The 57,671-nt window shown below is 41.6% G+C and carries 48 protein-coding genes and 4 pseudogenes (1 of these 52 running past the window's edge); 36 read left to right on the top strand and 16 right to left on the bottom strand.

The features are described 5' to 3' along the window. Window positions 1-903, bottom strand: partial view of an MFS transporter gene (locus tag L4C54_RS23440; RefSeq protein WP_428810011.1) — the 5' portion only. The gene continues 378 nt to the left of window position 1, outside the view; 903 of the gene's 1,281 nt are visible here — the first part of the coding sequence; the start codon lies at window positions 901-903; the stop codon falls past the left edge of the window. 131 nt (window positions 904-1,034) lie between these two features. On the opposite strand from L4C54_RS23440, the gene L4C54_RS23435 reads away from it, so the two are divergent. The 7 genes from L4C54_RS23435 (at window position 1,035) to L4C54_RS23405 (ending at window position 10,928) form a co-directional block, all read left to right on the top strand. After that, on the top strand, window positions 1,035-1,802 hold the full coding sequence (locus tag L4C54_RS23435) for an ABC transporter ATP-binding protein (RefSeq protein ID WP_428810018.1): 768 nt from the start codon (window positions 1,035-1,037) through the stop codon (window positions 1,800-1,802). An 82-nt stretch (window positions 1,803-1,884) separates the two neighbouring features. Continuing rightward, complete coding sequence (locus tag L4C54_RS23430; protein ID WP_428810010.1) at window positions 1,885-2,781, top strand: ABC transporter substrate-binding protein; 897 nt, start codon at window positions 1,885-1,887, stop codon at window positions 2,779-2,781. After that, the gene (gene fhuB / locus L4C54_RS23425; protein WP_428810009.1) at window positions 2,778-4,775 is read left to right on the top strand and encodes a Fe(3+)-hydroxamate ABC transporter permease FhuB; all 1,998 of its coding nucleotides are present in this window, start codon (window positions 2,778-2,780) and stop codon (window positions 4,773-4,775) included. The genes L4C54_RS23430 and fhuB overlap by 4 nt, the downstream gene beginning before the upstream one ends. A gap of 218 nt (window positions 4,776-4,993) precedes the next feature. After that, window positions 4,994-7,117 carry a TonB-dependent receptor gene (locus L4C54_RS23420; RefSeq protein ID WP_428810008.1) on the top strand — a complete coding sequence of 708 codons (2,124 nt, stop codon included), beginning with the start codon at window positions 4,994-4,996 and terminating at the stop codon, window positions 7,115-7,117. Between the two features lie 317 nt (window positions 7,118-7,434). Beyond that, on the top strand, window positions 7,435-8,550 hold the full coding sequence (locus tag L4C54_RS23415; RefSeq protein WP_428810007.1) for a phosphoserine transaminase: 1,116 nt from the start codon (window positions 7,435-7,437) through the stop codon (window positions 8,548-8,550). Between the two features lie 137 nt (window positions 8,551-8,687). After that, a complete protein-coding gene (locus tag L4C54_RS23410; RefSeq protein ID WP_428810006.1) occupies window positions 8,688-9,857 on the top strand; it encodes a phosphoglycerate dehydrogenase in 1,170 nt (389 codons plus the stop codon). 279 nt (window positions 9,858-10,136) lie between these two features. Then, complete coding sequence (locus tag L4C54_RS23405; protein ID WP_428810005.1) at window positions 10,137-10,928, top strand: phytanoyl-CoA dioxygenase family protein; 792 nt, start codon at window positions 10,137-10,139, stop codon at window positions 10,926-10,928. Between the two features lie 66 nt (window positions 10,929-10,994). Here L4C54_RS23405 and L4C54_RS23400 read toward each other — a convergent pair whose 3' ends face one another. Further along, window positions 10,995-11,432, bottom strand: a complete 438-nt coding sequence (locus tag L4C54_RS23400; RefSeq protein WP_428810004.1) for a PACE efflux transporter — start codon at window positions 11,430-11,432, stop codon at window positions 10,995-10,997. 136 nt (window positions 11,433-11,568) lie between these two features. Then, window positions 11,569-12,936, bottom strand: a complete 1,368-nt coding sequence (gene nagE, locus L4C54_RS23395; RefSeq protein ID WP_428810003.1) for an N-acetylglucosamine-specific PTS transporter subunit IIBC — start codon at window positions 12,934-12,936, stop codon at window positions 11,569-11,571. 99 nt (window positions 12,937-13,035) lie between these two features. Here nagE and L4C54_RS23390 point away from each other — a divergent pair, with 99 nt between their 5' ends. Together L4C54_RS23390 and L4C54_RS23385 are read left to right on the top strand one after the other, a co-directional pair. Further along, entirely contained in the window at window positions 13,036-13,923 is an 888-nt protein-coding gene (locus L4C54_RS23390; protein WP_428810002.1) for a LysR family transcriptional regulator, read from the top strand. A 275-nt stretch (window positions 13,924-14,198) separates the two neighbouring features. Then, window positions 14,199-14,649: pseudogene (locus tag L4C54_RS23385) on the top strand (phytanoyl-CoA dioxygenase family protein); the annotation flags it as partial. Window positions 14,650-14,966: 317 nt separating this feature from the next. Here the strand turns inward: L4C54_RS23385 and L4C54_RS23380 are convergent. Continuing rightward, window positions 14,967-15,218, bottom strand: coding sequence for a hypothetical protein (locus L4C54_RS23380; RefSeq protein ID WP_428810001.1), 252 nt, complete (start codon window positions 15,216-15,218; stop codon window positions 14,967-14,969). A gap of 247 nt (window positions 15,219-15,465) precedes the next feature. After that, on the bottom strand, window positions 15,466-16,038 hold the full coding sequence (locus L4C54_RS23375; RefSeq protein ID WP_428810000.1) for a flavodoxin family protein: 573 nt from the start codon (window positions 16,036-16,038) through the stop codon (window positions 15,466-15,468). 219 nt (window positions 16,039-16,257) lie between these two features. Here L4C54_RS23375 and L4C54_RS23370 point away from each other — a divergent pair, with 219 nt between their 5' ends. From L4C54_RS23370 to L4C54_RS23360, 3 genes are all read left to right on the top strand, one after another. Then, window positions 16,258-16,737 carry an aminoacyl-tRNA deacylase gene (locus L4C54_RS23370; protein WP_428809999.1) on the top strand — a complete coding sequence of 160 codons (480 nt, stop codon included), beginning with the start codon at window positions 16,258-16,260 and terminating at the stop codon, window positions 16,735-16,737. 201 nt (window positions 16,738-16,938) lie between these two features. Further along, complete coding sequence (locus L4C54_RS23365; RefSeq protein ID WP_428809998.1) at window positions 16,939-17,643, top strand: type 1 glutamine amidotransferase; 705 nt, start codon at window positions 16,939-16,941, stop codon at window positions 17,641-17,643. Window positions 17,644-17,802: 159 nt separating this feature from the next. Beyond that, window positions 17,803-18,417 (top strand): DUF6198 family protein, encoded by a 615-nt coding sequence (locus tag L4C54_RS23360; RefSeq protein ID WP_428809997.1) that lies wholly within the window; start codon window positions 17,803-17,805, stop codon window positions 18,415-18,417. 130 nt (window positions 18,418-18,547) lie between these two features. Here the strand turns inward: L4C54_RS23360 and pta are convergent, their stop codons facing one another. Continuing rightward, window positions 18,548-19,552: a phosphate acetyltransferase gene (pta, locus tag L4C54_RS23355; protein WP_428809996.1), complete on the bottom strand. Its 1,005-nt coding sequence runs from the start codon at window positions 19,550-19,552 to the stop codon at window positions 18,548-18,550. 193 nt (window positions 19,553-19,745) lie between these two features. Here pta and L4C54_RS23350 point away from each other — a divergent pair, with 193 nt between their 5' ends. Beyond that, window positions 19,746-20,552 carry an IclR family transcriptional regulator gene (locus tag L4C54_RS23350; protein WP_428810017.1) on the top strand — a complete coding sequence of 269 codons (807 nt, stop codon included), beginning with the start codon at window positions 19,746-19,748 and terminating at the stop codon, window positions 20,550-20,552. 72 nt (window positions 20,553-20,624) lie between these two features. On the opposite strand, the gene L4C54_RS23345 is transcribed toward L4C54_RS23350, so the two are convergent. After that, complete coding sequence (locus L4C54_RS23345) at window positions 20,625-22,406, bottom strand: cobaltochelatase CobT-related protein (RefSeq protein WP_428809995.1); 1,782 nt, start codon at window positions 22,404-22,406, stop codon at window positions 20,625-20,627. Then, on the bottom strand, window positions 22,403-23,398 hold the full coding sequence (locus tag L4C54_RS23340; protein WP_428809994.1) for an AAA family ATPase: 996 nt from the start codon (window positions 23,396-23,398) through the stop codon (window positions 22,403-22,405). Before L4C54_RS23340 ends, L4C54_RS23345 begins: the two co-directional genes overlap by 4 nt. A 347-nt stretch (window positions 23,399-23,745) precedes the next feature. On the opposite strand from L4C54_RS23340, the gene xsc reads away from it, so the two are divergent. The 10 genes from xsc (at window position 23,746) to L4C54_RS23290 (ending at window position 35,265) form a co-directional block, all read left to right on the top strand. Continuing rightward, window positions 23,746-25,557 carry a sulfoacetaldehyde acetyltransferase gene (gene xsc, locus L4C54_RS23335; protein WP_428809993.1) on the top strand — a complete coding sequence of 604 codons (1,812 nt, stop codon included), beginning with the start codon at window positions 23,746-23,748 and terminating at the stop codon, window positions 25,555-25,557. A gap of 78 nt (window positions 25,558-25,635) precedes the next feature. Beyond that, entirely contained in the window at window positions 25,636-26,670 is a 1,035-nt protein-coding gene (locus L4C54_RS23330; RefSeq protein ID WP_428809992.1) for a YeiH family protein, read from the top strand. Window positions 26,671-26,841: 171 nt separating this feature from the next. Next, window positions 26,842-27,261 carry a nuclear transport factor 2 family protein gene (locus L4C54_RS23325; RefSeq protein ID WP_428809991.1) on the top strand — a complete coding sequence of 140 codons (420 nt, stop codon included), beginning with the start codon at window positions 26,842-26,844 and terminating at the stop codon, window positions 27,259-27,261. Between the two features lie 39 nt (window positions 27,262-27,300). Continuing rightward, on the top strand, window positions 27,301-28,761 hold the full coding sequence (locus L4C54_RS23320; protein WP_428809990.1) for an NAD(P)/FAD-dependent oxidoreductase: 1,461 nt from the start codon (window positions 27,301-27,303) through the stop codon (window positions 28,759-28,761). 203 nt (window positions 28,762-28,964) lie between these two features. After that, window positions 28,965-29,927, top strand: coding sequence for a TRAP transporter substrate-binding protein (locus tag L4C54_RS23315; protein WP_428810016.1), 963 nt, complete (start codon window positions 28,965-28,967; stop codon window positions 29,925-29,927). Window positions 29,928-30,140: 213 nt separating this feature from the next. Continuing rightward, window positions 30,141-30,743 (top strand): TRAP transporter small permease, encoded by a 603-nt coding sequence (locus L4C54_RS23310; RefSeq protein ID WP_428809989.1) that lies wholly within the window; start codon window positions 30,141-30,143, stop codon window positions 30,741-30,743. 9 nt (window positions 30,744-30,752) lie between these two features. Continuing rightward, window positions 30,753-32,093 carry a TRAP transporter large permease gene (locus tag L4C54_RS23305; RefSeq protein ID WP_428809988.1) on the top strand — a complete coding sequence of 447 codons (1,341 nt, stop codon included), beginning with the start codon at window positions 30,753-30,755 and terminating at the stop codon, window positions 32,091-32,093. Window positions 32,094-32,190: 97 nt separating this feature from the next. Continuing rightward, entirely contained in the window at window positions 32,191-33,141 is a 951-nt protein-coding gene (locus tag L4C54_RS23300; protein ID WP_428809987.1) for a cache domain-containing protein, read from the top strand. Between the two features lie 44 nt (window positions 33,142-33,185). Further along, on the top strand, window positions 33,186-34,631 hold the full coding sequence (locus L4C54_RS23295; protein ID WP_428809986.1) for an NAD-dependent succinate-semialdehyde dehydrogenase: 1,446 nt from the start codon (window positions 33,186-33,188) through the stop codon (window positions 34,629-34,631). A gap of 85 nt (window positions 34,632-34,716) precedes the next feature. Continuing rightward, complete coding sequence (locus tag L4C54_RS23290) at window positions 34,717-35,265, top strand: hypothetical protein (protein WP_428809985.1); 549 nt, start codon at window positions 34,717-34,719, stop codon at window positions 35,263-35,265. A gap of 105 nt (window positions 35,266-35,370) precedes the next feature. Here the strand turns inward: L4C54_RS23290 and L4C54_RS23285 are convergent, their stop codons facing one another. Both L4C54_RS23285 and L4C54_RS23280 read right to left on the bottom strand, forming a co-directional pair. After that, window positions 35,371-35,535, bottom strand: coding sequence for a hypothetical protein (locus tag L4C54_RS23285; RefSeq protein ID WP_428809984.1), 165 nt, complete (start codon window positions 35,533-35,535; stop codon window positions 35,371-35,373). Between the two features lie 38 nt (window positions 35,536-35,573). Then, complete coding sequence (locus tag L4C54_RS23280; protein WP_428809983.1) at window positions 35,574-36,527, bottom strand: hypothetical protein; 954 nt, start codon at window positions 36,525-36,527, stop codon at window positions 35,574-35,576. 605 nt (window positions 36,528-37,132) lie between these two features. Here L4C54_RS23280 and L4C54_RS23275 point away from each other — a divergent pair. Together L4C54_RS23275 and L4C54_RS23270 are read left to right on the top strand one after the other, a co-directional pair. Next, window positions 37,133-37,522 (top strand): hypothetical protein, encoded by a 390-nt coding sequence (locus tag L4C54_RS23275; protein WP_428809982.1) that lies wholly within the window; start codon window positions 37,133-37,135, stop codon window positions 37,520-37,522. A gap of 22 nt (window positions 37,523-37,544) precedes the next feature. Continuing rightward, window positions 37,545-38,078: an RDD family protein gene (locus L4C54_RS23270; RefSeq protein ID WP_428809981.1), complete on the top strand. Its 534-nt coding sequence runs from the start codon at window positions 37,545-37,547 to the stop codon at window positions 38,076-38,078. Window positions 38,079-38,510: 432 nt separating this feature from the next. Here L4C54_RS23270 and L4C54_RS23265 read toward each other — a convergent pair. Both L4C54_RS23265 and L4C54_RS23260 read right to left on the bottom strand, forming a co-directional pair. Continuing rightward, window positions 38,511-38,717: pseudogene (locus L4C54_RS23265) on the bottom strand (integrase); the annotation flags it as partial. Window positions 38,718-38,781: 64 nt separating this feature from the next. Then, the gene (locus L4C54_RS23260) at window positions 38,782-39,438 is read right to left on the bottom strand and encodes a hypothetical protein (protein ID WP_428809980.1); all 657 of its coding nucleotides are present in this window, start codon (window positions 39,436-39,438) and stop codon (window positions 38,782-38,784) included. Window positions 39,439-39,699: 261 nt separating this feature from the next. Here L4C54_RS23260 and L4C54_RS23255 point away from each other — a divergent pair, with 261 nt between their 5' ends. The 3 genes from L4C54_RS23255 to L4C54_RS23245 all read left to right on the top strand — a co-directional run bounded on the left by L4C54_RS23255 (window position 39,700) and on the right by L4C54_RS23245 (window position 43,690). After that, window positions 39,700-40,878: a helix-turn-helix domain-containing protein gene (locus L4C54_RS23255; protein ID WP_428809979.1), complete on the top strand. Its 1,179-nt coding sequence runs from the start codon at window positions 39,700-39,702 to the stop codon at window positions 40,876-40,878. Between the two features lie 492 nt (window positions 40,879-41,370). Continuing rightward, a complete protein-coding gene (locus tag L4C54_RS23250) occupies window positions 41,371-42,612 on the top strand; it encodes an MFS transporter (protein WP_428809978.1) in 1,242 nt (413 codons plus the stop codon). Window positions 42,613-42,634: 22 nt separating this feature from the next. Then, window positions 42,635-43,690 (top strand): LacI family DNA-binding transcriptional regulator, encoded by a 1,056-nt coding sequence (locus L4C54_RS23245; protein ID WP_428809977.1) that lies wholly within the window; start codon window positions 42,635-42,637, stop codon window positions 43,688-43,690. 428 nt (window positions 43,691-44,118) lie between these two features. Here the strand turns inward: L4C54_RS23245 and L4C54_RS23240 are convergent, their stop codons facing one another. Next, entirely contained in the window at window positions 44,119-45,021 is a 903-nt protein-coding gene (locus L4C54_RS23240) for a helix-turn-helix domain-containing protein (RefSeq protein WP_428809976.1), read from the bottom strand. Between the two features lie 124 nt (window positions 45,022-45,145). Between L4C54_RS23240 and L4C54_RS23235 the strand changes: the two genes are divergently transcribed. The 5 genes from L4C54_RS23235 (at window position 45,146) to L4C54_RS23215 (ending at window position 51,488) form a co-directional block, all read left to right on the top strand. Next, window positions 45,146-46,453 carry an MFS transporter gene (locus L4C54_RS23235; protein WP_428809975.1) on the top strand — a complete coding sequence of 436 codons (1,308 nt, stop codon included), beginning with the start codon at window positions 45,146-45,148 and terminating at the stop codon, window positions 46,451-46,453. A 119-nt stretch (window positions 46,454-46,572) separates the two neighbouring features. Further along, entirely contained in the window at window positions 46,573-47,529 is a 957-nt protein-coding gene (locus L4C54_RS23230) for a sugar phosphate isomerase/epimerase family protein (RefSeq protein WP_428809974.1), read from the top strand. Between the two features lie 61 nt (window positions 47,530-47,590). Next, the gene (locus L4C54_RS23225) at window positions 47,591-49,714 is read left to right on the top strand and encodes an alpha-galactosidase (RefSeq protein ID WP_428809973.1); all 2,124 of its coding nucleotides are present in this window, start codon (window positions 47,591-47,593) and stop codon (window positions 49,712-49,714) included. 776 nt (window positions 49,715-50,490) lie between these two features. Further along, window positions 50,491-51,039 carry a recombinase family protein gene (locus L4C54_RS23220; RefSeq protein ID WP_428809972.1) on the top strand — a complete coding sequence of 183 codons (549 nt, stop codon included), beginning with the start codon at window positions 50,491-50,493 and terminating at the stop codon, window positions 51,037-51,039. 260 nt (window positions 51,040-51,299) lie between these two features. Further along, entirely contained in the window at window positions 51,300-51,488 is a 189-nt protein-coding gene (locus tag L4C54_RS23215) for a hypothetical protein (RefSeq protein ID WP_428809971.1), read from the top strand. 1,077 nt (window positions 51,489-52,565) lie between these two features. On the opposite strand, the pseudogene L4C54_RS23210 reads toward L4C54_RS23215, so the two are convergent. Then, window positions 52,566-52,745: pseudogene (locus L4C54_RS23210) on the bottom strand (Tn3 family transposase); the annotation flags it as partial. 452 nt (window positions 52,746-53,197) lie between these two features. Between L4C54_RS23210 and L4C54_RS23205 the strand changes: the two are divergent. Further along, on the top strand, window positions 53,198-55,300 hold the full coding sequence (locus tag L4C54_RS23205; protein WP_428809970.1) for a hypothetical protein: 2,103 nt from the start codon (window positions 53,198-53,200) through the stop codon (window positions 55,298-55,300). 57 nt (window positions 55,301-55,357) lie between these two features. Continuing rightward, window positions 55,358-55,633, top strand: coding sequence for a hypothetical protein (locus L4C54_RS23200; protein WP_428809969.1), 276 nt, complete (start codon window positions 55,358-55,360; stop codon window positions 55,631-55,633). A gap of 174 nt (window positions 55,634-55,807) precedes the next feature. On the opposite strand, the pseudogene L4C54_RS23195 reads toward L4C54_RS23200, so the two are convergent. After that, window positions 55,808-55,912 (bottom strand): annotated as a pseudogene (locus L4C54_RS23195) (nuclease-related domain-containing protein); the annotation flags it as partial. A 62-nt stretch (window positions 55,913-55,974) separates the two neighbouring features. Between L4C54_RS23195 and L4C54_RS23190 the strand changes: the two are divergent. Beyond that, window positions 55,975-57,152, top strand: a protein-coding gene (locus L4C54_RS23190; RefSeq protein WP_428809968.1) for an IS3 family transposase whose coding sequence is annotated in 2 segments (ribosomal slippage) — window positions 55,975-56,242 and window positions 56,242-57,152 — 1,179 coding nt in all. Because the reading frame shifts where the segments join, the coding sequence is not laid out codon by codon here. Between the two features lie 3 nt (window positions 57,153-57,155). Here L4C54_RS23190 and L4C54_RS23185 read toward each other — a convergent pair. Next, window positions 57,156-57,356 (bottom strand): hypothetical protein, encoded by a 201-nt coding sequence (locus L4C54_RS23185; protein ID WP_428809967.1) that lies wholly within the window; start codon window positions 57,354-57,356, stop codon window positions 57,156-57,158. Window positions 57,357-57,671: the final 315 nt, after the last annotated feature.

The raw sequence follows: 57,671 nt of genomic DNA, 5'->3' as shown, positions 1-57,671 counted from the left end.
CTTAATCACGAGTAGTTGAGTAAGAAGGGTGACCGCTGCGCTTATTGTCAGTAAAACACCAATCGCATCACTGATCTTAGTAATCGGCCACTCTGTTATTGAACCGATTAGTGGTGAGAAGCTGTATTGAAGCAGAGCAATGACGGCGCAGAGTAACAATCCGGACATAAGGAAAGGCCAGATAGAAAATAGAGAGGTCCATGGGGAGGTCGATGCGTTCGAGTCACCTGAAACCTGTGCAGGGTGAATATCGGACTTATTGCTTTCTACTTGGCTGCTCTCTTCTTGGTTTTTTTCTAGATCGGGGTTGGGTAACAAGCTTGCTATCACTAACGCTATCAAAGGAAAGCCAATCATAATGAAAAGTGGCGCATAGACATTCACTTTGAGCAAAAGAATGGACAGTATTGGTCCGGCTAATCGGCCCGTACTTAAACCGATACTGACCGAAGTGATGGCCTGCAATCGATTTTCTGAGCCACACAATATGATCGCCCAATGTTGGCTGGCGGGTACCATGCCTGCAACGGTACAGCCATAAATAATTCTAGCTAATACCAACCCAGCGAGCCAGTAATGAGCGATAGCAGGTGCTTGTTCACTCAAGACCGTAAATAGCAGTAACAGAGCAAAACTGATGCTCATTCCAATTAACGCTTGAATAACCACGTATTTGGGACCATTGCGATCACTGAAGCGACCCCAAAATGGCGCAGAAGGGAGAAAAAGAAAACTGCCGATCGCGATAACAACGGACCAGACGGGTAAAGAGAAAGCCGAATGCTCAACCAGAAATGGCAAGGAAACTAGCAAACCGTTTTGACCAATTCCCATTAACGCTGAGATCAGAGCAATGGTACTTAACTGAATGTTTTTATTTTTTATTTCCGTAGGACTTATCATTAATATTTCGTATGGATATTACTAATAGAATGATCATCCTAGCAATGATTAATACATATGAAAATCATTATCATTAGCGTTCGTATGTGGTAAGGTTCACGCACTTCTCGTTCTTAACTATTTTTGCCTTCATGTACCAATTACTCGATACGTCGTTTGAAATCGATGGAAATAATATTCTTCAATCAACCAATTTGACCTTCCAAACTGGAAAAGTAACGACCTTGCTTGGCCATAATGGTTGCGGAAAGTCGACGCTGATTAAACTGCTTAGTCGCCAAAACAGCCCTGCCAGTGGAAAAGTGCTGTTAAACGGTGAGAATGTTGCCGACCTAACTAGCCAGCAGTTCGCACTGAACGTCGCTTATCTCCCTCAGCACCCACCGATCACTGATGGTGTAACCGTAAGAGAACTGGTCTGTTTTGGTCGTTATCCGTGGAAAGGCGCATTTGGTCGTTACAGTCAGAAAGATCATCAACTGGTGGATGAAGCGATTGAGAAAGTAGGACTTACGACATTTTCAGATCGGTTTGTTGCCACGTTATCTGGTGGTGAAAGGCAGCGCGCTTGGGTCGCGATGTTATTAGCACAACAGAGTCAATGTATTGTGCTGGATGAGCCAACTTCCGCATTAGACGTTGCCCATCAATATGAATTGCTGGCACTTATTCGAGAGCTTAACCAAACATTGGGCCTGACGGTCATTATGGTTCTGCATGACATTAATATGGCGGCCAAGTTTAGCGATCATCTTGTTGCACTTCATTCTGGAAGAGTGATTGCTGAAGGGACACCTGAAGAGTTCATGACCCCCGAAGTTTTACATCAAATCTATGGAATGGAACTGGCGCTGTTTCAGCATCCAGAAACGGGTCAGTCGATTAGCTATATCCCTTAGTGATTTTCTAGCCATAAAAAGTAATAGCCACCATAGGTGATCCCTAACAATATTTTGGATATCAACAATAAGGAATAAGGTTGTGAAAAAGATATTCGCTCTACTGTCTATTTTCTGCGTAGCGTCGGTTCAGGCTATCGAGATAAAACATTTATTAGGCAAAGAGGTGTTTGAACAAACGCCAATCAAAGTAGTCACCCTAGATTGGGCACTGACCGAGACGGTCTTGAGTTTAGGGGTGATACCGCAAGGCGTTGCTAATGTTAAGGGGTATCAAAACTGGGTAAGTAAGCCGGAATTAAGTGACTCAGTCACCGATGTTGGCTCACGTAGAGAGCCCAATCTAGAGTTATTGAGCGAGCTTAAACCTGACGTGATTTTGATCAGTGAGGATATGGCACCGGCTCACCGCCAACTTCAAAAAATTGCACCGACCTTGGTTTTTAGTATTTATAGCGACAGAAAAGCCCCACTTGCTGCGGCAAAGCAGGTGACGTCGCAGCTCGGTTTGTTACTAGACAAGCAAGAACAAGCGACTCGTGTCATAGAGCAAACTGATCAGCTGCTTGCGGAAAATGGCAACAAGATTAAGCAAAGCCAATTGGTTAGTCAGGATCTTTTGTTTGTACGTTTTATTAATGACAAAACGGTACGTGTTCACAGTAAAGGCTCGTTGGCTCAATCGACGATTCAAGGGATGGGGCTAACAAATTCATGGCAAGAAAAAACCAATCTGTGGGGATTCACTACGGCTGGTATTGAGAAGCTTGCTGAGCATCAAGAGAGCAATGTCATGATCTTTGGTCCATTGAAAGCGGATCAACGTGCCCAATTACAGAAATCTCCCTTATGGCAAGCGATGAAATTTACACGAACAGACTCTGTCTATGAGCTGCCGCCAATTTGGACATTTGGTGGTTTGATTGCTGCGCAGCGATTCAGTGACAGTATTACGAAACAATTACTAAATAACGAATGAATACAGAAGTATTAGAAAAACCAAAAATGAAGAGTCATAACAGAGGGCTCGCCGTTGTCGCACTCTTTGGCGTTGTTCTGGCTCTCATTCAATGGACAGTGCCGTATTCTCAAGGCTTTGGCTTACTATGGCAAACGGCCTTTCATTATGATTCGACGAACTATCAGCATCTTATCGTTAATCTCACGTATCTTCCTCGTTTGACGATAGCCATTTTGTGTGGCTTTTCATTGGCGGTGGCAGGTTGTGTTATGCAGTTTGTTTTGCGTAACCCAATTGCATCTCCAACGACTCTTGGCGTTGCTGCAGGGGCTGAATTGGGGATGATACTGGGCATATTGCTGATTCCTGCTAACTTAACCCTAATTGGTAGCCAATTTATTCCTGCGTTTCTAGGTGGGTGTTTAGCAACAGCGTTGGTTTTTGTGTTATCGGCAAAGCGAGGGTTTTCGCCCGTTCACATGGTATTGGCTGGCATGGTGATTAGCCTGTTCTTTGGTTCACTCAATACCATGCTGTTGCTGCTAAACGAACAGCATCTGACCAGTGTCTTTGTATGGGGTGCCGGCACCCTGAATCAAAATGGTTGGTCGAGTGTCACGACACTGCTACCGCTGATTATAGTTCCTTTGACTTTACTATTGCTACTCGAGCGTCCGTTGTCAGCGTTACAGCTTGGCGATGGTGTTGCCAACTCTATTGGAGTTAATGTTAAAGCCATTAAAGTAACGTGTTTAGTCTTAGCAATCTCTATCACCGCCGCAGTGGTGAGTGAAGTTGGTTTGATTGGCTTTGTCGGTATTGTTGCACCTGCACTAGTTCGCATGCTTAGGGTGCGAAGGCTTCGTTATCAAATCGTAGCTAGCGGTGCTATTGGTTCACTCATGCTATTGATTGCTGACCTGATCATTCAGCCATTTTCGGGTGTCGGTGGAGAAATGCTGCCTACCGGAGCCATGACCGCGTTAATCGGTGCGCCTTTCTTGCTTTGGTTATTAAATCGTAAAGTGATGCAGTCCGATCTCAAGGCTAGAGATGAGTCATTCACACATTACCGCACTCGTCAGTTATCGACAGCGCTTATGGTTCTGCTTCCTTTACTATTTATCGTTTTGGCTTTTGTTTTAGTCGTTGGTAAAGACTCACAAGGCTGGAATATCGCTCGAAGTATGTCGATATTGGAACTGCGCATTCCAAGAGCATCTATTGCCATGCTCGCAGGTGTTGGTCTGGCGATCGCAGGTACGGCCATTCAACGAGTATCGACCAACCCTATGGCCAGCCCTGAGATATTAGGTATTAGTTCGGGTGCAGCGTTAGCCTTAGTACTAGGTGCTGTTCTGGGTATCGCTGTAGATCGACATGAGCAAATGCTATTGGGAACCGCAGGAGCACTGTTTGTCACTAGTATTATTTGGTGGATGGGTAAGAAGCAAAACTTTGCGCCAACACAAATGCTATTAACTGGAATTGCTTTGAGCGCAGGTCTCGATGCATTGTTGCGTATCGCGATGTCGTCTGGGCAAGACAACGTAACGGCACTGATTACATGGCTCTCTGGTTCAACGTATCTGGTCGCAATGTCTGACGTGTATTTACTCCTCATTGGTGTTGTTATTCTTGGATCTGCGGCGTTAGCGGGTCATCGATGGTTTGATCTCATTGGGCTAGGGGAGGTTGGGGCCGCAAGTGTCGGAATAAACTGTCGAAAAGTTAGAGCTTTGCTTTTGCTCCTTGTTGCGGCAATGACAACGCTTTGCACTATCGTGATTGGTCCACTGAGTTTTATCGGGTTGTTAGCACCGCATCTAGCTCGTTCATTACATCAATATAAAGCGTCAAATCAATTGGTCACTGCAAGCCTATTAGGTGGAATATTAATGCTATTAGCTGATTGGCTAGGGCGAACTCTATGGTTCCCATGGCAGTTCCCTGCTGGGTTATTAGCTTCTCTTATCGGTGGCGGCTACTTCCTTTACTTGATGAGGAAGTAACTAGATGTAGCTCTATATAGCTGATAACAAATGTATTAAAGCCAGTTGGATTGAAGAATTCAGCTGGCTTTTTCTTTGCCGGTTTATTGTGCTTATTTCTTAGGCCGTAAAATTCATTTCATACAAATAGTTACAAATAATGATGGTAATGGAGTGGCGAATGAGTATGATTATCATCCGCAAGTGCGGTGGTCATATTTAATAATAAGAGAAAAATAATGAAAGTTAACAAAGGAAAGTTTCAACTGTCTTTAATTTCAGTTGCGTTAGCGTCAGCAACAAGCTTTGTACCTTCACTCGTCCAAGCTGAAGAGTACACAACAACCCAAGAAAAAATGGTCGTTGTTTCAAGCCGAACTCCGAAAGCGATCAGCGAAATTCCAGGTACAGTTTGGTATATCGATGCTGAACAGATTGAGCAGGAATATCGTGGTGGTAAAAATCTAGATGAAATCCTAGCAGCAACGATTCCGTCTCTTGACGTAAGTAGTGGTGGTCGTACTCACTCAGGTCAGAATCTACGTGGTCGCAGCATCATGGTTATGATTGATGGCGTATCGCTGCAATCAGTCCGTTCAATTAGTCGTCAATTAGATTCGATTGACCCATTCAACATTGAGCGCATTGAAGTACTGTCGGGTGCGAGTTCTGTTTATGGCGCGGGTGCGAGTGGCGGTGTGATCAACATTATCACTAAGAAAGCCGTTGGTGGAGAGCTAGAGTTCGAAACTTATGTAGGTGGAACGTCTGGCTTTAATGGTAGCGAAGACTTTGACTACAAGCTTGCGCAATCAATCTCGGGCGGAAATGAGAAAGTACAAGGTCGTGCATCTGTGGCCTATACAAGCACTCAGGCTTACTACGATGCCAATGGTGATATGGTCACTCCAGATATTACCCAAGGCTCGACTCAGTTTAATGAAACGATTGATCTACTAGGTAACGTGCAGATCAATTTAGCTGAGAATCAGAACCTACAATTACTGGCTCAATATTACGATAGCCAGCAAGATACTCCTTACGGCCTCTATTTTGAAAAAGATGCCGATGGTAACTTCCAATTCGTTGACGTGCGTGAAGGCTATGCTGCGGATCGCCAACAAGGTACAGAACGTGTCATGTTAAGTGCGGTGTACAACAACACTGATTTCCTTAATCATCAGTTGATTACAGAGCTATCTTACCGTTCTGAAGAGCATACGTTTATGCCGTACACTTCAGCGGGTAGATCAACGTTAGCAACCAGCTCTTCTAAGCAAAGCACTGACATTATTTCACTTAAAGCGGCGCTGAATAAGTCGTTTAATGCCCTTAACCTGACCTACGGGGTTGATGGCTTTATCGATAGCTTCGATAGTGACAATGCGTTGTATGACCAATCCATAACAGAAGGCTCTGGTGGTCTAGTTAACCAAATCGATGAAATGGCTGGTCGTTACCCTGGTGTTGATACTCAAGCACTTGCTGGTTTCCTACAGGCTGAATACGCATTGACTGATGATTGGACTTTGCAAGGCGGTTACCGCTACCAGTATATGAACACTGAGATCTCTGACTTCCAAAAAGACTCGAGTTCAGACTTTGTTCCAGGCGGCGAAACCGATTACTCAGAAAGCCTATTCAATATAGGTACGATTTATCAGCTATCTTTGGCATCTCAGGCATGGGCAAACTTCTCACAAGGTTTCGACTTAGCAAACCCAGCCAAATACTACGGTAAAGATGCCAGTGTTAATGTTAATGATACCAAGCTAGAAGGCATCAAAACAGACAGCTACGAGTTAGGTTACCGATATGACCATAACGAGCTTTCATTCCAAACCGCAGCATACTACTCGTATTCAGACGGTTCTGTTGAGTATGCAGATGATCAATCGATTAAAGGTATCTCTAACCCGATTCGTGTTTACGGCGCTGAAGCGCAAGTATCATATTGGGTAATGGATAACCTACAGCTTGGTGCGTCTGGTCACTATGTTGTCTCTGAAGAAGAGGGTGATAACGGTTGGGAAGACTACGAAGCAATGAGCGCAAGTACGTCTAAGGCGAGTACTTGGGTGGGTTGGTACGAATCTGACTACAGTGTGAAGCTACAAAGCCTAACAGCGTTTGATTATGAAGATGCAGACAGCCGTAAGATTGAAGGCTATACCGTTGTAGATCTAATTGGTAGCTACCAGCTTCCTGTGGGTAGCCTAGGCTTTGGTATCAAGAACTTATTTGATGAAAGTTACCAAACAACTTGGAGCCAACGTGCAACGTACTGGTACGGTGATTCAGACATGTTTAATTACCAAGGTCGCGGCCGAACTTACACGCTAAACTACCAAGTAAAATACTAACGACTCGTTATTTAATTGAATAACGATGTCTTTATTGTTTACCTAGTTGGTTGACGATAACTAATTAAAAAGGGACCTGATGGTCCTTTTTTATTAAATTCTATTTCATCTTTTTCGTTTGACTGTTCTCAATACTAAAAAGGGCATACCTCTCTAAACTGAGTAATTATTGTTGATGAAATTGCGTCTTCGTTTGGCGATCCCCCTGTAGCCCCCATTATTTTAAACAAATTAAGACTACCCTATTGCCAACAGGTGGCGTTTACTGAGATTATTTTGCATAGATATTCAACATTCGTCTTATAGGCAGGGAGCTTATGAAACCTCAAATTAAACCTCAGAACCCAAACTTCTCTTCTGGACCTTGTGCTAAACGCCCAGGCTATGACATCTCTAAACTTGATATATCAACATTAGGTCGCTCGCATCGCAGCGCTATTGGCAAGGCAGCATTAGCTGAATCTATTGATAGAACTAAAGAACTGTTAGGTATTCCAGACGATTACCGTGTGGGTATCGTGCCTGCGTCTGACACTGGCGCGATGGAGATGGTGATGTGGTCGGCTTTAGGTCAGCGCGCAGTCGATGTGTTTCACTGGGAATCATTTGGTTCAGGATGGCTAGCTGATATCACTAAACAGCTTAAATTAGACAATGTGAATTCGTATCCAGCTGAATACGGAGAGCTTCCTGACTTTACACAAGCAAACTTTAATAATGACATCATCTTCACTTGGAATGGCACAACGTCTGGTGTGAAAGTTCCGAACGGCGATTGGATTAGCGATGATCGTGAAGGGTTGACCATTTGTGATGCTACTTCTGCAGTCTTCGCAATGGAGATGCCGTGGAACAAGCTTGATGTTGTGACCTTTAGCTGGCAGAAAGTACTCGGCGGTGAAGGAGCACACGGTATTATAGTGCTAAGCCCAAGTGCAGTGGCGCGATTAGAATCTTATACGCCACCTTGGCCGTTACCAAAAATTTTCCGTATGACCAGCGGCGGAAAACTAATTGAAGGTATCTTTAAAGGCGCGACAATCAACACACCGTCGATGTTATGTGTTGCCGATTACCTTGATGCGCTCAATTGGATTGAGAAAATCGGTGGTGTGAACGCTGCTATTGAAAAATCTCAAGACAACCTTTCTGTACTGACTAACTTTGTCGAGTCGAGAGATTGGATTCATTTTCTTGCGAAAAACAAAAGTGAGCGCTCCAATACCAGTGTCTGTTTTAAGCTCGATGTTAATGCTGATCAGCTAAAGGATATGATTAAACGGCTTGATAGCGAAGGCGTCGCTTACGACATTGGAGCCTATAAAGATGCGCCATCTGGTCTTAGAATCTGGGCTGGGGCAACGGTTGATGCGATTAACTTAGAAACGCTACTACCGTGGTTAGACTGGGCGTACGCAGAAGTCACCAAATAAAAATAGAAGCATCTGGCTTTATTTAACGAATAAGTCAGTTGCTTTGTTGTCTCTAGCGCAACATAAAATGGCTAGTAGTGAGACAGGTTAAGTGACTGATAAGTAGAAATGGAATTTCAACTTAAGGTGAAACACATATGAAACTGATCAAAACCTACAATGCTATCTCGGCCAAAGGGCTCGATATTTTCCCAAGGGAGCACTACGAAGTATCGAGTGAGTGCAGCCATCCTGATGCAATTTTACTTCGCAGCCAAAAACTTCATGAAGAGCCGATTTGCGATGGCGTGAAGGCTATCGCTCGTTGCGGTGCTGGGGTAAACAATATTCCAATTGATAAATGCACAGAGCAGGGGATAGTTGTATTCAATACACCAGGGCCAAATGCAAACGCGGTAAAGGAGTTGGTTCTTACCGGGTTACTACTGGCCTCTCGCGATATTAATGAAGGCATTGCTTATTCAGAAAGCTTGACGGATATGACCGATGCAGACGCAATGGATAAGCTGCTTGAGAAAGAGAAAAAGCGCTTTGCAGGCTCTGAAATTAAAGGCAAGACGTTAGGTGTTATCGGGCTAGGTGCCATTGGAGCATCGGTTGCGAATACTGCGATAGATCTTGGAATGAAAGTGATTGGTTTTGATTCTGCATTGAGTGTCGAAGCGGCATGGCGATTATCGAGTGATATAGAACGTGCAGAGAATCTGCAATCATTAGTTGCGAAGTGTGATTTTGTCACAGTGCACGTGCCAGCGCTTAAGGCAACGTTAGGTCTTATAAACAGTGAGGTTCTTGCTTCTGCAAAGCCAGGGATGGTGCTGTTAAACTTCGCACGAAAAGAGATTGTTGATACCGATGCCGCGATCACCGCACTTGAAAAAGGATACTTGAGCAAATATGTCTCTGACTTCCCAACCCCATCATTGTTGGGTCGAGATAATGTCATATTGATGCCTCATATCGGTGCATCAACTTCAGAAGCTGAAGAGAACTGCGCCATCATGGCCGCAGAGCAGCTCATTGATTTTTTAGAGAACGGCAACATTACCAATTCAGTTAACTTCCCTATTATTAAACTAGAACGTACCGAGGGCTATCGAATTACCTTCGCGAATGACAACGTCCCTAAAGTACTTGGGCAGGTGCTTTCAATGCTAGCTGATTTGAATATTAATGTGCTTGATATGCTCAATAAGAGCCGTAACGAGGTGGCCTATACAATTCTTGATGTCGAGCAAGAGCCTACGCCTGAATTGTTAGCAGCCCTAAGTGAAGTGGAGCATGTATTCAATGTACGTGCTTTATAAATGGTCTTAAACGCCTTTAAGCTTTAGTACGGTATTGATAAGAATCAGAATAATAGTCAAAGATAAGTCAGTAAAGCCATTATGAGAGGCTAATAAACATTGAACCCCATCAGTGTATATTGGCCTCTGATAAATATATCCCTTCTTAGCGCGACGTTTCGAGTTGCTCTTTAAATAATTACTCTTTAAATAGTTACTTGGTTGATTGACGTCGGTCTGGCATCATGCCCCCAAGATCGCTGTGGTCAATAAATAGTACAAAGAGTGTGAAGGTAGTCAGTGGTAGAAAACAGTCAACAATTAAGTAACAGTTACGACGAACAAGGTTATTTTGTTATCAGAAATTACTTCGATGAAACTCAGATTTCATCGCTTAGACAAGTAATATTGAAATTTCATGAATTATGGAAAACTGACAACGAAGAGTTCTATCAAGAAGAAGCGTTTAACTCGTCTTTAATTACGGGAAGCGAGTATTTACCCAATGACGATAGAGCGAGACTTTTTGACTTCATCAGCTCAAAGAAAATCATGGACGTGGTTGATGCAGTGATACCAAATAAGCCAGCGTTCATGAATACGCAGTTGTTCTTCAACCCTGTGAATCCACAACAAAAAGACTTCTGGCATCGTGACTGTCAATATGACTATGACATTGAAGACCAGATGAAAGTAATACTAGAAACGCAAGTGCTACATCTTCGTATCCCCTTATTTGATGAACCCGGTATGGAAATCGTACCCGGAACGCATAAGCGGTGGGACAACGAAGAAGAGTACAATGTTCGCCAAGAAGTGAACGGAAAAGTAAGCAGTGATGACATCTCTGGTGGTAAACAGATTGCGTTATCGGCGGGTGACTTATTAGTGTTTTCTGCAGACATGATCCATCGAGGTTTATACGGATTGGAGCGTTTGGCGCTAGATATTTTAATTTTTGATTCTGCGGCTGATTACGTTGACTACGTCGATGACGATTGCTTACCCACTCAATCCATCCTGAATAAAATGGCTGACCCTAGATTATTTATGAACACGTTGCATCTTAAGTCGACGGCTTGTTCTCAATAAACTGTGGCGCGATGTTGAATTCGAGCATCTAGGCTCACAAAGTCCCCTTAAGAAGTGCTCTGAATATTATTGGTACAGATCTGTATTTGGATAGTACTTTGCTAACATATTAATACGCACTTTGTCATATATGGTATTAAACAGAAAGGCGTACACTAATAGTATGATCATCAACCCTGATTTTAGTGATAGGGACGCTAATAGTGATATGTTGAGAAACCAAGCGATTGAAGGAACGGTAACCGCAACAACGCCGAGTATAAAAAATAGCGTATGGAATGCTCGATATAGCAGTGATGTTTGTTTTTTCTTAGCATCAAAAAATCGGTCAAACAGTAAATTATAGATAACATTCCAAATCATGACGTAAATGCTAATACAAACACTAATTATGAACATGCTTTTTACTTCGACCTTAGCGAAATAGACGGCCAGAGGAATGACAATCATAATTGCTAAAGTTTCAAATAATACAGCATGGAAAATACGTTCTTTCAGCGTCATAAATATACTCTTTTTCTGGCCTGTAACTTAAGAAGGTGGCCATAAGAATGGCCACCAAGTTTGGAGAGCTAAGTTACTCTCCGGCGCTCATTTTGACTAAATTGAGCTACAAAGGAGGGGGAATCCCTTTGATTCTTTAAGCTGGTATGCTTTTCATTTTACCAGCCATAATTTCTGCAAGAGGGCCTAGAACAACTTGTAGATTCTTTTCTCCTACTTTTACTACTCCTTTTGCTCCCAATTGCTTTAATGTGCTTTCGTCAACTAGGCTTGGATCAATAAGCGTCAAGCGTAGGCGAGTAATACATGCATCAATGGACTCTAAGTTAGATTTACCACCCAATGCCAATAAGTACTGTTGGGCTAACTCGTCTTCATTTTCTGACGCGACAACGGTTATTTCTTGCTCGTCTTCTCTACCTGGTGTCTTAATATCAAAACGTTTGATGGCAAACATGAATAGAGTGTAATAAACAAACGCAAAGGCTAAGCTGAGTGGTATGAGCATCCATGCATTATTCGCAGCTGGCGCATTGAAGAATATAAAGTAATCAATTAGTCCAGAAGAGAAGCCAAATGACATGTGAATATCAAGTGCGGCGGCGACAACTAATGCTAGACCGGTCAGTACCGCGTGGAATAAGTACAAAACAGGAGCTAGGAACATAAATGTATATTCGATAGGCTCTGTAATACCGGTCAAAAACGCTGTGAATGCGATACTAGCTAACATGCCTCCAACGGCTGCTTTTTTATCTTTATGTGCGCATTGGTAGATGGCTAAACAAGCTGCAGGTAAAGCAAATAGAGTCACTACATAGTAACCTGACAGCATAAGTCCTGCCGATGGGTCGCCAGCAGCAAAACGTAACATTTCACCCGTCACTCCTTCATATTCGCCCATACCAAACCAAACGATTGAATTCAAAATATGGTGTAAACCAATAGGCAATAGCATCCTATTAACGAAGCCATATCCAAATTTACCTCCAACATCACTCTCTAGCATCCAGTTGCTCATGGTGTCGATACCTGCACTGACAGTTGGCCATACAACACTCATGATGAGAGCTATAACTAATGCACTAACACCGGTGACAATAGGAACAAATCGCTTTCCAGCAAAGAACCCTAAAAACTCAGGAAGACGAATAGTATGGAAGCGACGATATAACTCACCGGCTGTTACACCCATGATGACGCCACCAAAGACACCTAAATTTAGGCTTGGATCTAAAACAGCAAGAGCCGCGGTTAGTACAAAGTAGCCAACAATACCTGCAATGGCCCCTGCTGCATCATTATCTTTATTCAAACCGGCAGCAAGGGCTGCAGCGAACAAGAGTGGCAATTGGCTAAAAATGGCATTACCTGCTTCTGCGATGAAAGGGATATCTAATACGTCAGGTTGTCCTAAGCGTAACAAAATTCCTGCAATGGGAAGGGTGGCAATGGGCAACATCAAGGCTTTCCCTAGTCTTTGTAGATAACCTAGTACATTCATTGAATTCTCCAAATATTAATAAATCAGATAAAAGTAATTGCATTCATTATTACGGATGTTTAACCTCCATAAAAATTACTATCCATCGATAGGAACGATATGTTGAACTTGGAACAACTACTCTCTTTTACTGCTACGGTAAAAGCGGGGTCTTTTTCTAGAGCAGCTCGTGAGCTGGGGAAGGCGCAATCTACGATCAGTCAAAATATAATTAATATGGAAATTGACTGTAATCAGACGTTATTTGACAGAAGTGGTCGCTATCCTCAATTGACAGAAGCAGGAATGAACTTGTTGCCATATGCGTCAGCTGTTGTAGAGCAACACCGCCGTTTAGAGATACAATTAGACGCTCTTAATGCAAACGAATCAGAGAAAGTTACCATTGCATTAGATGAAGGAGCTCCTTATTCGAAACTCGCAACATTACTTCCCCAGTTAGTTACGAACTATCCTCATTTGCAGCTAGAAGTACTTATTGCGAATAGTCATGATGTGTTAGAGCTAGTAGCCAATGATCGTGCGCAGATAGGAGTCGTATTTAGTCAGTACTTACAGCCCAATAAAATGAGCTCTGAGAATATAGGGTCAATTAAGTTTGAAGCGTATGTGAGCCCTGAACACCCCTTAGCTATGGGGGCTCAGCTTACTAAGGACTCATTAAAGCTTCATCGACAATTGAAAATAGAGCCTAAAAATAAGTCAAATGAGGTTAGACAGTTATTCCTTTCTCCTGATATCTGGTATGCCGATAACTACTATGTACTTTTAGAAATGGCTAAGGCCTCATTAGGTTGGACCATTTTACCGTCCCCGATAGCTAAATCAGCGATTGAAGAAGGAAAGTTAGTCCCTTTAGTTTTAGAGCATGAACATCTCGGGTGGATTGAAAGTGTTGATATCATTCAAAATGTAGGTGTCATTGATAATCTATTTACTTCTGTTAGAGAAATATTGAAGTTGATGATCATTCAAGACTGTAGTTAGTCTTTTTAGACTCCAAAAATTAGAATAAATAGATTAAGTCAATGACGATGAAGTGTAAAACTCGAATAGATTCGCTCGTAATAGGGTATTTTCGTATTAGAAAGTAGCACAGACGATCTCTTGGCGATGGCTTTGATCTTATTGTAAATCATAAAATTAAAGCCCTATAAGTAATGTAGGGCTATATTTCGGTTCAATCAGCATGCATGATATTACTCTGACTTAGTGAGCTTTCTCACCACTTCCGCCACTCGCTTACCAAGGTACTGTGCTCAAATAAGCCAGCGTTCATGAATACACAGCTGTTCTTCAACCCAGTGAATTCACAACGAAAAGACTTCTGGCATCTAGACTGCCAATATGACTATGATATTAAAGACCCGATGAAAGTAATACTAGAAACGCAAGTGTTGCATCTTCGTATCCCCTTATTTGATGAGCCCGGTATGGAGATCATACCCGGAACGCATAAGCAGTGATGCCATCTTTGGTGGTAAGCAGATTGCATTAGCGGCGGGTGACTTGTTAGTTTTTTCAGCAAACATGATCCATAGAGGTCTATACAGATTGGATCGTTTGGCTTTGGATATTTTAATTTTTGATTCTTCGGCTGATTACGTTGACTACGTCGATTGTTTACCTACTCAATCAATCTTGAATAATATTGCCGACCCTAGATTATTTATGAACACGTTGCATCTTAATTCGACGGCTTGTTCTCAATAAACTGTGGTTGGGTGACTCCGATTAAGAAATAATAATCCTGCTATTGGAAACCGTGGTTACGACTCGGCAAGAGGATAGTGAACAGCCTGTAGGTTGGGCATTTAAATGAGCATTATTTCGTTTTTCTCACCCATCTAATGGAGGAAATGAATCCCTCTCATGAAGCTGAAACCACTTAAATGCAAATGTGACGGTTGAGAAAGTGAGGCATTCAATCCGTGATTTAGGCATCTCATTAGCCGATTGGCTTTAAGTAAACACAAGTCAGTACAGTTGAAAAACAATTGTACTGACCAGCGTCGAATATGACTTAGTACTTAGCTTGATAACGCACCAGTTCCCGCAGTAAGAACCCCTATCAACATTTGCGATTTCGACGTGATGTTTATATCACCATGAATAGCTTTAAATTCTTCATGCGCTATCTGACTATTTTCAGCTTCCACAATATCACCTATCAGCTCAAATCCTTGCTCTTTGAGTTGTTCATTCTCTGTTGAAAATGATGGGGTGTTTGTATCTAAATGCAATAAAATCTTGTCTTTTTTGTAAAATTGAAACGTAGCCATATTTATGTCCTTAATGATTATTTATTGATCGATATCATTGTAATTAATGGAACATTCGATATCAATAATCTTTTGGCATGAAAATGTGTCCAAATGTTTAACTCTATTTCATCGACTCGGCTGAGCATGAAATGAGGGCGAGACATTAGGAAATATAAGTCTATTTAGGATAGTACGGGTGATGAGTTCAGGCTTTTCTAACAAACGTCGGGGCTCTTTCGATCTAGAAAGTGCCAACGAAAAGTTTTTACCTAGCTTTAGGGTTGAGTTTTTTTACTAGCTTGGCCACTCGCTTTCCAAGGTACTCTGCTGTAGCAAGATCGGAAAGATGCACTATGCCATCACTACCTTGAGATACCACTCCCGTTTGCGTACCTAAGCGGTTTAACCCTTGTTCACCTGAGTTAGTGATTTGATCTAATCCTAGCCAAATCATACCGTGCTGATTGGCTAACGTTTGGATGTATTGAAGCGTGCAAGATTGGTCACCGTTTAGTGCACCGCCACTGGTAAATCCTGCTGCGACTTTGTCCGCCCATTTCTGGTAACACCAAGAGTCACTGCTCGCGTCGGCAAACGCTTTAAATTGTGCTGCTACGCTTCCCATGTAAGTTGGAGAGCCGAAGATGATAGCGTCACAACTGGCCAGCTTTTCCATTAGGCTTGGATTAACGAAGCGGCCTTCGACAATCTCTTTCCCTTGAATTCTGTGAGATAAAATTTTTACGTTACCTTGTTGTTCTATTCCTGAGGCTATAGCTTCAGCAATTTGGCCTGTGATGTCAGTTTGAGTGAAGTAGATGATAGCGATCTTAGACAAAATAATTTCCTTTCAATGAGTTGTAATACGCTGAGAGAGTAAGGTTAAAACCTCAATCTAGGTTTAGGTCAACAACAATTTTGAAACCAAAAATCGAAGTGTAAATTTTTATCGCCAATGTGCGAAAAGAAGAAGGTAGATAGCAATTCCTTTAGAGTTTGCTCGTCGGCTCTAACTGTTTCTATACTTAGGGTGGGTCTTAAAAAGAGGGAGTGATGTATGACTATTGCAGCCCGGTTCGACCAATATTTGACAGATCATGATATTGATTTCCAGACTGTCCATCATGAGCACAGCCGTAGTTCGATAAATACAGGTTCGACGGCAGGTATTCCTTTAATGCACTTGGCGAAAGGGGTAGTACTAGAAGATCATGAAGGACATCATGTCATGGCCGTTTTACCTTCCAACAACAAAATTAGCTTATCGAAGATGAATGATGCGTTAAATGCGAGCTTTCATTTGGTGAAGGAACAGCAGGTTTACCGAATGTTTGAAGATTGTGATAATGGAGCGGTTTCTCCTGTGGGCAATGCGTACCACATGTCTACAGTGTGCGATGAAGCGCTTACCCAGCTGGACTCTGTATATATTGAAGCGGGGCACCATGAAACTTTGCTAAAACTGGATCAAGAATCCTTTAAAAATCTGATGGCTGAAAATAAGTGCTTCCGGTTCAGTAGCCAGATTTTTCATTAAAGTTTTTGCACAAGGTTTAAATTGATGCAAAGCACCTATGGTTATTGGTTCCATAGGTGCTTTTTAAAGCCAGTAGAGTTGAAAATTATTCTTTCCTTACAATCTAGGTCACAGACATCGCTTCCAATTTATTAGATAACAGCATCGCCATTCAACGGAAGTGGCTGGCTATTGTATTAGTGATATTGATAGGGAATAAGAATGAAAATAGGAATACTAGCCGCAGGTGATACGCCGACAATTCTAAAAGAAAAATACCAAAGCTTTGCGGATATGACTGCGGATATGATTCGTTCTTATCTGCCACAGGCTAAGTTTGAATATTTTGATGTCAAAGGGGGACAATTCCCCGAGAAACTTGATGAGGTGGTCGCGTGGGTGATCACTGGCTCTGTCCATTGTGCGAATGAAGAGTTGCCATGGATGCTGAAATTAGAAGCTTTAATTAATGAGCTTAATCAAAACAAACAGTGTTTAATCGGCATCTGTTTTGGTCATCAAATCATCGCTAAGGCATTAGGGGGAAGCATCGAGCAGTATGCTGGTGGTTGGGGTGTTGGCTTGCATGAATATCAGTGGAAAAATGACGAACATCAAACCTCATTTTTACCTGCGTTTCACCAAGATCAGGTTGTACAGGCACCAAAGAACGCCAAGGTATTATTGACCTCTTCCTTTTGTAAAAATGCGGCGCTTCTCTACGATCAAAATATATTCACATGTCAATTCCACCCTGAATTTAGCAACGATTTTGAACAAGACCTTCTGAGTCTGTTTCAAGAGAGTACGATTCCAGTGTCGGTCGCAGATAAGGCTCACCGTAGCTTGTCAGAACGGCCTTCTGATAATCCAGTTATTGGCCAATGGATAGGGGAGTTGATCGCTAGTAGAGCAGCGGGTAGTTAACCGAACTGTATAGATTTGTTAACACCTGATCTCCATCGAATACACACTAGTTTATCGACATCTTGAATATTTATCGCCATCTTATGCGCTTCTTGATACCAGAACGGGTCTGCTATTCAAGGACGATATACATTGAAATTGTGATAAGGATATTCAAACATGGATAAAGACCATACTCTTCGAGAAAACCTACTCGCCTTAATCTTAGGCAGTGCTTTGGTGTCACTTGGTGTGATATTTTTTAATCATGTAGGGCTTCTTACTGGCGGGACAGCGGGACTGTCCATCTTCATTACTAAAGTCTCTGACTTTTCCTTTGGCCAGGTGTTCTTTCTTTTAAACCTCCCTTTTTATATTTTATCTGTGACTCGAATGGGTTGGCGCTTCTCAATCAATACTTTCATTGCCGTAAGTATTGTCTCGTTCGCTGTCGATCATCTATATCACGTGATTCAGATTTCTCATATTCAACCGTTGTACGCCGCGTTATTAGGTGGTGGATTGATTGGTATGGGGATGTTAGTGATTTTTAGACATAAGATGAGCCTAGGCGGGTTTAATATTCTAGCCCTTTACCTACAAGAGCGTTTTGGCATTCGTGCGGGTAAAGTTCAAATGGGACTCGATTGCACTATCGTTGTTATGTCGTTGTTCATCGTGAACGTTGAACTAATACTGCTTTCGATTGTTGGCGCAATAATTACCAATCTTATTTTGGCAATGAACCACAAGCCGGGGCGTTATCAAGCGATTGTTAACAAGTCGACCGCTTAGTTTTTTAGCAATAGCTAAACACCTAATTAATAGTGTTGAGCACTGTTCAAACTTCCCCTAAAACCTGTCAATTCGGCAGGTTTTTTATGGCTTTAAAGTCCTCTAGATGTGTTAGAAGCGATTAGTACAATTAGTTACTGAGAGCCTGAGCTTGCACCACTGTAACTGCAATAACATGGTAGGCGTCATCCGCACTACAACCTCTGGAAAGATCATTAGCCGGTTTCGCTAACCCTTGTAGTAATGGGCCAATGGCCAGTGCGCCACCCAATCTCTGAGCAAGCTTATAGCCGATATTTCCCGCTTCAAGGTTCGGAAATACAAGTACGTTAGATTCGCCCTTCACCTTCGAGTTTGGCAGCTTCGAGTTGGCTATATCAGCCACAATGGCCGCATCTAACTGAATATCATCATCTATAGCCAGATCTGGTGCTTGTTGCTTAACCAGTCGAGACGCTTCTACTACTTTGTCGACAGACTTATGCTTGGCACTGCCATTGGTCGAAAAAGAGAGCATGGCGACTTTTGGATCTTGCATCAGCAATGCTTTAGCACTTTGAGAGGCTGAAAGCGCAATGTCTGCGAGTTCTTCCGCGCTAGGATCGATCACTAAGCCACAATCAGAGAAAATAAGCCCACCTTTAAGGGTATGGAATGGCTCACACATCATCATCAAGAAGAAGCTTGAGACTAGCTTATAGTTTGGGTCGACCCCTAGGATTTGGATGCTGTTTCTAACCACATCAGAAGTTGTATGCACGGCTCCCGCGACGCAACCATCCGCGTAGCCTTCACGCACCATCATATTTGTGAAGCATAAGGGCTCTGCCACCGCTTTTGTCGCCGACTCTAGCGATATGCCTTTATGCTTACGTAGCTCGTAAAAGGCTTTAGCAAAGATGGGTGTGAGCTCACTTTTGTCTGGGTCGATAAGCTGTATGCATGTTATGTCTAAAGCATGCTGCGCAGCTAAGTCACTAATCTGAGGTATATTACCAACGAGAATAATTGATGCGATATTATGCTTTGCTGCTTTGACTGCAGCCGTTAGTATTCGAATATCATGTGCTTCACATAAAACGATACGAGCAGGCGCTGCTTTGGCTTTCTCTATAATTTGATTTATGGCTTTCATACAAAAAACTTGTGATTTATTGTAACGATAAAATTAACACAATGTGAAAAATATGATACATTTTATTCCGTTTATCGAGATCTAGGTTGCGTGAGCATCTTCTATGTTCAATACTCTAGTACACGCAAAAGAATTTTAAGATAGTGTTTTTATTGACCTTATATAACGACATGGAGCCTTATAGCCAATGACCATGAATCCAAGTACCAATGTAGAGCCAATACGTGTAGAGGGTGACACTCCAACCTTACGTTTATTTTCTCTCTTAGAAGTTATTGCTGAAAAGGATGAGTTCTTCTCTCTACAGAGTTTGGTAGAAGAAACGGGCATACCTAAGCCAACGTTGCATCGAATGCTTCAGCAGCTTGAATCATCAGGAATCATTCAAAGAGATGGCGACAATAGACACTATAGCTCTGGGGTTCGATTACGCCGACTAGCGGAGCGAATCTTACTTAACAACACCACTCATAGTGCGCGTCATGCAGTACTTGCTCAACTCTCTAAAGAGGTGGGTGAAAGTTGTAATATTACCGCTCTCTCTGGTAATGAGATTATCTATGTCGACCGTGTGGAAACCCAGGCACCGCTTCGTTTTTGTTTACAAGCGGGTTCTAGGGTTCCTGTTCATTGCTCTGCAACGGGTAAACTCTTTTTAGCAGGAATGACAAAGTCTCAACGAAATAGACTGTTGGCACACGCTGAATTAACTCAATACACTGAAAAAACCATCATCACTCAGGATGGCCTAGAAGAAGAGATTGAGAGAGTTAAGCTAGCGGGTTATGCCATCGATAATGAAGAGTTTTTACCAGGGCTATTTTGTGTCGCGGTATTAGTACCAGCCCCTTCTGGGCAATCGAATTTGAGCCTTGCGATTCAAGCGCCAATCATGCGTCTAAAACCAGAGCAAGCACTGCACTTTTTACCGGCGCTACAACGTGCAGCGCAAGCTATGGCAAGAATTGAAGCCGAAAGCTGGCCTGAAGAAAACAGCTAATTTGGTTAGAGTAGGCTTTGTCTTTATCCATCCATGCTAGCCCTAGTATATTGAGAGAGAAAGACAAAGCGGTTACCTGTTACGTATCAAATTGATGAGATCGAAAAATAGCCGATTATCTAACGACTGTGATAAATCGACGGCAATATTACGGCGATAATAAGGGCTGAGATCTAGCCCAACCCCTAACCCGAGTATTTCTACTTGCCTCTGCTTTTCATACTCTGACACGGTTTCTTTCAAGTGGTTGTCTAAATAAAAGGTGTCGTTACATAAATTTGTAGCGGTATCCATAGGGCAACCATCCGAAATGACGATTAAAACCCGCCTTTTTTCATCACGTTTTAAAAGACGTTGGCAAGCCCACTGCACTGCTTCGCCATCAATTCCTTCTTTAAATAAATCCGCTTTAAGTAGCGCGGTAATATTGGTGCGAGCTCGCCGCCAGCTTGTATCTGCATCTTTGAATATCATGTGACGAACTTCATTAAGGCGGCCTGGGTGCTTGGGGCGTCTCTGTTTCATCCACTCTTTATAGGTTCGTCCGCCATTCCAGCCATTGGTTGTAAAACCCAATACTTCGGTAGGAACATTGGCCATGTCTGCGGCTCTTGTCATTATGTCTATCAACATTGTCACCGCATGCGTATGCTGTTTCATCGAACCAGAGCAATCAATAAGAAAACTAATGATGCTGTCGGTTTTGATTACATCTCGATCGAGCTTAAAAATTCGACGCTCGTTAGGAGAGCTAACGATCTGAGGTAATCGACGACCATCGATGTATCCTTCTTCTAAACCAAACTGCCAACCATCTTGTTTCTTTATTGCTAATGCCTCTTTAAGCAGCTTGCTGATTCTACGAATATTAATTCCCTGATGTTGGATGCTCTGGTCTAAGGTTTTTCTATATTCTTTAAGCAGTGCCTCTCTGACAAGAGTGGAGGCATGGACTTCGGTGTCATAATTAGTGGTGAAAATTCGGTAGTTTGAGTCAACCTCTGAGAGAAGTTTACTTTCACCCGTAGCAACTTGAGCGATTGATTGCTCATCGGATTCGTCAAAGTTAAGCAGCAATGAAAAACTCTGTTTTATTTTCTCGTCTGAGTCATCGAGCCCTTCAATAATGTTATCGGTACTTTCTGAAGTAATGAGTTCGGACACGGTGAATGCTAGTGCGAGTGCGTAGAATGCAAACTCTTTCTGGCTGTGCTTCTGTTTTTTGAGCCCTGCTAAAGCTGTCCCGATTATAGGAACGAGACCAGCACGGGTTGATTCAATCAAATCTTCTGTTTCAGGTAAGACGGCATTTCCGGTCAATCGTGAACGGCATATCTGCGCGAGGGTATAAAGCAAGATACCTAACCGGGTTTCAATCAATCCACTTAAGCAATATTGTTGCGACCAGTGGATAAATAGATTCTCTAAGTTCAGCTTTATGCCGGGTAGTGAATCAGGTGAAAGGCATTCGACTCTAAATTGCTCCAGCATTTCGAATATAAGGCGTTCTATCTCGTTATTAGGTGTGAGTCCTTTATGCAAAATAAGGTCAGAGAATGTTAACTTTAATGCAATGGCATCACTGATTGCCCTTTTAAAAGGGAATTGTTGTTGATGGGTAAGCGCCGTTTGTTGGGGTGTTTCTCCTAATTGAGCAGGGGCTTGCAATTGAACTTGATCTTGCAATGATACAGAATCTTGAAGATGAGGAGCGTGTATGGGAAGCGCTTTATCTTGTCGATGCAGCCGTTTCCCACGATAGTGTAGTGACGCATCATTTGTCATTGCTCGGGCAGACGCTGCATTGAGCTCAAGCATTTGCTTTTCTTTTTGTACATTTTCTTGCTCGCTCATAACGCAGGCTCATCGCTTTTCAATAACCACGATTCATTGAGTTCTTCAGCAAAACAACGTTGATAGTATTCGGCTACGATTGGCCGTTCGGCCTCATCGCATTTGTTTAAAAATGACAGTCGAAATGCCAACGCTGTATTACCGAATATTTCGCAATTCTCTGCCCATGTGATAACCGTTCTTGGGGACATCAACGTCGAAAGATCGCCCACCTCAAACCCATTTCGGCTCAGGTTTGCGAGTGCCACCATCGAAGACACCTGCTTCCTACCATTATCAGTATTTAGCTTGGGTAGGCGAGATAGAACGATTTTCTCTTCTTCGATGGGTTTTAGATAGTTCAAAGAAGCGACGATATTCCAACGATCAACTTGAGCATGGTTGAGTGTTTGAGTGCCATGGTACATGTCGGATGTATTGCCGAGACCTAGTGTATTCGCGGTAGCAAATAGGCGAAAGGAAGGGTGGGGAGTCATCACTTTATTTTGATCTAATAGGGTGAGCTTGCCGTTTTGTTCCAATATTTGCTGGATAACAAACATAACATCAGGGCGGCCGGCATCGTACTCATCAAAGATCAAAGCGATGGGCCTTTGAAGTGACCAAGGCAAAATACCTTGTTGAAACTGAGTCACTTGCTTTCCCTCTTTCAACACGATGGTGTCTTTACCGATCAGATCAAGGCGGCTCAGGTGACCGTCAAGATTGACACGAATACAGGGCCAATTTAGCCTCGCCGCGACTTGCTCGATATGAGTGGACTTACCCGTACCGTGTCTACCTTGCACCATGGTTCTTCGGTTGTGGGTAAACCCCGCTAGAATTGCCAGTGTTACATCTGGGTCAAAGCAGTAAGCACTGTCTATTTCAGGAATGTACTCTAACTCGCTTGAAAGGTCAGAGCTTTTTGAAAAAACAGGTACTTTCATTGAACTTGGGAAGCCAAACAGAGATTCAACAGACTGCATCGCTTTAGGTATTTTCTCTTTCATTGTTATCTCTTCTGCTTATCACAACCAATGTCTCGTAACCAGATTCAGGTAAATAACCTCTTGTAAGCGACTCCTCGTAAACAGCCTCTTCTCATAAACCATGGCTAATGAAACTTGGTTGATTTTTATCCATGTACAGCATTCTTTCCTATTCGCCGTTCGATCAACATCGTTAAAATCAAAAAATGTTAACGATATGTGATTTATTGGAATTATTTGTTTCAATTTATGGTTATTTGTTGACAGTTTAATTTTCAAGGTCTAGGGTTAAATCTAATTTCCGATAGCGGAACTAAACGTTCCAATAACTGTTATTTATTACTACTAGTATCAATGGAGATGCCGTAATGAGCGAAGAAAACGCAAGATCAGTGGTTGAAGGACCAACAAAAATGACTCCATCAGAAGCCTTTGTTGAAACAATGGTCGCGAATGATGTGAATACGATGTTTGGCATCATGGGCTCAGCTTTTATGGATGCAATGGACATTTTCGCCCCTGCAGGCATTCGACTTGTCCCTGTTGTTCACGAGCAAGGTGCTGCTCATATGGCTGACGGCTACGCTCGAGTTTCAGGGAATCACGGTGTTGTTATTGGTCAGAACGGTCCTGGTATCAGTAACTGTGTTACCGCTATTGCTGCTGCATTTTGGGCGCATAGCCCTGTTGTTATCGTTACGCCTGAAACCGGTACAACAACAATGGGGCTCGGCGGATTCCAAGAGTGTAACCAATTACCGATGTTCCAAGAGTTCACTAAATACCAAGGGCATGTAACACACCCATCTCGAATGGCTGAATACACGGGTCGCTGTTTTGATCGCGCAATGAGCGAAATGGGTCCAACACAGCTCAATATTCCTCGTGACTATTTCTATGGTGAAACGGTCACCGAAATTCCAAAACCAGCACGATTAGATCGTGGCCCTGGTGGCGAGAAAAGCTTAAATGAAGCGGCTGATATTTTGGCGAACGCTAAATTCCCAGTCATTATTTCCGGTGGCGGTGTCGTTATGTCAGGCGCTGTCGAAGAGTGTAAAGCACTAGCCGAACGCCTTGGCGCACCAGTAGTAAACAGCTACTTACATAACGATTCGTTCCCTGCAAGTCACCCTTTATGGTGTGGTCCACTTGGCTATCAAGGTTCAAAAGCGGCAATGAAGCTGATGTCGCAAGCTGACGTTGTGGTAGCGCTAGGCTCTCGTTTAGGTCCATTTGGTACTCTTCCGCAACACGGTATGGATTACTGGCCGACAAAAGCAAAAATCATTCAAATCGATGCTGACAATAAGATGCTGGGTTTGGTTAAAAAAATCTCTGTCGGTATTTGTGGAGATGCGAAAGCAGCAGCCATTGCATTAACTCAACGCCTTGAAGGCAGAACCCTGCTAAGTGACGCGACCAAATTGGAGCGTGGTGAAAAAGTCGCAGAAGAGAAGGCGGCTTGGGAAAAAGAGCTCGATGAGTGGACGCATGAACGTGATGCTTTCAGCTTGGACATGATTGATCAAAACGCGACTGAAAAGCCTTTCTCTGGCGGTGAATACTTACACCCTCGTCAGGTGTTGCGTGAGCTAGAAAAAGCAATGCCAAAAGATGTCATGGTATCGACCGATATCGGCAACATTAACTCAGTTGCGAACAGCTACCTGCGTTTCGAAAAACCACGAAGCTTCTTTGCCGCCATGAGTTTTGGTAACTGTGGTTATGCTTTCCCAACCATCATTGGCGCGAAAGCGGCTGCACCAGAGCGCCCTGCAATTTCTTATGCGGGTGATGGAGCGTGGGGCATGAGCTTAATGGAAACGATGACAGCGGTTCGTCATAACATTCCGGTGACAGCGGTTGTATTCCATAACCGTCAATGGGGCGCTGAAAAGAAAAATCAGGTCGATTTTTATAACCGCCGTTTTGTTGCTGGTGAGCTAGATAATGAAAGCTTTGCTGAGATTGGACGAGCCATGGGCGCAGAAGGGATAACGGTTGATAGATTGGAAGATGTGGGTCCTGCATTGACCAAAGCGATTGATATGCAGATGAACGAGGGTAAAACAACCATCCTTGAAATCATGTGTACTCAAGAGTTGGGTGACCCGTTCCGTCGAGATGCACTTTCAACGCCTGTTCGTTTCTTAGATAAATACAAAGACTACGTTTAATTTCGGGTTCAACAGAGCTTAGTTATAGCCAGTGCCTGGCGAAAGTCAGGCCATTTTTATTTGGACCGGAGCCTTGATATGAATACCAATGCCATAAAACTGCACAATAGCGTCCCGAGTAAAGTCAGTCTTTTATTGCCTGGTTTTCTTCTTTGTAGCGTGATTGCAGCAGCCGCGTCGTTCGTATCTGATCAGTATGGTGGTCCTAAATTTCTTTATGCACTGCTGATAGGCATTGCATTCCACTTCTTGTCAGACAACACCAAGTGCATCCCTGGAATAGAAGCGTGTGCTAAAAAGCTAGTCCGCATAGGGGTTGCTTTACTGGGCGTAAGAATTGCTTTCAGCGATGTGAATGATTTAGGTGCTGTCGGTATTGGAGCGTTAGCAGGTGCAGTCGTTCTAACGATAAGTTTTGGATTACTGCTTGCTCGAATTTTGAAGCTACCGCCTATGCTTGGCCTACTTTCTGGTGGAGCTACGGGAATATGTGGAATATCGGCTGCGATGGCTATCTCATCGACAATGCCTCAAAACAGTGAAAATGAGCACTTTACGTTGCTCACTGCTATTGGAGTGGCGACATTCTCAACCATCGCCATGGTGGCATACCCGCTAATCGTAACGACTGCTGGGCTGACGACTTCGGAAGCTGGACTGTTCCTTGGTGGGTCGATTCATGACGTAGCCCAGGTGGTCGGTGCAGGCTTTATGATTTCACCAGAGGTGGGAGATGCAGCGACGCTTGCCAAGATGTTTCGTGTTGCGATGTTGATGCCTGTGGTTGTCTTACTCGTGTTCTTTTTCCGAGCAGGGCGCGAAGAGAGTGTTTCTACACAGACGGCTAGGCAGCCCCTTGTTCCCGGTTTTTTGATCGTATTCATTGGCTTAATTGGATTGAACAGTTTGAGCTTAATACCGACGCAAGTCGTGGCATTGAGTTCTGATTTTTCAAAGTGGTGCTTGGTGATCTCTATCTCTGCCTTAGGCATAAAAACCTCATTCCAAAAACTGTCTAAATTGGGCTGGAAACCTGTCATTTTGTTCTTTGGTAACGCTGTTTTTATAGCAGGCTACATGCTGTTAGTCGTCTATATGGCACGCTTTTACTAGTGAATAAATAAACCCAAAAACGCTGAGTGTAACAAAATACTTCCAGATTGAATTTAATAAGACATAACGTCTCATATAGTGAGATTTCATATTGACAGAATTAGCCAACGTTAATAAATTATCTCTCGATAACATTTTTGTAGCAATTCTGTAACAACAAGGAAAGATTCAATGAATGTTCAAACTAAAATCGCAATACAAGATCAAGTCAGTGTCGAATTCTTACAAGCGTTCAGTTCCGCATGGAATAGTCATGATATCGACGCCCTAATGACCTTTGTTACTGATGACTGCATCTTTCATACAGCTGCAGGTCCTGATATCCAAGGCAACACATTCTCTGGCAGAGAGGCAGTGCGCGAAAGCTTTCAACAAGTGTGGAAAAACTTCCCTGATGCAGCATGGCTTGACGGCGAGCACTTTGTATCTGGCGACCGTGCTGTTAGTGAGTCTACCTTCTGTGCGACTAAGCCTGACGGAAGTAAAATTGAAGCTAGAATGGTGGATGTCTTCACTTTGTCAGATGGAAAAATCCAAGTTAAGAACGCCTTTCGTAAAGACCGCCCAGCCATTTTCCAATCTAATTCTTAAGTAATCCAACAAACGTACTTAGATACAAGGAAATTGGATATGAATTCTATAGTGAACGAAGCTGTTTTAGCCGACGTACCAGAAGTAAAGGTTGAGAAAACGGCAACTCAGGCATCGCATAAATATGACGCTCGTTATGACCCGCTCGTAGATAACACGCCAGGTCAAGGCAGAGATTATGCGCCTACCTATTGGCTTGGCACCGCTGGAGAACCACCACCTGATGATGGCCCTATTGTTGGTGATGTAGATGTCGATGTAGTGATCATTGGCTCTGGCTATACGGGATTGACCACGGCAATTCACCTTGCTGAAAATCATGGCATCAAAGCCACTGTGCTTGAGGCGAACCGCGTTAGCTGGGGTTGCAGTACTCGTAATGGTGGTCAAGCTCAATGCGCATCAGGGCGTTTGAAACGTTCTCAATGGATTGAACGTTGGGGGGAAGAGACAGCGATTAAAATGCATCAAGAGTGCCTTGATGGAATGGCAACGTTTAAAGGCCTAATTAAAGACATTGATTGCGATCCTCAATTTGGTGGTCACCTGTATGTCGCGCATCGTGAAAAAATGATGCCTACTTTAGATAAAGAAGCGAAGCTTCTAAGAAAGGTCTTTAATTACGATGCGCAGATACTCGATTCAGAGACGTTAAAGAGTCAGTTTGTTGATGACAAAGAAGCTGCAGGTGCGATGCATGAGCCTGAAGGAATTGGTATTCACGCTGGTAAATTAGCGTTTGGTTACTTGAAGAAGGCCAGAGCGCTGGGCGCGACCGTTCATCCATCAAGTCCGGTTATTGGTTGGAAAACCATTAATGGTGTCCACCATATTCAAACCCCTGGCGGCATCGTTCGCGCTCGTGCTGTTGGTGTGGCGACGGGAGGATATACCTCTCAAGGTCTACATAAACAGACAAAAAATCGATTGTTACCAATTTTATCGAACTCAATGGTGACAAGACCGTTGACGCAAGCTGAGATCACAGCTTGTCGATTTAAAACCAATCAAATTATTACCGATACCCGAGTATTGCGTCACTACTATCGCTTGCTGCCTGATAACCGTTTACAGATTGGCACACGTAGCGCCATTACAGGTAAAGATGCGCCTAATCATAAATACGCACAGATGCTTAAGTTGGATTTAGAACGCAAGTTTCCGGCACTGACCGGCATCGAGATTGATTATTCATGGTGGGGCTGGGTTGATGTCAGCCACGACATGATGCCAAGGATCACACAGCCAAACCCATCAGAAAGTATCTACTATGCGCTTGGCTATGGTGGCAATGGGGTGATGTATTCAGCTCAGGCCGGAAAACGTTTAGCACAATGGATAGCAGGACAAGGTCGAGATTTAGACCTTCCCATATTCCAGTCGAAACTGCCGTTCCCTAACATTCGGGAAGTAGTGGAGTCAGAAACATTTGCACCTTTTAGACGCCTCGGTCAGCAGTTCTTATATCGATGGTATCACTTGCAGGATGAAGTTTTGTAGGCACGAAAGGTGCCGACAATGAACAAAGAAAAGCAAAGAGGAAAAAGAGAAACTTGATTCAATGAAAGTAAAGTCCGGGTAAGCATGGAAGCATGCAGGCAGTCATACCTTGGTCTCCTTATAACTAAAGCACTCATTAAAGAGATGCGAATTTGAAATAAAAGGTTACTGATATGAAGTTTACTAACAGAGCACTACTATCAATGATTACCGTCGCTAGTATGACACTAGCTTCTCCACTTGCACTTGCACAAACCTTTAAGATGGCATTGGGTGATGCCGCTGGCGGTACGCAGTGGGAAATGGGCACAAAGTTCAGCGAGTTATTAGAAGCTAAGACACAAGCAAAAATGGAACTTTTCCCTAACGGTCAACTTGGTAGTGAGCAAGATACAGTCAACAGTGCTTCTATGGGGATGCTCGACTTTTCGGTACTTGCCATCAATAACGTGACACCTTTCTCTCCAACGGTTGGTTTGCTAACCATGCCTTACGTGATTCAAAGCGCAGAAGAAGCAAAGGCGCTCACTCAAGGTGAGATTGGTCAAGAGTTGGTAGAAAACACAATTCGTGATGCTGGTGTTCGTATTGTTGGTTGGGCGTATTCAGGTTTCCGAGTTCTAACCAATTCAAAACGACCAATCGAATCGATGGACGATCTAAAAGGCCTAGTGATTCGCGTACCGCGTAACGAAATTATGATCGCTTCTTACCAAGCTTGGGGCGTTAACCCTACGCCAATGGCCTGGTCTGAAACCTTCACTGGTCTTCAGCAAGGCGTGGTTGATGGACAAGATAATCCATACATCACGATTTCTGCGATGAAATTTAATGAAGTGCAAAAATACGTCACTAATCTGCGTTACATCTTCTCTCTAGAACCATTGATTGTGAGTGAGTCTATCTTCCAAGATCAAAGCCCTGAAATGCAAAAAGCAATTTTGGCAGCAGGGAAAGATGCGACCGCGTACAGCTATGAGTACTTACTGGCGACGGAAGACTCAATTAAGAAAGACTTAACGTCGAAGGGCATGGTGATCACAGACCCTGCTAACGGCGAGAAAGAGTGGATAGAAAAAGTAACGACTACCGTTTGGCCAAAATTCTACTCAAGCATCGGTGGTAAAGAGAAATTAGACGAAGCCCTTAACCTGCTAGGCCGATAAGGGAAATTAATATGGCGGAGCGCTCGTGTGCTCCGCAATATTAGTGACTTATAAGTTTTGAATGCACTGGCCATGAAGTATTGATTGTAGACGTATTAGTTATGGCACTTAGTGTCGGTATTCTAAGCATCTAAGCATCTAAGTATTAGAGTAAAGGTCAGTTATTTATCCCTTGATGATTTATATGGGGGAGTGTTGTTTACCGGAGGATGTATGTCAGGGAAGAAAACGCTGTTACAGCATATCAATAATATCGAAGAATATTGCTGTGCACTTTTGTTGGCTTCATTTGTATTACTGCTCTTCGCACAAATTCTATTGCGACAGCTATTTCAATACTCCATACCATGGGGAGATGAGGTCGCTACGTACATGTTTGTCTGGTTTGCTTATTTGGGCGCTGTTGTTGCGGCTAAAATGTCTGCGCATAATCGTGTCAGTTTCCAATTCCGTTGGTTTCCACCCATCGTGCAAAAGGTAAGTGAGACCATTGCTGATATGCTTTGGGTCGCCTTCAATCTATTTTTTGTCTACCTAAGCTATGACTTTGTATTTAACAAAATGAATTTGTTCTGGAAGTCCCAAACCACAGGCATTCCAATGAAATATTTCTACATGATCATACCCATCGCTTTCACTTTGATGACCATCCGTATTCTATGGAATAACTACCTACGTTTATTTAAAGGCGTAGAAAACATCGATCCTGAGATGAAAGAGATCCAAAAACTGAAACAAGCAAATGCAGATAAAGAAAAAGTCACCAATAAAAAAGATGCAGATGTGAATTTTCAAACCGCTGTTGTTGATGAATAGGAGACATTCATGGAAGCGTATTTAACCCTGATACTGTTTGGTGGATTTCTTTTTCTACTGATCATTGGCGCGCCAATTACTGTCTCTTTGGCAGGGGCATCAATGGCAGCGTATCTATTACTTGATAAAAACCCGATAGCCTTAGTACAGATAGCCTTTACCTCGGTGGGAAACTTCCCATTAATGGCACTACCAGCGTTTGTTTTAGCGGGGGCCTTAATGGAAGCTGCGGGAATATCTAAGCGGCTGGTCGACATTGCCGAAAGCCTTGCTGGCCCCGTCACTGGTGGTCTTGGCGCTGCGACTGTGGTGGCGTGTCTGTTTTTTGGTGCGATATCAGGCTCAGGCCCTGCAACAACAGCTGCCGTTGGTATGTTGATGGTGCCAGCAATGGTAAAAAGAGATTATGATCGAAGCTATGCCTCAGCCGTGACGGCAGCGTCAGGTGGCCTTGGTATTATTATTCCACCATCAATTCCGATTGTTATTTTTGGCATATCCGCGATGGGACTGATGCCGCCTCCAGAAGCCATTCAGCAGCATGGTGAGTTCGCTTCAATATCGATTCCTAAACTGTTTATTGCAGGAGTGATTCCTGGCTTTATTATGGCGATTACGTTGATCGCTACGAACTATGTGTTGGCAAAAAAACGTGGCTATAAAGGGCTCACTGACTCTTGGTCGATGGCCGACGTACATAAATCGATAAGGGCTGGCGTTTGGTCTATCCTAGCTCCGTTTCTTATTCTTGGCGGTATCTATAGCGGTCTATTTACCCCAACTGAATCTGCTGTTGTTGCGATTGCTTACTCAATTTTTGTTGGGCTCGTTATTCACAAAGAGCTTCGCTTTGAAAGCATACTAAAATCGCTGACGACCACAACGTGGATCACTGGGCGCGTATTGCTTATTTTATTTGCAGCTACGGTCTTTGGACGTTTATTGATTGAACAGAAAATTCCAGTGGTCGTTGCGGACTCGTTACTCAGCTTGACCGATAACATGTATTTAGTCTGGACGCTTACTATCATGCTGCTGCTTTTCATTGGCATGTTTATGGAAACGCTTGCCGCGATAATGATCATCGTCCCAGTATTGCTGCCGATTATGTATATGTTAGGCGCGGATCCAACGCACGTTGGCATTGTTGTTGTGTGTGTCCTTTCGATAGGTTTTGCGACACCGCCCCTAGGAGAGAATATTTTCGTAGCGTCCGGAATAGGGGGGGCCAGCGTTGAGCAAATTACGGCTCGCATTCACCCCTTTGTCGCGGCTTCCGTTGTGGGAATCTTCATCATTGCATTCTTCCCATCTTTGACGCTCTGGCTACCTTCTTTAGTTGGGTATTGACGATTCTACGCATGACATAACGAAAGAAGAAAGACTAAATAGCAGCAATGATTATTGAAATACGTACCGACAAAGATGATTCGAACCGGAGGATGCAATGAAATTTTTAACAAAGCGAGTCGCTACCTATACACGATTCACATGGCAAAAACTGGTTTTAACCTTCCTGATGTCTGTCTTAATGTTCATCAGCGCAACAGCAATGACGAAAACAGAGAGTAGTACAGGCAGCACTAACGCAAATGGTACTCAAGCAGACAGCACGCACGTTCATATAATGACGAATGATGAAAAGCGAGCGGGGCAATTGCTTAATAGAGCCGTGAAGCATGTTGCTACTAACGGTCCTGATGGGGTAGAGAACTTTGCAAACAGTGAGCAATTTACCGATGAAGAGCTCTACGTATTTGCACTTGACGTCAATGGAACGTTTTTAGTAAGTGGTGGTGGCTCAGCAGCGCTGATAGGCGACAAAGTCAATGACACTACCGACATGGTAGGAAAGCTGTTTTTCAAAGAGATGATTGAAAAGTCCCTTGCCGATGGTGGTGGTGTGGTTGAGTACTATTGGACCAACCCAGTGGATAGCCAAGGAGAGCCGAAGAGAACAATGTTTACCTTGGTTGATGACATCATTATTGCGGTTGGTTACTACCCATCTCGAGCGACTTCCCATCAAGCGCGTCATTTTCTTGATGTCGCGATTAAAGCCCTCATTAATGACGAGCAAGCTGCTTTGAATGCGTTCAATCAAACTTACGGCAATTTTGTGGATGAAGACCTGTATGTGTTTGTTCTAGATATTAATAAAGGCACTTTTCTAGCACATGGGGCGACACCAGAATTAAATGGGAAATCCCATAAAGAAGTGACTAACTCTGATGGCGAACATGTTCTTACCAATATGCTCAATCAGGCACGAGAAAAAGGCGAGGGGGAACTGAGCTATCGATGGAACAACCCGACAACGGGTAAGACCGAATCTAAACATACCTATTACCGTGTGTACGCCAATAAATTAGTGGGCGTAGGTTACTATCTGCGTTAATACAGTTATTACAACGTTAATTATAAAAGGCTTAGGGAGCTCTAATGCAATTGAAACAACAAGAACTATTACAATCTGGAGCCTTTATAAACGGCCGATGGGTAAACGAAGAACAGACATTTTCTGTAACTAACCCAGCCAATGAGGAAATACTTTGCCAAGTCACCAAAGCCGGTGTTGAACTGACTTTATCCGCGATAGAAAGCGCAGAGATTGCTTTAATAAGTTGGAAGGAAAAAACGGCGAAAGAACGCGGTGCGATCTTGCGACGCTGGGGGGAACTGCTGTTAGAACATCAAGATGATCTAGCGATCATTTTAACCTCAGAACAGGGCAAGCCTTTCACTGAAGCCAAAGGGGAAGTGGTCTATGCCGCGAGCTTTCTAGATTGGTTCGCAGAGGAAGGAAAGCGAATCTATGGTGATGTTATTCCCACCCATAAACTCGGTTCTAAACTGATTGTCACTAAAGAGCCTGTTGGTGTGGTTGCTGCTATTACGCCTTGGAACTTCCCATTGGCCATGATCACAAGAAAAGCAGGCCCAGCGTTGGCAGCGGGTTGCACTATGGTACTAAAACCTTCTGAAGAGACGCCCTTAACTGCAATGGCATTGGCAGTATTAGCGGAGAAAGCAGGGGTTCCTGCTGGCGTATTTAATGTGGTTGCTGGCGATGCTGAGAAAATTGGTTCGACACTGATGAGCAGTAAGGTTATACGAAAAGTCTCTTTCACGGGCTCAACACGTACAGGCAAGCATTTGATGAGACAGGCCGCAGATACAGTGAAAAAGCTGTCGCTTGAACTCGGTGGCAATGCTCCATTTATCGTATTTGACGATGCAGATCTGGATGAGGCTGTAGCAGGCGCAATGGCATCCAAATTCAGAAATACTGGGCAAACCTGCGTTTGTGTTAATCGCTTCTATATCCATGACTCTGTTTATCAAACCTTTACGGATAAGTTGGCTAAAGCAGTCGCACAGCTAAAAGTAGCGTCAGGCTTTGAAGACGGCGCGACCCAAGGGCCTTTGATTAATATGGCGGCGTTAAACAAAGTAGAACAGCACTTAAAAGACGCGACTGATAAGGGGGCAAAGATACTAATTGGCGGAGAGCGTGGTTCTCTTGGTGGCAGTTTTTTTGAACCCACGGTTATTGTTGATGCTGAACATTCAATGCTACTGGCTCAAGAAGAGACCTTTGGACCTTTGGCCGCATGTTTCCGCTTTAGTTCCGAGCAGGAAGTGATCAAGTTAGCCAACGATACCGATTCGGGCTTAGCTGCCTATTTTTATGCTCGAGATATTGGTCGCGTATGGCGCGTAGCCGATGCACTGCAAGCAGGGCTTGTTGGCGTTAATGAAGGCGTGATCTCAACAGAAGTCGCTCCATTTGGTGGCGTCAAAGAGTCTGGTTTGGGGCGAGAAGGCTCAAAGTATGGCATTGAAGATTACGTGGAAAGTAAATACATAATGATGGCGGGAATATAACGGCATCAGTTTAGTCATAGTAAGCAGAATTTAGAAAATTCGGCTTACTAAGTTTCGTTTTATAAAATGAAGATAAGGGAAGTTTATGTTTTATATACCAATACAAGCGAGTGTAGAGGCGGAGCTAAATTGCTTAATTGAGGCAGTGGCTAAAGCGAAGTCTGTTTTTGTCACCGCAACAAATAGAATCGCACCCGGAAAGATCCTCAGAACGAATGAGCTAGCATCTAGAGTGGGTAACTATCGCTCAGGGCTTCGTTACCTAAAACATACTTGTGGACAAGATGAAGCCGTTTTCTTCCAAGAATTTGATAAGAAAACATACGGCCAAATTAGGAGTGATGCTAACAGTTGCCTTACGTACACACGAGGCATGCGTATTGAAGAAGCGGAATATAAGATTGCCCACGTTCAGAGAAAGCTTAATGATGATCTTGACCAAAAGCACGCATTGGCTCTGATCGAACAGATGTGTACACATAGGGAGTTACTTGAAGTTTATAGCGACGTCGATAGCTTCATTACGGTGTATTTAGAGAAATCAAATTGGCTAACCGTCATGTACGGGGAAGATTCGAAAATTGTTCAGACAATGAATGAATACTTCTACGGTAAATTTAAGAAAGTCGCCTAGTAAGTTGCGAAACTTCCCAACAAAAATACAGCGCAGTAAACCCGTTTAATTGAGAGTTTGAAACTTAAACGGTTTACTGCGTAAGATAGTTACTGTAGTAGATAGTTACTGTGTTTTCACTATCCTGTTTGCTTCGTCAAATGAATAGCCGTGATTTTCAATTAGATCAACAATCGATTTTTGTGCTTCTAAACTGGGTAGCTTCGAAGTGTCTAATTCATAGTCTTCCACATTTTCAATATCGAGCTCGATGATTTCATCATTCGTCATGCTTATTCCTGCTCCTTTAAATGATGTTAATTACTGGCTTAATTTATCCATAGCTCTTTATTTGGATCGTTTTCCTCTATCCAATTTGAGTCTTCTCGCGCTTCTAAGTACAATTGTAACCCGTTATACGATGCGAATGCCGCTGCCCCACCCAAGTGAGCGAACGCGTCAAAATACTCATCTTCAAGATTACACAGTTCACCTAGATTGGTAATACCTTGTTCAATGGCCCATTGAATAGCGAATATAGGGGCGATTGCGCCTGAAACGGCCACTTCTTCTACGAAGGTGTTCGCGCCGCTTCTAGATTCGCTCTCTAACTCTGCTTGCTGTTTTTCTGCTTCTTGAAGGGATATTTCTTCAATGAGTCGAGTACGTTGAGAGTTAGAAATTCGTTTGTTTAGTTTCGCTATCTTTAGTGCGTATTCAAAACGGGCAGGGGTAACAATACCCACTAGTTGCGTGAGCAATTCTTCATCGATGCTGGTGGCTTTTACAAAGTAGTCGATACAGGTGCTTAATGAAGAATAGTGTGTGCCGTTAAATTCGAAACTGCTGGTTTCATCAACACAATCTAGTGGAAGGCTATCCACACTCAACTCCCAGCCCTCAAACGCGACACGTTGCTTTGCTATTTCATACATGTGCCAAGCACTTTTACCGAAGCCGCCCAATATCGCCCCAGAGAAATCGCTGTCGATAAGCTCTTGCTCGGTCCAGTTCTCTCCAATCCCTAAATGTTTTGCATATTTGGAGATGAGCGCCTGCTTGATGCTTGAGCGTAACTCCCAGATAGAGGTTAAACGGGCAGGGTATTTGATGGAGTCACATTCTCTGCATGCGGGTATCTCAAGCGGAGGATGATCTGCGTGTTTGCTCGATTTAGCGCTGCGTGGAAATAGCAGCTGGGCAGACGATGGCTCGCCGCAAAACCAGCAAGTGTGTCGAAGGTTGAAGGGTACATCGATTGGTGAATAGGATTTAGAGGGCATTGTGAAGTTCTTAAAGCTGATAACAGGGTACGATTCAAGATGTTGGGGCCAGATTACATTGATATTGGTAGCGATGACTACCAAATTTTCCTGTCAGTCAGATAACTTTTAATTTTATTTGTCGATTCTGTTGTTGTGCCTCGTTCAATATATGCATATACGCTCGCATAAGTGCCAAACTGGTCTTGAAATGCATTCTGTGCATTTGCACTCTCAAAGTATGTGAATCTTATTGATTGAGCATCATTAGCTAGGATTTCCAAGAACAACAAAAACCACAAGGGGAATTGATGAATAACGAGCTAAATGTAGATCTATATTGCAACCAATGTAATCAGAATACGAATCATATTCAGATAACCAATTCCAAGGTCCAGCAGCAGCGACAGCGTAAGAATAAGTGGCATTATAAGTTATTAAGTTTTGTTTTCAGTACTTTGCTTAACACGTCTAGTTCAAAGACCAAAGTTAGTTATTTCAAGTGTGAAGTATGCGAAAACGATTATAGCGAAAATGAAAAAAGACCAATTGGTTGGTAACCCTTTAGACGTATTAATGAGTGGTTCAAGTGACTGGTATAAAAATTGAGGTGAAAGGCATAGCCGATGGAAATGATCATTGATGAGTTAGCGTCGAGGGGATACGAAGTCTCAGGTTCAGATACTTTATTAACAGTGAAGCTAGGTACTTTGACCAATAGAGTCGTTATTCGGAAAAGTTTATACACCAATAGTATTGAGGTTTCAGCAGGGGAAGGGTGGCAGCTGTTCAGTTATTCACTCCTAATAGCGATGCTAGTTCTTGAAATTACTCGCTATTTTCTTGACCCAAACAAAATACTCGGCTCGTTATCGATTGCTTATCTTGTCTGTGGTATCCCTGCTGTTTTAGCTGGTTATATTGGCATTATTATCACTGAAATTCGAATGATTCCAATTAGAGAAGTAGTAAGAAAAGCAAATTTGTCGTATTTGGGAGCACGACAATCATCCTAAATAAACACATAAAGGTAAATTGATGAAATACGTGGGATTTGGAAAAAGACTCATTGCCTCTACGATTGATGGCATAGTACTGCTGCCATTCATGTTTCTATTTGAATATGCTAACGATACTTCTTACTACTATGCTCTTTATTTAGCCCTTCCTTATGGTCTTATGTATTCGCTATATCGATTTTATTGCCATGGAAAATATGGTGCGACGATTGGTAAGAGAATAGTGAAAATTCGTGTGGTCAATGACTACGATGAATTACCGATTTCGTATAGAGAAGCTGGGAAGAGAGTTTTGATAGATACTCTATTTAGCATCTTAATAGCCCTTGCTACTATTTCTGCACTTTTAACTGTCTCGCCCGAAGTTTATGAACTATTAACATGGGAAGAGAGAAATGCGTTATATCAATCTAGTGAAATAGGGTGGTACGGTCCCACAATGATGGTAATGGTTATTTGGTCGGTTTTAAATGGCCTCAGCTTACTTGTCACGGATAAAAATAGAGCGCTCCATGACTTTGTTGCTGGAACCGTTGTGATAAGAAGAAAGTAACTCAAATACTTTGGAGTGTCTTATAAATAGAAGGTTGGAAGATTTTAGATCGTTAAAAACGGTGAAAGCCCAATGTTGGTAGGAACAAAATAGTCTAAGCAGTAAGTTTTTGTTCCATAATGATATATGGTGAAATTGACGAATGTTTTATGGAGATAAATGTAAAAAACCGATCAGTTTCAAGTGCTTATAATCAAAAGTTTAGATAGGAATAAATGGTGGATATTGAAAGCGTATATATTTGAGAATTTAGCGCCAATAACTCGCTTTCGACTGAAAGTGAATAGGTTTTTTAAGTTGTTCGCCATATTTAGATATAGGACAAAGCGATTAAGTATTTAGCGGCAGCAATGTGATGGATATTTACTAGACGTATAGTTCCCCTAAAGGATAAGCCCCAAGAGAACCTGAACTCCAAAGTGCCAAAGCTTTTCAGAAATCTGCTTCCTCTGACAGCCTCAGAGTGTCTTCCTGTTCTACTCCTAAATATCGAATGGTGTTATCTAGCTTCGAATACTCAAGTAAGATCTGTACCACCCTAATGTTTTTCGTTCTGGCATAGACTAAAGTTGCTTTAGTTCGACGCATAGACTGAGTTCTATAATAATTTGTATTAAACCCAAGCTTTATAGCCCTGTTCTAATAAGGCACCCTAATCTCGTAATCTCGTAATCTCGTAATCTCGTAATCTTGAGGCTCATCATCACGAATTTCGACTGAAATTCACAGCTGCCAACATTGTTAACCCTAGCCATATGAACCAGACAATCTGACTCAAGCCAAACAGGATTGCTGGTATATCGGCTGGGTAAACCGTCATAACGCCAGTAAGCCCAACAAAAACACCTAGGTAGTTCATATTGTTAGAGAACTTACTGTTTTTGATGGCAGCGATACTCAATAGTAGAACCCACAGGCCTCCAACAACCTCGTTTCCACCTCCGATTCCTTCCGCGACAGTATCAATAGCTAACCAGAGTGACCATGCCTGCTCTGGATCGGTTACTGAAAGTTTAATAACAGCAGCTAACCCGACATTTGCGATCATTCCACTCGCAATCACTAAACCAACCCAGATCAATCCAAATACGCTAGCCAATGGTGAAAAAACCGGAGCATGGTCTTTTAAACTGTAATAGAGGGCCACCACTAATATGGCTAACAATACGCCAAACGCGACATACAGAAAAAAGTTAATGGTTGATAATGCTACAAGATGTTCCGCTAGAAACGTTAATTTTTGTACTACATCAGCCTCTAAAGGGAAGTGCCAAAACGCGCCAAAGAAAATAAAACCTGTTATGTATAGACAAGCGTTTAAAAGCGCTGCTACACCACCCACTTTTTGAAGGTTATTCACTATAAATCTTCCTTATATATTGACTGAGCCTCGTCTCTATCAAGTCACTCAAATCTTGGTTGCCAACAAACTGCTCACCTTTAGATTGTTCATACGCCGGAGGCTTAGCTATCTAAAGGTTGAGTCTAAGTCTCGCTTTTATAATGGCTTATGTCGTCCGAGACTATAAGGGCGGACACTTTCTTGTGTTTTAATTGAATAATAGGCAGTACAATTAGTGGACAGTAGCTAACGAGCTATACATGGAAGAGGGGAAGTGCCTTGGGCGATCTCGTCGCGTTAGCGATTACAATGGTGACACTTGGGCAAATTGGATTTTGTTTGCCTCAATTTCTGTTTCGTTCGCGCAATACCCAAACATATTTCCCACTCGCAATTTTCTTTGTTGCGCATGGGGTCATTGCGCTAGGGCCCGCTGTCTTTTTGCTCGTACCTACATGGGAAACGATCTATATTGCTTCTATTTTTCCCGCATGGCTTCTTCTAGGTCCCACATTCTGGCTGTATGTCGATGGATTAACGTCAACAACACCCTGGCAGGTGCGACCTAAACACACCATTCATCTCATTCCCTTTGTATTTGGTTTAGTTATCGCTGGGTTGATAATAAGCTTACCGCTTGAATTGCAGCGGGCCATTTTTGACGAGGGAGCAGAAATCGATACTGGATCCCCCCTTGTTGTCGTGGTCAGCATTTTTCTGGCAATGCTGCTGTGGGCGGTGCAATCTGGGTACTATGTTGTCCAAATAGTGACTCGTCTAACTCGATACAGAAAGCAGTTGAAAGATTTGTTTGCCAGTAATGAAAGGCGAGAACTAAGCTGGTTGAGTTGGATATTGTGCATTATCGCAGGCACTTGGCTGCTTTCCTTTGTAAACTTATTGTCCACATTGGTGTATGACACGGCTTTGTTTGGGTATCGGTTTGGTTTAACACTACTACTGATCCTGGTGTGGACGTTAGCTTATTGGGGGCTACGACAAAAACCAGGGTTTGAGGGACGATATTTACCTGATGTCTCAGCGCCTGTAAGCTCAAACTTCATCACTGATAACAAATATGAGCGTTCTGCTCTGAGTGAGGAGCAAGCTCAGCGTATCGCTGATAAAATTACTTCAGCGATGGAGTCGGAGCAACTGCATTTAGACTCAAGCCTATCGTTACATAAGCTCGCGCAGCATGTTGCTATTTCCCCAAACTATATTTCGCAAACATTGAACGGCACCATGGGCACAAATTTCTTTGATTTTGTGAATAAATGGCGAGTTGAAACGGCAAAGCCCAAGATAATCGCCAATGAAGATACTGTACTTAACATAGCCCTAGGAGTCGGCTTTAACGCACGGTCATCTTTTTACAAAGCATTTAAAAATGAAACCGGAAAAACGCCAACAGAATTTCGTAAGTCGCAATACGCCGCCGAGACTGATGGAAAATAAGAGTAAACGGCACTATACGACATGCTTTAATCCAACACACTAGTGGCGTTCAGTTAGTGTTTTCAATCTGGCAAAGTACTCTACATTTCAAGTCTGTATTTGGTTACTTATTATTGAAGTGTCAGGGATCTGTTTTTAGTAAAGTTCGTAGCTGTTGTCGGGCAAAGGCGAGTTTCAACCCTGGCTGAAACGTCTCTGGACAGAACCTTGCTAGCAGCTTTACTAAATTAGTATTTGACGGATTATGTTATGTATTGAAAAGCTTATAATCAAGCGGCTAGTTTAGCTAATCCACTACGATTCTATCTGTCAAAAATTCCCTTCAGCAATGCCGAATCTATTTGGTTTGTTCATCCTAACCGAGTCTTTAACTAACCCTATGCACTCAATAAAAAGGGATCATTATCACGATATTACGAACACGTGTTCGTGAATGGTGAGAATCGTTGATAATATGAACGCCACAATTCCTGATCTAATGATTATTCCTTGATGATAAATAAAAAAAATAAGCAGATAAAAATCGCGATGACATTTTGTACGTTGGCAATAGTATTCTTTTCTTGGGGGGTACTTATGTCAATTAATACAATTGTATCTCCATTTTTGCAGCAGGTTTTTGCTCTGAGTGATACAGAATCTATGTATATTCAGCTAGTTTTCTTTTCATCACCGCTGATTATATGCTTGCCTGCATCTAAGTTATTACGACAGGTAGGCTATAAAAAATCCCTAATAATTGGCCTTACCCTTGTCGCTATTGGCTCTTTTTCAATTTTTCCATCAACTAGTCTAAATTCATACTTTGCTGTTCTCATTTCAATTTTCATAATTGCGTTAGGTGTCGCAGTACTACAAGTTATTGCTAACCCTTTTGTTGCACAACTTGGAACCGAGCAACACTCATCACAGCGGCTGACATTCGTTTCTGGAGTAAACTCTCTAGGTACTACATTAGGCCCTTTATTTTTATCTTACATGTTGTTTGCTCCATCGGGTGGAGATTCCTTGATTTCCGCATCACAGCTTCAGCTTCCCTATTTTGTTATTGGATTAGTAATGACTCCCCTTATTTTGATTTTGTTGTCAGGTGTGACATTGGATCCTGCTATATCAAATAGTTGCAATGGAGTTGGTATTCCAGCGTGGAGACATCGTCATTTGATTTTTGGGATGGTTGCTATTTTCTTTTATACTGGTGCAGAGGTTAGTATAGGAAGCTTCCTTCTTCAGTATCTAAATTCACCTTCATTAGGAGGGTATGATCTAGATATAGCAGGAAAATATGTTTCCTTATACTGGGGGGGAGCAATGGTTGGTCGCTTATTGGGTAGCTTAGCTTTTACTCATTTTAGCGCTAGACATATATTGATCGGGTGCACACTATCTGCAATTTGTCTACTTTGCTATGTAATCCATTCGAATAGTAGTTCGGCTGCCTATGCTTTAATTTTGGTTGGCTTGTGTAATTCTGTCATGTATCCCGTTATATTCTCATTAGCTATAAGTAAGCTAGGTAGTGCAACAGCTACCGGATCTAGCTTGCTTGTAATGTCTGGTATTGGAGGGGCAATTATTCCAATTTTACAGGCCCAGACGATCGGTATTTATTCCCTTCAATTGTCATTTTATGTACCAGCTTTGAGCTATGTGATTATTCTTCTCTTTGGTATGATTGGTTGGAGACCCAGAGTTATATCTCTAGCGGGCCTACATAAATCAAGAGTTACATAATCACCTAACCCGGCGAGAAGTTATGAATTTCCCTAAAAGTACAATGAACAGTGCAAAAGTCGCTCAGTTAGCAGGAGTGTCAAGAAGTACTGTTTCTAAGGTTATAAATAATTATCCAGATATTCCTGAAAAAACGAGAAATAAGGTTCTTGCTGTAATAAATGATAATAAATATATCCCAAACACTTCCGCTCAGATATTGAAAGGAAAGGCTCAGACTGTACTCGCATTATATATATACAATACTAAATCTAATGATCCTGGTTCTGATTTTATTGACGGTGCTGCTTCTCCATATATTATGAGAGTTATTGCTAGTTTTCTGATGGCTGCTAATGCACAAGGCTATCGTTTGATGATAGAGCATATTCAGGAGGGTGAGGTAGTTGATGAGGACCTAATACAAAAAATCAGAAGTCATTTCCTCTCCCAAAGTATTTCTGCAGCCGTAATTGTTGGGCTAACTGAAGATGCAGGATTTATAGATAAATTAGCTGATGAGAACTTTCCTATCGCGGTTATTGATCGAGTAACTACTGGGGGTAATCTAATTAGAAATATATTGACAGATGATGAGAACGGCTCATACAAAGCTACACAACACTTGATTGAGCAAGGTTTCTCTCAAATAGCTTTTGTTAGTGGCAATTCAAATAAGTTATCATCAAAGAAGCGACTAAAAGGGTATACACGTGCACTAGAATACAACCAACTGAGTCCAATCTTAGTAGTTGATATATACTCAGAGTACACGAAAAAGTCTGGCTACCTTTCAGCTGATCATATTTTATCTATGGAACCTCGCCCTGATGCTATTGTTTGTGCATCCGATTCACTTGCATATGGTCTTATACAGCGTCTACATGAAGTTGATGAACAATATCTTTCTAAAGTTGGGATAATTGGATTTGATGATTCTTTTTTTAATGAGTACCAACGACCAGCTTTATCATCTGTGAAAGTAAATTTCAATTCCATGGCAAGTATAACCGTTAATGCTTTACTACACCCTGATATAAACTTCGATCTATCCATAGCTACAGAGCTCGTTATACGAGATTCTAGTGTTCAGCGTTAGACCTTTATACTACACCACTGTAGATTCAATAAAAAACTTTGCTACTTCCCATCGATGAGTGATAAAAGTATCGTTTTTATCACGCGAAGATTATGGTTCCATAACTCTAAATAATCTTTCGCGAATTAATCTCTGCTAACATGCTATATTTCCTTTCTATTCAGTAAGATAATATCTTCTTTAGAGGGGATAAATCATTTGGTAAATTAACCCTACGCCATTTTTACCTCCCAAATAAATCGACTATTTTGAGTTTGTTATGTAACTATGAGACTTAGATCATCATTTTGGACATAAGTAAGGTAAATCTTTACTTTCGAGAATTATTTTTATTTTTCCGAGAGGTATATATAGATATCAACCTGTATATTATTATTTAGTGAATGCAACAACACAGTAGAAATATATAAACTTAAGTGAACATTACTTTACTTACTTTTAGTGGATTTTATTTTATTTCTAAACTGTTTCGGTGCCATACCATAATATCGAGAAAAGGAGTCATAAAATCGTCCTATGGAACTAAATCCCGTAGCATAGGCTATATCAGAAATCGACATATTTGTATCGATAAGTAATGACTGAACAACTTGAAGCCTCTGGTGTTCGATGTATCGCTTAATAGAGATTCCCATATTCTTTTTGAACAGATTAATCGTGTAATTTCTATGTAAGCCTAAGTGTTCAGAAACATCAACTGTAGATAAAGGCTTATGTAGGTTCTTACTAATAAAATGAATAATATCAGCAACATGTTTATAATTTTTGCTAGAGATTTTTAACGGTTGGTTATTTTCTGTAGACTTACCTAGCTTTAGGTTTTCAGTTGTCTCCCAACCTACTAGACTTAGTCTTTTGATTAGCAATGCAAGATCCTGAATAAATAGTTCCTTATAACGGGGATCATCTGATTTGTAATCAGACAACCAAGTTTCCAGCCTATAAGGTTCTGGCGATACTTCATCAGGGGCGATAACAATATTTCCGTCCAATAGAAACTCTTGAAGTTGATTATTAAGTTTCCAATCAAGAAATATAGGAAGTGGTATGTATATATTTAGCATTTTACCATTAGGATTAGCACTAATCATTTGGTGTGGGATATTCGCCCAAAATAAAACAATTTTTGAATCTGGAATTTGAACTTTTTGGCCATCAATTAAGTAAACTGCTTGACAGTTATCCATATAGTTGAGCTCAATATGACCGTGTACATGGTGCCCTGGCATCACTTCTGGTGCGTGTATTTCCATTGCAAATATACCACCTTCAATGTATTTAGATTTCAACTCCGATAATATTGATTCTGGGAATAAGTTTATTTCATTCATGGTTAATACGTATAATTAATTAAAATAAAACTGTAACAGAAATATCATTAACATGAGAGTAATTAGCTCTAATATGATGGCTATGTCACTTTCAATAAAACACCCTACATTTAAAGGTTTTAATATGATTACTGAATTACTAAATAAGTTAAAAGGTATTGATAAAAAAATACTTCAACGGTTTTTACTAATAACAGGGGGGAGCCAGTTGATCTATGCAATGGTTAGTATACGAACAGTTCTATACGAGCCTATTCGCGACATGCTTGGGGTAGATCATGCACAATTTGGTCTATTATTAAGCTTATCTGGCATTATTCAGATCCTTCTTTATGTACCCGTCGGTTGGATATCAGATAGGTTTGCTCCTAGAAAAGTACTTGCATCTGGTATGATTTTAACTGGTCTAACGGGTTTCATTCTAGTTTCTAGTCCTCCATTCTGGCTTGCCTTTATTGTTTTTGCTTCATACGGTGTTATTGAAGTCTTCTACTGGCCTTCGGTGATGAAAAGTGTTCGAGTCTTGGCTCCAGATAACAGACAAAGCACTGCTTTTGGTGCAATGGAAGGAACTCGAGGTGGTACAGACTTAATAGTCAATGCCTTAGCTATCGCTATATTTACATATTTTGGCCAAACCATTTTTGGAATAAAAGTTGTCTATATCATTAATGCCTGTCTTATTATTGGCTTTGGTATACTTACCTATTTACTTCTTCCTGAAGAGAACTTCTTAAAGAAAGGGGATTCTACTGGGAAAAATAAAGAAGCATTATCAGGTCTACTTAAAGCGTTAAAAATGCCGGAAGTTTGGCTATGTGGATTAACTGCAAGTACCGTGTATGTATCCTTCGTTGGTATCAACTATTTCTTACCTTTTCTACAAAATGTATTTATGTTATCAGCTACAATGGCAGCGTTGTTTAGCCTCTTTAGTATTTCTACTTTACGTCTATTTGTTGCTCCTGCAGGTGGGCTAATTGCTGATAGAGTGTTTGGTGGGGCCGCTCGCTTCATGCGCGTAGCTTTACTCTTTGTCGTACTGTCTGTAACTGTAGTGTTGTTTGTACCTAAAACATCTGATTACATGATAGTTGCTTTTGTTGCAATGGCAGCTATTTCAAGCCTCGCGTTTATGCTTCGTAGTGTCTATTACGCACCTATTGGTGAAATGGGAATCCCTAAATCTATGTCCGGTGCAGCTATGTCTGTTGCATCTTTTATTGGCTATTCACCAATGTTCTGGGGCTATCTTGTATACGGAAACATACTTGATTCATTCGAACCTGAGCAGGCTTATAACTATATATTTATGATAATGATTGGTTTTGCTGCTCTCGGCGTTGTCCTTTCCAGTTTCATGGCTCATCGAATTAAGAAGGTGAGAGAGCGTAATGAGCAAGCTAAAGTTGGTGAGATTACCACTGCTTAATTTTACAACCTCATTTATGAAGGACATTACCTTCAATCTATAACAACAATTGAATGACTTTATTACTACTCCCCTTCACCTATTGGGGGAGTAACAAAATATGTCTTAAGGAATAAATCATGAAAGAAGTTGCCCTTGCAACAGATTACAGCGGCCAGCATACGACTATTGCCGAAATGGACGCTTGCCTTAAAGAGATAAGTCAAGCTGGCTTTTCTCATACCCATTGGTGCCATGACTGGGATAGCAGTTATATATACGCACCCAGTGAAATTCGTCAGATTGCTTATTTACATAAGAAATACGCACTAAAAGCAAAAGCTATACATGGAAGCTGTGGTGGTGGTTGGCGACGAGTTCATGGGGTCTACCGAAATCGCCCGTTCTGGGATGATAGGAAAGACTACACTTCTGAAAATGAATACGCGCGCGAGGCAGGTGTTGAATTAATTAGAAACAGAGTAGATCTTGCTTATGCTCTGAATGCTGGTGAAGTAGTTCTACATATGCAGTTGCCATGGGAGTCATTTTCCGAAAGCAACCAGTTTAAAAACCGCTATTTTAACCAAGTATTTAAGTCCTTTGACGAGCTACAGCCATACTGTCTAGAAAGAGGGATTAAGTTAGCAATAGAGAATTTACCTGGCGAACCTAATAATTTATCCAAAGAGAGATTTGATCTTTTATTTGAACGCTATAGCTCAGAGTACTTAGGATTCTGCTTTGACTCTGGACATGCCCTGATCATGAGTGAAGGAGACCCCTTAGAATTACTAGAATTATATAGCCACCGATTAGTTGCGATACATCTACATGACAATAAGGGAGCAACAAAAGAGGAACTTTTGAGTGATCCAATGACTTCGGCTTGTGACCTTCATATGACTCCATTAAGTGGCTCTTTAGACTGGGATCGCCTAGCTAAGTTCATTGCAGCTTCAACTTATTCGCTACCAGTTTGTTTAGAGTCTTGTTTTAACGAAGGGAGTGAATCACGTGATTTATGGCTAAAGAGAAACTTGGCGGTCGGAATACATCTCAATAATCTGATTTTGTCACATCAGAATCTCTTGTAATCGATATAGCGTCAGGTTAATTAATTTGACCAACTACAACATATTATAACTATTGGATACTATGAACGAATATTTCCATTTAGAAGGTACTCAAAGCAGCCTAGTAATTGCTGTTGGTGTTGATATGCCAAGCATTGTCTACTGGGGTGAAAGGTTGAAGTATACATCTGACTTAACAACAATATCTTCCGCTCATTCTAAACCGATTCCTCAAACTAGTTTGGATATCGATATTCCTTTTGGCTTAAGTCCAGAAGCTAGTAAAGGATACTTTGGTGCTCCTGGTCTCGAAGGTAGCCGAAATGGCGTTAATTGGTCTCCACAATTTCAATTATCTAATATTGAAAGAGTTAGCAATGGAATAACACTTACTTGTATAGATGAAATAGCAAGTATTGAACTAATAATTGAACTTTTATTAGATCCAACTTCTGATGTGCTTCAAACACGTACGCAAATAGTAAATCTATCTGATCAACCTTATGAATTACAGCGCCTCTCCAACACATTGCCACTAGCTACACACATGATGGAATTAATGTGCTTTAACGGTCGGTGGTGTAAAGAGTTTCATACTAATCGACACTTATTGGATCATGGTGTTTTTATACAAGAGAACCGTAGAGGAAGAACTTCGCATGAACATTTCCCTGGGTTAGTTATCGGAGCTCCCGGATTTAGCGAAGAACAGGGAGAGGTATATGGCTTTCATTTAGCTTGGAGCGGGAATCACCGTATTAGGGCTGAAGTTACACCCGAAGGAGGGCGTTACTTTCAGGCTGAGGAGTTACTTCACTCTGGAGAGGTTACTCTGACTCTAGGGAAGTCATATCAAACACCATGGCTCTATGCGACTCATAGTACAAGTGGGCTAAACGGTATGAGTAATCAATTTCATCGCTTTATACGAGGGAGTATTCTTAATTGGCCTACAAAAGCGACGGTGCGGCCAGTACATTTGAATACTTGGGAGGGTATCTATTTTGACCACAACCCTGATTATTTACGAGAAATGGCTAAAAATGCTGCTAAAATGGGTATTGAGCGCTTTATTATTGATGATGGCTGGTTCCGTGGTAGAAATAGTGATAATGCAGGCTTAGGAGATTGGTTTCTAGATGAGTGCAAGTATCCAGATGGTTTAAACTCAGTTGTAAATTATGTGAATATGCTAGGGATGGAGTTTGGTCTGTGGTTTGAACCTGAAATGGTAAACCCAAATTCAGACCTATTCCGTTCTCACCCTGAATGGGTATTAGGTACCCCTGAATACAAGCAGGCTACAGAACGAAATCAGTATGTGTTGAATTTACAAGTATCAGATTGCTTTGATTATATTTTGGAACGGTTAGATGAAGTTCTTACGCGGTATAATATTAGGTATATTAAGTGGGATATGAACCGTACACTAGTTCAAGCTAGCCATAATGGAAAGCCTGCTATTCACGGGCAAACTAAAGCCTTTTACGCTTTGGTAGATGCTATACGACTACGCCATCCTGATGTCGAAATCGAATCTTGTTCCTCTGGTGGTGGACGTATTGATATGGAGGTCCTCAAAAGAACACATCGATTCTGGGTTTCTGATACCAATGACCCAGTAGAGCGACAGATGTCTCAAAAAGGATTTAGTTATTTTTTCCCTCCTGAGGTAATGGGAGCGCATATTGGTACGGATATTTCTCATACCACCGGTCGCCGTAACTCTATAGCCTTTAGGGGGATAACCGCTCTTTTTGGCCATATGGGGATGGAGTTGGACCCAGCGTCAGCAAGTAATAGCCAGAAAAGTGACTTTTCCCACTTTATTTCAATCCACAAACAGTTCAGGAAACTTGTTCATTCCAATGATCTAGTTCGTTTTGATTACCCAGATCCAACTGTAAATGCTTATGGTGTTATCTCTATTGATAAACAAGAGGCAATTGTTTCCGTCGCACAAATACAGTCCAGAAGCTATACCTTGCCATTACCATTAAGGATTCCTTACCTTGAACCTACGCAGGAGTATGCGATCAAGTTAGTAGAAGGGGAGAACCTAATGCAAAGCATGAAGAAATCACCGTCTTGGGTTGAGTCAGGAGTTAATTTGACAGGTGAAGTTCTAACAAAGATGGGATTACAGCTGCCTGTATTGTGGCCTGAATCTGCCCTACTTCTACATATAAAGGCTATAGAAAGTTAACTTGTAGAAGGTCTTTATACAAGTTAGGAATGTTGGCACATCACTCATACTCTACTGGGTCTTAAAACAATTGTTCTATGACCCAGAAATTGAGACAAGCATAACAACCAAGTTTTAAAGGCTAAATGTTTTCGGTAAAGTGAATTAGCTAGAACACTAATCATCCCTTTTGAGGGGTTTACATTAGCAATGATGACTAACTGAAACACACCAGAGCAGTGCTTTTTCTGACTCAAAGATGGACGAAACCTACTTAGAGATTCAGTTCTATAATTGACTTAGGTAAACAAACAGTTGTTGGGATTCTGACGTCTTGCCATTTGCATTACCGAATGTTTTTTTGATTATTGATTCTGCTTTCTTTCAACTTTGTCGTAACCAGTTCTTTCAAGCATAGCGACTAAAGAATCCACCTCTTTCTGCATTAAAGATAACTCTTTCATGTCTAACCTCGTTTGAACGTTAAAAGTTAACACCTAATAGGAGGAGGATATGACGGGGTAAGACTGGTCTTTTGGCCCGTCTATTAGTTTTGATTATGCAACTATGAAATTAGAAGGTTCTTGTTTCTATCGTTGCTGGCACACAATGGGGCATTTCTGTGTTAGCTGTTTCTATGGGCGTTAATAAGGGAAAACATAGCCTATGTACTTAAAGGTGTAGCTTTCTGGACACCCATTTAGTGTTGGTTTGAATGTACTATTAGTCGCAATTGGCAATTCTGAACATGAGCACTGGTATAGTAGTAACTTAGTGTACATAAATGGGTGGCTTCTATGATTATTGGTTATGCTCGAGTCAGTACTAACGATCAAACGCTAGCTTTTCAAGTTCAACAGCTAACAGACTTTGGTTGCGAAAAAATATTCCAGGAAAAGGTCAGCGGCAAATCAGCAGATCGTGAAGAACTATCAAAGTTGATAGAATTTGCACGCTCCGGAGATATTGTTCACGTCACCAAAGTTGACCGTATTGCGCGTAATACCATCGATGCACTTCAAATCGCAGACAAGCTAAATAACAAGGGGGCCGGACTTGTTTTTCATGACCTTGGAAATTTGGATATTAACAGCGACGTAGGTCGTGTTATCTATACCACTATTTCTGCATTCGCTGAGATGGAAAGAAAGCGCATTCTTCAGCGTTGTAATGAGGGCAGGGAAAAAGCAAAATCGGAAGGAAGACACCTCGGTCGATACCCCGATATTGAACTACATGATCGAATACGAGAACTGTATGAGACTGGCTCGAACAAAAATGCAATTAGTAGAGAGCTTGGTTGTAGCCGAACGACAGTCTATAAGGTATTAGGCCTTGCAAGGTAGTGCCATAAGTTAGCTCTTTTCACTTTTTGTTGAATTGAAATTACACTTATAAATCTTGTCTTCAAACTAAATCGTTATGCCCCAAACTTTGTCAGAAGGCGCAGTATTGGCAATTGAACTAGCTAATGTGGTAGACATGCACATTGCTCATTGAACAACTATCGAGAAACCCTCAGCAACTGTAATATAACTAAACTATGATGAGTTGCATTTTCTCGTAAGACTGAGAAAGTACAGAAGAACCAACCTGGAGTAAAGCAATGACAGACTATGATGAGGTGATGCCGAATACTCGGTTTAAGCGCGAAACAAATCGTGTGTTAAGGATTTGCAAGAAGCAGCCTTATACGGTGCTTGTGACCATTGCAGGGAAGCCATCCCACGTATTTATAGATACGTCGTCGTATGAGAGCGCAATGAAAGTTCTGGAAAAAGCTTCTAAAGGTTAACTTCAGATTGATGTATTAGCATGCTGGATTCAGCCACTAAAATAGGCGAAGTAGAAGATTAACGTTAAAGACTAAACAAACATATTTGTGCCCCAAGATGTGTTTAGAACGCAAGAAACCATCATGAGGTTTATTCGGGCAACAAGCTGTTGCCCAATTGTCCAACAGGCTGTTGGACAAACTCTAGTAACCAATTATGCAAGAGGGTCTTGCACAATTGCGAAACAGGTTGTTTAGTAAATCACCTCTGCCCCAAACTTTGTTAGCCTCAATTAACTTACCGCCTGGCGCGCATTGCAGTAGACCTAGCTAATCTAATCCGTACTTTAGGCACCTATACGGAAGTTTTCCGTAGTTCTACTCTAAAACTCCCTGTCGATTCACGTAATAGGTTGATAATTATTGAGTTTTACAGCGAGTGGCAGCAACATGGACGGAATGCAAATACGGAAGAATTCCGTCTAATAAGCGTTAAATCACGATAGAGATCTGAAGTTGATGGTAACGTCATGATCTACAATGATGAAAGACTATTGCTACTGGTGTAGATGAGCGCCTAAAAGAACGAATATTGGTCATATCTATGATAGCCTTGAAGCGTTTTGAGCGCACCTTAATATGGCGCAGCAATTAAAGGGTGACGCTAAAACGATTCAAGGTAGAGCAATGGCAAATACTCGGCTTCAACTTTGGGTCGTCCAACGGCAAGTTTCAACAGTATCAAGAGTTACTCACTCCAGATTAGATGGGCTGTATCGTGACTTAACAAGCAATTCAAAATGACACCCTACGCTAACTATTTTCGTACTAGTGAATATTATTGTTCACGGGTGCAGTTTAATTGCGCGCGTTATGTACTAAAGGATTACTCGATTGGCATTGCCTAAAAAACTATTCAAATATGAATCATTTTCAGTTCAGTCATTATTGAACTTAAAAACTCAAACAGTATTTTTTGCCGCACCATCTGGATTTAACGATCCTTATGATTGTGCAATCAAAGCAGAACTAGATGGGGTCACTCGACGATTCGGAAAATATTGTACGCTAAGAGCATAACATCCTGATTCTTCATTGTTATTTATTCTTTTCCGGCCATATGTAATCCCCCGTTAAATTTATATGCTCCCACCCTAGAGGTGATAAATGACTAAGCAAGGCATCATCAATTATCTCTCCACGGCTGCGGAGTGTTTCTACTGCCTGACTGGTGTATTCTGTATTCCATAAAGTAATGGCAGCAACTACTAAATTAATGTCGTCGGACAATAAAGATTGAAACTAAACAATAAAGTTTGAAACTGAGACATTAAAGTTGAAAACTTTTAAGGCCCAGTTAAACTGATTAAAAGTTAACCGGGCTTTTGTTATGGCAAAATCAAAGTACGTTTTAACTGAAATGCAAATCATCAAGCGGGTTAAAGAAGGTCGAGGTGTAGAAAGGCTCTCTAGTTATAAACCGTGGTTGTATGTTCATAAGCACCTCTTGATTAGTTATTTAGTCTAACTAAAAGGCGTCTATCAAGTCAGTGGCTATTCACTTTGCGTAATACTTTGTTCCAAACTATGATTCTTAATCAATAGATAACATTGGTGCTCAAGGTTAATTAAAAGCGCATAAGGTGTTGACTTAGTGTCCTTAGAAGCGTTAGGAAGCAATTCTACTTACCAGCTTATGGCTGTATTATTTCACACAAGGAAAACTCTAAATGAGCCAAATTGTATTCATTCTGACTTCAAAACAAAGTTCAGGGATTTCTGTCAAATTCTTAATTGATGACAAATTTCAAGAATTGACTTTTACTGCAGAGGCAGTACAAGCAAAAAAAGGCATGACAGATCTTGAATCAGCCGAGATATCAGTTCTTTTAGATTTAGTCGATTTAAAGATGTTTTCACCTGATTCGGCAGTTATCTTCACTGAGAATGCTGATGCAATTGAACAGTATTTAGACGAAGCTTTAGACGGTAGATTGCCGCTAAACATGGAGGCTAAATACATTGATGAATCTATTTTCATCGACAAAAAAAAACAATTATTTTTAAAACCTAGTGTTACTGACTCGAGTAATTCTGGAACATTAAAACTTAAGACGAAGAAGGATGTCCCTGAACGCATACTGACTTCTACACTACCAGTGGCAACAACAACACTTGGGTTAGTTACTATTTCAGACAAAGCCGTTTCAGATGCTTGTCATATTGTTAAAGAAATTGACAGCCCCGAGGACCTTGTTAAATACCTGGGTAGTAATACGTCTGAATGGACCTCGAAACCTAGAACAAACAAGGGCATTGAAAGGTTTATGCAGTGCGGAAACTTAGCAATGTTAGTTTCTTATGAAACAGACAAGCATATGCCACCTGTTATTGTTTATGCGTTTAAAGGAAATGAAGAAACAGTATACAGTGATGCGGATGTTGAAGTTTCAGGTAAGAAAATTAAATTCAGCGCAGATCAATGGTTAGCTTTATGTAGTATTGCAGAAGTCATTGATTCTAGTTTACTTGCTGAATTCTCTTTTAAAAACATTCGGTCTTTGATGAAAAATGTTGATGCCTTTGTAGAAAATAATTTATTAGTCTTGCCAAATTTAGACTTATCACTATCAATTGATGAATATGGAAGAATTGATAGTACAGATGGATGTTTAACAAAGTTAGCTTCAGAAAATGACGTTGAATGGCGAAAACCTGTACCAACACTGTTTGGTGAAATTACGCTAAACAAGTTACCGGCAAATAAATTAGCCAATTTGTGGGAATGTAATTTAGGTTCACCTGAATTTCTTACGAAATTTCATGAAGCAATGAAAGGAACTATTTCTAAACATCCTTTTCTATCTCAAAAACTTGAGATTGAATTCGGTGAGTATGCAATGTTTGTTTCACTCAAAGAGAATCAATTTTTTATCACTGATATTGGTATGCGCTCAAATCAATTTTCATCGATTAACAATAGATTTGGTACATTCATTGTTAGGCGTGGAACGATCATGGAAGCTGACCTACAAGCTGTCTTGACCAAGCAATTTGAAAAAGAAATTTTGCGTGGCGATTTAGTTCTATTAGAAGATTCAGATGTATCAATAAAAACTAGTGCCAAAGGTCATTTGGACATTAATGAGCACAAGAAATATCAATTGCTTTACTACCCAGAAATGAAATTGACTATAGGGTTACAAAGAATCAATGAATCTGGCTTAGGTCCTGGATCACTTTTAGAGGTTACTTTTGTTGATCATGAAGTACCACCTTTAGAGTTTGCTTATAATGACTCTAAGGTAACCCTAAGAAAAAAAGCAGAAACAAAGATAAAAGCAATATTGGAAGCCAATCAGATTGAGGTAAATCTTTCTGATTATATAAGTGAGTTGCTTGGACATGAGCATAGACCACACCAAGCATTTGAAGACGTTCAAGAGATTGTATTTGGTAATTATGCAATTCATATTAAATTAATTGATGGTCATTATGAGATCTCGGATGCCAGAGTAGAATCTAAACAGTTTTTTTGGATACAGAATTCAGAGTTCACTTATGTCCTTCGCCGTGCAAGTAAGACTGAACGTGCCCTGTACTCAGCTGTACTTGGCGATAGAAATCTAAAGACGTACGGAAAAGCTAGGACAAAGCTTGCTACCAGTCCAGCTACTGTAATTCAAGGTAATAAAAAACGGAGCACTGATGGTAAACGTTCTGTATCTGTGAATTACAACGATCTTGGTTTAGAAATAAGATTGGGTTCAGATATAGACCCTGTCCTTGGGTCAGAACCAATTATGGCTGTTATTGGCTTTAACAAATTTTAGAGTTGTTACGGCGGGTCATGGCTCGCCGATTTAATTAAGATCCTTAATGGAGGATATATGACAAAATTTCGATTCACATTCTTATTGATTTCATCGTTTTTAGCCGTGCTACTTTTCGTAACATACTTTGTGGCTTCTGCGATTACTGGTTTAATTTATACTGACTTAGAGATTGAGACTCTATTGTTTGGATTTGTTGGTTCTGTATTCATCAAGAATTTGTTTGCTTCATTGGTAGCTGTCTCCGGTTTTTACATTCTTGATTTTAAGTTCTACAACCGAACTGCCGGTAAGATGTATGACAATGCAAACTCAAGTCGTTTCCAATGTTGAATTGATTTGTACCCACCATGCTGGACAAAGCGTTAAGATGATTTCCCCATACTTCAGTTAATTCATGGCATGCTAATTTAGCAAAGCCGCTGACACGAAAATGTCCAAAAACGAGTCAAAGGGCTCAGTCTTGACACTGTGATCACCAAGCGATCCTGTACGGGTTCAATTGCCTTACTGAAATACCACCTGCGTTCCTTCACCACAATCACAAGAAATACTATAAGTGTTCTTTTTCTTACTGACTTTTGCTCCACTAGAGTTGCAGGTGTAGTGGCATAGTTAATTTGGCCACCTAGTTAGAGGTGATATCATCACCTCATAAGTTAACAGGTGACACTATGACGAAACGAACAAGACGACTTTTTAGCGCTGAATTTAAGTTAGAGGCTGCACAGCTAGTCCTCGATCAAAATCACTCAGTTACTGAAGCTGCTCAAGCCATGAATGTGGGTAAGTCCACCATGGATAAATGGGTTCGACAGCTAAAAGAAGAACGCCAAGGTAAAGCACCTAAAGCCTCCCCAATAACGCCTGAACAAATTGAAATACGCGAGCTTAAAAAGAAGCTAGCTCGTCTTGAGGAACATAACGAAATATTAAAAAAGGCAACCGCTCTCTTGATGTCGGACTCGTTGAACAATTCTCGATAATCGAGAAACTCAGGCAGAGMTATAGCATAAAAACATTGTGTGAAGTGTTCAGTATTCATCGAAGCAGCTATAAATATTGGCGAAAAAGACCTGCTGTTATCAATGCTGAAAAGGTTAAGCTACGTAGTTTGGTAAACGAAAGCCACATTGCAAGCAACGGCTCTGCTGGTGCTCGAACCATCGCGAGCATTGTGACAAATCAAGGCATAAATCTGAGTCGCTATCGAGCCACGAAGATAATGAAAGAGCTAGGCTTAGTGAGTTGCCAGTTACCGAAACATAAATACAGAAAGGCMTCACAGGAACATATAGAGATCCCAAATCACCTTAATCGACAGTTCGCTGTTACTGAACCAAATGAGGTTTGGGTTGGTGACGTTACTTATGTTTGGGCAGGTAATCGTTGGATGTATTTAGCCGTTGTTATAGACCTATTTGCACGAAAAACGATTGGTTGGGCAATGTCGCTATCTCCGGATAGCCGATTAACGGGAAAGGCTCTTTCGATGGCCTATGAGTCTCGCGGTAAACCACAGGAAGTAATGTTCCATAGCGATCAGGGGACTCATTATACAAGCAGAAAATACCGCCAATTACTGTGGCGCTATCAAATAAAACAAAGTTTATCTCGTCGTGGCAACTGTTGGGATAATAGCCCTATGGAGCGATTTTTTAGAAGCTTGAAGACCGAGTGGATCCCGACGGTAGGTTATCGTAGCTTTATTGAAGCACAGCAAGAAATTACTCGATACATAATTCAATATTACTGTCAGCTCAGACCCCATCAATATAATGGCGGGCTGACACCTAATGAGTCAGAACGGTTGTTCTGGTTAAACTCTAAGATCGTGGCCAATATTAGTTGACCACTACAGGTGTTCAATGATACGGGGGCTAGGTAGATTGGGGGTAGGGATAACAGGAACATCACTTAGGCTAATTCGACCGTATCTAATAGCCTCCTGCTCTAGTATCTCCAACTCTTCAGCATAGGCTTTCTCGAATGCTGATAACTCTTTCTTACGCTTCTGTATTAGATCGAATAGTACTTGGTGCTTAACCCTAGACATCACGATACTCCTTTAATTAGTGAAGCCTCAATATAGCATTCCATTAGTTTAACTAATACGTGTAAGCCTCTCTAAGCTCTGCCTTTGTACAACCTAAATAAGTGTGTTGGTACTGGTAAACAAGTCCCTCAGAGGATCACTGGTTTGCAGGTTTTCAGGAAAATAATATATTTCGCGAAAGCAGGATTCACTTTGTACAAAGGTCAGTGATTACTGGTTCAGGTATTTGGTTTTATTAATTATTTTCAGAGATCAGGTTTTCATGAATTTTCCCATGTAGGTACAGGTTCACTGTATTGCTCTTGTGTATTATAT

This window comes from Vibrio lamellibrachiae (assembly GCF_050337265.1).
Classification (GTDB): domain Bacteria; phylum Pseudomonadota; class Gammaproteobacteria; order Enterobacterales; family Vibrionaceae; genus Vibrio; species Vibrio kyushuensis.
This window is presented reverse-complemented; position numbering and strand designations above follow the sequence as displayed.

Bases quoted from the DNA above. Each gene is read 5' to 3' on its own strand.
- pta (WP_428809996.1), bottom strand. From the start codon at position 19,552: ATGAAAGCCATAAATCAAATTATAGAGAAAGCCAAAGCAGCGCCTGCT.
- L4C54_RS23435 (WP_428810018.1), top strand. From the start codon at position 1,035: ATGTACCAATTACTCGATACGTCGTTTGAAATCGATGGAAATAATATT.
- L4C54_RS23285 (WP_428809984.1), bottom strand. From the start codon at position 35,535: ATGACGAATGATGAAATCATCGAGCTCGATATTGAAAATGTGGAAGAC.
- L4C54_RS23235 (WP_428809975.1), top strand. From the start codon at position 45,146: ATGATTACTGAATTACTAAATAAGTTAAAAGGTATTGATAAAAAAATA.
- L4C54_RS23345 (WP_428809995.1), bottom strand. From the start codon at position 22,406: ATGAGCGAGCAAGAAAATGTACAAAAAGAAAAGCAAATGCTTGAGCTC.
- L4C54_RS23295 (WP_428809986.1), top strand. From the start codon at position 33,186: ATGCAATTGAAACAACAAGAACTATTACAATCTGGAGCCTTTATAAAC.
- L4C54_RS23225 (WP_428809973.1), top strand. From the start codon at position 47,591: ATGAACGAATATTTCCATTTAGAAGGTACTCAAAGCAGCCTAGTAATT.
- L4C54_RS23370 (WP_428809999.1), top strand. From the start codon at position 16,258: ATGACTATTGCAGCCCGGTTCGACCAATATTTGACAGATCATGATATT.
- L4C54_RS23240 (WP_428809976.1), bottom strand. From the start codon at position 45,021: ATGAATGAAATAAACTTATTCCCAGAATCAATATTATCGGAGTTGAAA.
- L4C54_RS23330 (WP_428809992.1), top strand. From the start codon at position 25,636: ATGAATACCAATGCCATAAAACTGCACAATAGCGTCCCGAGTAAAGTC.
- L4C54_RS23380 (WP_428810001.1), bottom strand. From the start codon at position 15,218: ATGGCTACGTTTCAATTTTACAAAAAAGACAAGATTTTATTGCATTTA.
- L4C54_RS23340 (WP_428809994.1), bottom strand. From the start codon at position 23,398: ATGAAAGAGAAAATACCTAAAGCGATGCAGTCTGTTGAATCTCTGTTT.
- L4C54_RS23215 (WP_428809971.1), top strand. From the start codon at position 51,300: ATGACAGACTATGATGAGGTGATGCCGAATACTCGGTTTAAGCGCGAA.
- L4C54_RS23365 (WP_428809998.1), top strand. From the start codon at position 16,939: ATGAAAATAGGAATACTAGCCGCAGGTGATACGCCGACAATTCTAAAA.
- L4C54_RS23270 (WP_428809981.1), top strand. From the start codon at position 37,545: ATGAAATACGTGGGATTTGGAAAAAGACTCATTGCCTCTACGATTGAT.
- L4C54_RS23305 (WP_428809988.1), top strand. From the start codon at position 30,753: ATGGAAGCGTATTTAACCCTGATACTGTTTGGTGGATTTCTTTTTCTA.
- L4C54_RS23275 (WP_428809982.1), top strand. From the start codon at position 37,133: ATGGAAATGATCATTGATGAGTTAGCGTCGAGGGGATACGAAGTCTCA.
- L4C54_RS23220 (WP_428809972.1), top strand. From the start codon at position 50,491: ATGATTATTGGTTATGCTCGAGTCAGTACTAACGATCAAACGCTAGCT.
- L4C54_RS23300 (WP_428809987.1), top strand. From the start codon at position 32,191: ATGAAATTTTTAACAAAGCGAGTCGCTACCTATACACGATTCACATGG.
- nagE (WP_428810003.1), bottom strand. From the start codon at position 12,936: ATGAATGTACTAGGTTATCTACAAAGACTAGGGAAAGCCTTGATGTTG.
- L4C54_RS23280 (WP_428809983.1), bottom strand. From the start codon at position 36,527: ATGCCCTCTAAATCCTATTCACCAATCGATGTACCCTTCAACCTTCGA.
- L4C54_RS23400 (WP_428810004.1), bottom strand. From the start codon at position 11,432: ATGACGCTGAAAGAACGTATTTTCCATGCTGTATTATTTGAAACTTTA.
- L4C54_RS23360 (WP_428809997.1), top strand. From the start codon at position 17,803: ATGGATAAAGACCATACTCTTCGAGAAAACCTACTCGCCTTAATCTTA.
- L4C54_RS23390 (WP_428810002.1), top strand. From the start codon at position 13,036: ATGTTGAACTTGGAACAACTACTCTCTTTTACTGCTACGGTAAAAGCG.
- L4C54_RS23320 (WP_428809990.1), top strand. From the start codon at position 27,301: ATGAATTCTATAGTGAACGAAGCTGTTTTAGCCGACGTACCAGAAGTA.
- L4C54_RS23290 (WP_428809985.1), top strand. From the start codon at position 34,717: ATGTTTTATATACCAATACAAGCGAGTGTAGAGGCGGAGCTAAATTGC.
- L4C54_RS23410 (WP_428810006.1), top strand. From the start codon at position 8,688: ATGAAACTGATCAAAACCTACAATGCTATCTCGGCCAAAGGGCTCGAT.
- L4C54_RS23245 (WP_428809977.1), top strand. From the start codon at position 42,635: ATGAATTTCCCTAAAAGTACAATGAACAGTGCAAAAGTCGCTCAGTTA.
- L4C54_RS23205 (WP_428809970.1), top strand. From the start codon at position 53,198: ATGAGCCAAATTGTATTCATTCTGACTTCAAAACAAAGTTCAGGGATT.
- L4C54_RS23315 (WP_428810016.1), top strand. From the start codon at position 28,965: ATGATTACCGTCGCTAGTATGACACTAGCTTCTCCACTTGCACTTGCA.
- fhuB (WP_428810009.1), top strand. From the start codon at position 2,778: ATGAATACAGAAGTATTAGAAAAACCAAAAATGAAGAGTCATAACAGA.
- L4C54_RS23230 (WP_428809974.1), top strand. From the start codon at position 46,573: ATGAAAGAAGTTGCCCTTGCAACAGATTACAGCGGCCAGCATACGACT.
- L4C54_RS23185 (WP_428809967.1), bottom strand. From the start codon at position 57,356: ATGTCTAGGGTTAAGCACCAAGTACTATTCGATCTAATACAGAAGCGT.
- L4C54_RS23200 (WP_428809969.1), top strand. From the start codon at position 55,358: ATGACAAAATTTCGATTCACATTCTTATTGATTTCATCGTTTTTAGCC.
- L4C54_RS23310 (WP_428809989.1), top strand. From the start codon at position 30,141: ATGTCAGGGAAGAAAACGCTGTTACAGCATATCAATAATATCGAAGAA.
- L4C54_RS23325 (WP_428809991.1), top strand. From the start codon at position 26,842: ATGAATGTTCAAACTAAAATCGCAATACAAGATCAAGTCAGTGTCGAA.
- L4C54_RS23415 (WP_428810007.1), top strand. From the start codon at position 7,435: ATGAAACCTCAAATTAAACCTCAGAACCCAAACTTCTCTTCTGGACCT.
- L4C54_RS23350 (WP_428810017.1), top strand. From the start codon at position 19,746: ATGAATCCAAGTACCAATGTAGAGCCAATACGTGTAGAGGGTGACACT.
- xsc (WP_428809993.1), top strand. From the start codon at position 23,746: ATGAGCGAAGAAAACGCAAGATCAGTGGTTGAAGGACCAACAAAAATG.
- L4C54_RS23420 (WP_428810008.1), top strand. From the start codon at position 4,994: ATGAAAGTTAACAAAGGAAAGTTTCAACTGTCTTTAATTTCAGTTGCG.
- L4C54_RS23250 (WP_428809978.1), top strand. From the start codon at position 41,371: ATGATAAATAAAAAAAATAAGCAGATAAAAATCGCGATGACATTTTGT.